Here is a 57,055-nt window from a genome sequence, read left to right on the forward strand (position 1 = left end):
GGCGGGACGATCTCTCGAGATGGCCTGCTGCGTGGTCACCGAGCTCTTGAGGGCGACGGAACAGCGCCGCCATTTCTGGTTCCTATTGCGCCCTCTCAAACGCGGGAAATGAGAGCTTTTAAGAGCAGCTTCGTCAGCTTGATGGCGCGTTTGGAGACTGGCGCAGCGCTGGATGATCATTGGTTGGCGCTGCTTGAGGAAATCATCGTCTATCAGCTGCTGACCGCTTGGCCAAGGCAAGCGACGATGCCATCCCCGCGGCCGGGAGAGCCAATTGCCGTCGAAAGGATATCACGGGCTCTTGAATTCGTGGAGGACAATCTCGCAAAGCCCTTCCGCCTTGAAGACGTCGCACGAGCGGCAGGGATAAGCGTGCGCTCGCTGCAGCAGAACTTCCAAAAGTTCAGAAGTTGCTCACCAACGCAGTATGTGACCCGTCGCCGCCTCGAGCGAGTCAACGAGGATCTTCGGACGACGTACCGTGATGAATTGTCGATCGCTGCGGCAGCTCGACGCTGGGGCTTCACCCACATGAGCGATTTCGGGCGCCAGTACCGAGCGCATTTCGGTCATGTTCCCCGGGCGACGCCACGCAAACCCTACCGCTGAAGCTGCCTAGGAAGAGGTGATTCTTTCGAAGACCTCTCAAGCTCGGTTGACAGGCACCTCAACTCATCCGTAAGTGGTCTGACCACGGACGGATCACCTGATGAGCAGTGACGTTTCCATCACGCGCGGCGACACCGACACCCGAAGCGGCTACGAGCGCGTCGTCTCGTTCCTGCGCGAGCAGCTTCTGTCGGGCCAGTTGAAGACCGGCGACTGCCTCCTGCCCGAGCGTGAGCTGTCAGCCCGGTTGAACGTCAGCCGTCCCATGCTGCGGGAGGCGCTGCGGGCGCTGGCGATGATCGGAGCCGTCGAGATCCGCCACGGCGTCGGCACGATCGTGAAGCGGCCGGACGTCTCGACCCTCGGCGAGTTCTTCTCCTTCGTGCTGGCGCAGCAGGCCGATGTCATCGATGACATCATGGAAGCGCGCATCGCGATCGAGCACCATGCCGTGCGTCTCGCCTGCCGCCGGGCGACGCAACCCGATCTCGATCGGATCGCCGACGCCTTGAAGCTGATCGCCGAGACCATCCACGACGTCGAGGCGGGCGGCGCCGCCGACTTCCGCTTCCACGAGGCGATCGTGCGGGCCGCCCATTCGCCGACGCTCGTCAGCATCTACGGCTCGCTCTCAGCCCTGATGATGCGCTCGCATCTCGACCGCCGCGAGCAGATCATCCGGATCGAGGGGATCGACGAGTTCCTGATCGACCACCACCGGCTGATCTTCTCCGCCATCGTCGACCGCGACGCACCGAAGGCCGACGACCTCCTCACCCGCCATTTCGAGATCGGCGCCGAGTTCCGACGCCGGGCAACCATGCTCGAGACCGCGCACCGGATGGGGGAGCGTCGGGGGACGGCCTCTTCCGCCGAGCCGTCGAACGACCCGAACGCAAGGACCCATCCATGAAAATCGTCATCGGCAGCGACCACGCCGGCTTTCCGCTGAAGGCCCAGGTCATCGAGCATCTGAAAGCCGGTGGGCACGAGATCGAGGATGTCGGCAGCTACGACCCGAACCCGGTCGACTTCCCCGACATCGCCCGCCTCGTCTGCGACAAGGTGCGCGGCAAGGCCGCTGAGCGCGGCCTCCTCGTTTGCGGCACGGGTGTCGGCGCCGCGATCGCGGCCAACAAGATCCGCGGCATCCGCGCCGCGGTCTGCCACGACGTGCATTCGGCCCACCAGTCGGTCGAGCACGACGACGTCAACGTCATGTGCATCGGCGCCCAGATCGTCGGCCCCTGGCTCGCCAACGACCTCGTCGACGCCTTCTTCGCCGCCGAGTTCGACCGCAACGAGGACTTCGTGCGTCGCGTCGACAAGCTCGCCCAGCTCGAAACGTCGGACTGACCGGCCGGACGACGACTATGGGAGGAGGTCAGGGATGAACGACACAGATAGGGCGCGGGTCGGCTTCGTCGGCCTCGGCATGATGGGCCGCGAGATGGCCCGCAACCTCGTCGAGGCGGGCTATCGCGTCGCCGCCCATGACATCGACCCGGCGGCCGTCGAGGCCTTGGCGACGATCGGGGCCCGTCCCGCGCCGAGCGTGGCGGATGTCGGCGCAAGCGCGGACGTCGTCGTCACCATGCTGCCCGATACCCCGCATGTCGAGGATGTGGCCCTCGGCTCGGGCGGTCTCGTCGAGGCGATGCGTCCGGGCACGGTCCTCGTCGACATGAGCACAATCTCGCCGGTGGCGACGCGGGCCATGGCGGAGCGTCTGGCCGCCTCCGGCATCTCGATGCTCGACGCGCCCGTATCGGGCGGCCCGATCGGTGCGAAGAACGCCACGCTCTCGATCATGGTGGGCGGCGACGCGCAGGCGTTCGAGCGCGTCCAGCCGGTCCTGTCCGCGATGGGCACGACGATCTCGCACGTGGGCGAAAGCGGCGCCGGCCAGACGGTGAAGCTCTGCAACCAGCTCGTCTGCGGCGTGAACCTCCAGGCCATCTGCGAGGCGCTGGCACTCGGCCGCGCCTGCGGGGTCGATCTCGACCAAATGCGCGACGTGCTCCTGGGCGGCTCGGCCTCCTCATGGATGCTGGACAAGCTCGGCCCCGCGATGATCGCGGGAGATGCCGGAGCGGGCTTTCGCATCGACCTGATGCTGAAGGATCTACGGCTGACGCTCGAGATGGCGCAGGCGCGTTCCGTGCCCCTGCCCGCGACCTCGCTTGTCACCACGCAGTATCTCGAGGCCAAGGCGCATGGCGAGGGTGCCAACGGCAACCAGGCCCTGTTCCGCGTCTACGACCGAATGACCGGGCAGCGTGCCGCCGGCGCGCCGGACGGGCGGCCATGAGCATCGACTTCACCGCCATCTTCGCCCGCTGGCAGATGCTGCAGGACGGCCTCCTCCTCACCGTGCAGCTCGCCGCGGTGACGACGCTGACCGGCTTCCTGATCGGCACGGCCTGCGCGATCGCGAGGCGCTCGAGCCTGCGCTGGGCCTCTTGGGCAGCCGGCGTCTACATCGAGAGCATCCGAAACACGCCGTTCCTGGTGCAGATCTTCGTCGTCTATTTCGGGCTGTCGAGCCTCGGCTTCTCGTTCTCCGCCGTCACCGTCGCGATCATCGCGCTGACCATCAACGTCGGCGCCTACACGGCCGAGATCATGCGGGCCGGGTTCGATTCCGTGCACCGGGGACAGTGGGAGGCGGCCGAATGCCTGGGCCTCTCGAAACCGAAAGCCTATTGGCACGTCGCGCTGCGCCCGGCGATGGAGCGCGTCTACCCCTCGCTCACCAGCCAGTTCATCCTCCTGATGCTGGCTTCCTCCGTGACCTCCCAGATTTCCGTCGAGGAACTGACGGCCGCCGCCAACTTCATCCAGTCCGAGACCTACCGCCCCTTCGAGACCTTCCTGGTCGCCGCCTTCCTCTATCTCGCGCTGTCGCTCGTGATGCGCCTCGTCTTCTGGCTCTTCGGCCTCCTCATCTTCCCGCGGCTGCGACGCCTCGGCACGGCTCTCTAGGGGTCGCAACCATGAACACCGCCGTCAATCTCGGCCACCTTCAGTTCCTCCTCGTCGGGGCGATGTGGACGATCGTCCTGTCGCTGATGGCGTTCGTCGGCGGAGGGCTCGTCGGTTTCCTCGTCGCGCTCGGACGCACCGCGCCCTTGCGGGCGCTGCGCATCATCGCCGGCCTCTACGTCACGATCGTCCAGGGCACGCCGCTCCTCATCATCCTCTTCATCACCTATTTCGGCCTGCCGACGCTCGGCTATTCGATCTCGCCGCTCCTCGCCGCCGGCCTGTCGCTGACGATCTATGTCGGCGCCTATCTCGGCGAGATCTGGCGCGGTTGCCTCCAGTCGGTGCCCAAAGCCCAGTGGGAAGCGGCCGAGTGCCTCGCGCTCTCGAAGACCAGCCGCATGTTCCAGGTGATCCTGCCGCAGGCGATCCGCATCGCGACGCCGCCGACCGTCGGCTTCTGCGTCCAGATCATCAAGAACACCTCGCTCGCCTCCGTCGTCGGCTTCGTTGAGCTCGCCCGCGCCGGGCAGCTCATCAACAACTCGATCTTCGAGCCCTTCCTGATCTACGTGATCGTCGCCGCCCTCTACTTCTGCCTCTGCTACCCGGTGTCGCTTCTCAGTCGCCGGCTGGAGCAGCGCGGCGCGGCGCGCCTTCGCACCCTCAAGGCCCTGTCGGCATGACCGCGGCTTCCAACCAGGATACAGCCATGCCCATCGTCGCCCTCAAGGACGTCAGGAAAAGCTTCGGGTCCGTCCAGGTGCTGCACGGCGTCTCGTTCTCCGTCGAGAAGGGCGAGGTCGTCGCGCTGATCGGGGCGAGCGGCTCGGGCAAGTCCACGGCGCTGCGCTGCATCGACCGGCTGGAGGTCATCGACAGCGGCGAGATCGAGGTTTGCGGCCACCGGGTCGACGACCCGAAGCTCGACCTCAGGCGGCTACGGCAGGACGTCGGTATCGTCTTCCAGAGCTACAACCTCTTCCCGCACCTGACGATCGCCGAGAACATCATGCTGGCGCCCCGTTCGGTAAAGAAGATGGCGAAGGCAGAGGCGCGGGCGGTGGCCGAGGGCGTTCTCGCCAAGGTGGGCCTCGCCGAGAAGGCGGACCAATATCCCGAACAGCTGTCGGGCGGCCAGCAGCAGCGCGCCGCGATCGCCCGCTCGCTGGCGATGGAGCCCAAGGTCATGCTCTTCGACGAGGTGACTTCGGCGCTCGACCCCAAACTCACCGGCGAAGTGCTGCGCGTCATCGAGAGCCTGGCCGCCGGCGGTATGACGATGATCATGGTGACGCACGAGATGAACTTCGCCCGGCGCATCGCCGACCAGGTCGTCTTCATGCACCAAGGCCGCATCCACGAGCATGGGACGGCGGCGATCCTCGATCGGCCGGCGACGCCCGAACTGCGCGACTTCGTCGCCGAAGAACTGTGACGGCGGGGCGATCCAGCACCCGCCGCAACAAGGGAGGAACCACATGACGCTGAAGACGCTCACCGCTGTTGCTGCGGTTCTCGCAACGCTTGCCGCCGGCGTTGCGCCGGCCGCAGCCGATGCGCTGGCCGACATCATGGCCGCCAAGAAGATTCGGGTGGCCACCGACATGGCGATCCCGCCGTCGGGCATGCTCGACGCCAACCTCCAGCCGACGGGCTCCGACGTCGAGACGGCGAAGCTCCTGGCGGCCGACTGGGGCCTAGAACTCGAGTTCGTGCAGACAACGGGTGCCACGCGCATCCCGAACCTTCAAACGAACAAGGCTGACATTGTAATCTCGACGCTGTCGGTCACGCCTCAGCGGGCCGAGGTGATCGACTTCTCAAGGCCCTATGCCGCGCTGCAGTCGGTGGTCGGCGCGCCGAAGGCTTCGACCATCACTGGCTGGGACGATGTTCGCGGCCAAGCGATCACGGTGACCCGCGGCACCACGCAGGATACCGAGCTGACGAGCCTCGCCTCGGAAAAGGGCTTCACCGTCACCCGCTACGACGACGACGCCACGATGGTGACGGCGGCCGTCAGCGGACAGGCCAAGATGGTGGCGACCTCCGCGACGCTGGTGAACCAGATCGGGCAGCGCAATCCGGACCTCGCCTACGAGCCGAAGTTCGTGATCCGCACCTTCGATCTCGCGATCGGCCTGCGCAAGAACGAGCCCGAACTGAAGGCCAAGCTCGACGAGTGGGTCGGCGCCAACCTGAAGAACGGCAAGCTCAACGAGATCTACCAGCGCTTCCACGGCTCCGCCCTGCCGCCCGAGATGCTGCAGTAGAGTAATTGTGCGAGGCGATCGGCTGGCCGTTCGCCTCGCGCTTTCAGCTTCATCTTCGCAACCCGCCCCAATTAATCGAGGCAGCATCTGCATTGACGACGAAGCAGTCGTGCTCGAGGCAATTCTAGTCTCATCTTCTACCGAAGACGAGAGTTCGACCTTCCGCAGTCAGCGAAAGATCAAATTGGCAGGTAGGTATCCCCACGTCCGGCCAATCTCGTTTCCTCGGCAATCCGATTTCAAATGAAGATCGATCGAGAACCCTCAAGCGTCCGCCCTCGCGCCATTCTTCGCGGACCGCTTGGTCTTTTGCTTGGCCGTGGGTTCCGGCGCAGCCACTGGTTCGGATACCGCAGCATCCTCCGTCGCGGCGTCTGCCGGGACAGTGCGCTTTCGTCCAAGCCCCAACTGCTTGGCCACTTCCGCACGTCGCTTCGAATAGTTCGGAGCTACCATCGGATAGTCTGCCTTCAGACCATACCGCTCACGATAAGTCTCAGGCGTCAGACCGTGCGTTGCAAGGTGACGTCGAAGCGCTTTGTAGGGCTTCCCGTCGATCATGCTGATGATGACTTCGGGATCGGCCAAGCTCTTTCGCACGCTAACGGCGCCCTGGTATTCCTCTGACGCTTCCAACTGATCAGCCGACGCTTCGACCGGCGGATCAATCATGCCTACGAGAGCGGCGTGACTGTTCTTCAGGAAGGTGTGGACATCCTCTGGAGCGACTCGCGTGTTTGGGTTTGAGAGCCACGCAGTCGTGATCTCGACGGCTAGTTCGACCGCGTTTGACTTCTCTTCCAACGTGATTCTCCACAATCAGCAAGCGAATGGCTGCAGGAGGCAAGCGAATCGAGATGCTGCAGCGATGCAGCTAGTGATAGTCGATAAAGACGGATTCCCGCTAGCGGGGATATTGTCCCTTGCAACCGAATGTCCGAAGAGGTTGCGCACAACAGCTTAGACCTGCCAATCGGCAGATTGTATAGAGTCCGACCAACTGCCTTGCGCGTGGCCTGGTAGATGAGCTGGGAGTTGTCCTTATCGTTCGCTGTACACCCTCGCCATCGATTTGGATGCGGGGCATCTGCTCCTTGCTTGGGGATGCTCGCATTTGAGACGCGGGCTCGTGATGGCTGTGACAGCCGAACAGTTCCACTGTGAAAGCCGTGATTGGGGTCAGGACCTAGGTGTATGCAAGCAGTCGACCGGCGAAGATCACTCCCGTCCATGTGACTAGAGAGACACCTGCTCCTATGCGGGCCGAGATTGGCGTGGTTCCCCGTCCTGCCCAATCGCCGACACTGCGGTAAATCCCGAGGTGGAACATCGCGACGTTCACGCCGGCGACCAGGATCAGCCCGAGCTTCCAAGGCGCGGCTCCCGCCGCGGCCACCATGGTCGCCTGGGCACTGAGCAACGCGATACCGGTCACGATGGTCACCGCGAAGCCGACGTGGGAGACGGGGAGCAGATGACGCGCAGCCGTCGTCACGGAGACGACGCGACGTCCGTACCCGAAGATCCTGAGATCGAAGGCGAACGCCGGCCCGACAAGAAGCGCGATCCCGAGAATGTGGGTCGCCTCGATGACCGGGTAGAGATACTGGGAGTTACGTACCAGTTCGCCGAGGGCGGATCCCTGCAGCAGCTGAAGGGCCGTATTCAGGATATTGGGCATCTCTCGTTCCTGTTCGTGCCACGCCATGTGGGCAGTGAAGCCGTTTCGGCGCCACGCGCCGACCGCGTCCCGAGAGCCGTTCCTGCCCGCACCTTTCGGCTGCTGCCTCTTGATTTAACCGGGGTAAGGGAAGGATAGGGACGCCGCTCGCCCTGCCTACCGCCGCCGTCCGCGGGTCGGCGACACGCTCGTCGAGATGTCTGCTGCGGAACGAGCGCGCCCGATGGGAAGACCTGTCGATTTCGTCGTCGCCTATCTCGATAGCGGCGCACGTTCGGGAAGCGTGTTGCCGAGAACCTGGTTCACCGGGACGAGGTCGTCGCCGTACCAGAACACGACCGGACGAAAGAGGCCGTCGTCCGTCCTATTGATGTATCCAACGGCCTGGAAGCGCTCGCCCACCCTCAGGGCACGATCAAGGCCCCACCTGCCCGACCATGCCGGCGGCGCGATGATGATCTCGAGATCCTCGTGCGGACCGTCGTACGCGAGGGCGGCCTTGACGCGGGTGCTGTCCTCCGGGTCCTGCAACTGCTCCGGGATGGGCAGATCGGGCGTTCTGGCCGGCAGGTCGTCGTCCACGGTCACGTCGAACTGCGAATGCGGATTGCCCCACACCCCCTCCGAGGAGACCGATCCCGCGACGTAGATCAGGCGACCGGTCTCGAAGCCGGGCCATCCATGATGGGCGAGCGCCGGAGGCGATGGATAGAGCGAGGTCGCCAACACTACCGCCACTGCCATGCCGGCTACGGCCCATCCCGCGAACCCGCGAGCGCGCCAAGGCGTATTCGACGAATGATGCTTCATCTGGCCTTTCCTCTCGATGCTTCGATGGCTTGTCCTGGGAGCCGCAGCCGTTGCGGCGCCCCCTTTCTGGACGCTACCTGCGATCCGACGACGCCCCGTCGGCGGGTCCATCAGTCCTGGCGCTCGTAGGTGACGCGCCAGTTCTCGTCCTTGCTCGTCGGGGTGATGACCAGCCGGTCGTCCGTCACCTCGATTGCCCGTTCCAGCTTCCTCCCGATGAGGTCTCGCACGACGGAGGACTGGACGTCGAACGTGACGACGGTGCCGTCGGCCGCGACGTCGTAGGCGCCGTAGTAGGCTTCGTATCCGTTCACCGCATAAGGGTTGCCGGGGTCATCGCCCGAGGTCTTCATGGCCTGCACGGCGACGACGCCATTGTCGGTGAAGACGATTTGTCCGGTGAAGTCGACCGCCGACAGGTCGCTCCCCGGGGTCCCCTGTTCGAGAGACGTCATCCGCCAGACACCCTGGAGCCGCGTGGCGGAATCACCACCCGGCGACTGCGCCATCGCTGTCGAGGCAAGGGCAACCATCAGAAGGCCAGCGGTCGCGATGTGATACTTCATGTCGAGTTCCTTCCGATTGGATTGTGGCTCGCGACTGCCCGGCAAGCGTCCCCGGACGGGCCGTGGTGCCAGTGTCGAGAGGCGTCGAATTTTGTTGAGACACATCGATCTACGACGCGAATGTCGCGACGAGATCTGGTGGAAGTCCGAGGGCACGACCAGGAGCGTGCGGGCCGGAGGTCCGGCGGTGTGCGCCGGGACCAGGGCGGGAGACGTTTCAAACCGTCAGCGGTCCGTTCGCTCGATCCGCACCGAGACGTCGCCGGGCCGATCGAAGATTGAGACGTCGCCCTGGACCTGTGCAAGGACGACTATCCCTGGTCGAGGAACGCGGCCCTCGCGATAGTAGACGACGAAGTCGCCCGAACCCCAAAGCCCGACGGTACCGGGCGCGAAGTCCCGAACGCGGGGACTTTCCGGAAGTCGGCGCGGCAGGTTGCCGGTCTTCTCCTGACGCAGGTGATCCCGCATCCGGATCGTGACGGGCAGCATCTCGAGTAGAGCGTTGCCTGCAGCGTTGTCGGCGACGACGGCATCGACCGTTCCCCAGTCCGACGAGATCGAGATGCGTTCCTGTGCCATCGCCATTCCCATCATGGCCGTAAGAGCCGTGGTCACCAGTGCGATCCTGAACATGATCGGCAGTCCTCGAGTTCGGGAGGACGGGGTGGACCCATCCTCCTCCGATCCGTTCCTCAGTTCTTCGCGAGACCTGCCTCGCGACTGGCCAGGCTGCTTTCGAAGAAGGTCTCGAGGCGATCGAACGGAATGAGGTCGACGCGGTCGTAGAGATCGACGTGACCGGCGCCCGCCACCCAGACGAGTTCCTTCGGCTCGGAAGCGAGTTCGTAGGCCTTCTGCGAGAACTCTTTCGAATGCGCCTGGTCACCGGAGACGAACATCATCGGACGAGGCGAGATCGTCTCGATGTCGTTGAACGGGTAGAAGTTCATGAACTTCACGTTCGACGTCACGGTCGGCTTGGTCGTGCGTTCCGCGGAGGCGCCTTCCGGCGTCACCTGCCCACGCTCGGTCCGGTAGAAGTCGTAGAACTCGCGCTGGATCGGGTGCGTCTCGGACGTCAGTTCGAGGTCCGTGCCGCCTGCCACGGCGGTCTCGGCCCCGTCGACCTCCGCCCAGCGCTGCTCGGCAGCCGCCACGATGATGGCCTTCCGATCCTCGACCGACAGCGAGTTCTGCAGGGCGTTACGGTTCGCGGCGCCCATGTCGTACATGGAGACCGTCGCGATCGAGCGGATGCGGGGGTCGATCTTGGCTGCCGAGATTACGAAGGAACCGCTGCCGCAGATGCCGATCGCCCCGATCCGGTCCCGATCGACGAAGTCCTGCTTCCCCAGGTAGTCGACGGCGGCGCTGAAGGCCTCCGCGTAGAGGTCGGGGGCCACCGCATTGCGGGGCTCGCCTTCGCTACCACCCCAGTACGGGAGGTCCAGCGAGACCGTGACGAAGCCCCGCTCGGCCATCTTGGTGGCATAGAGGTTCGCACTCTGCTCCTTGACGGCTCCCATCGGGTGGCCGACGACGATCGCGGCGTGATCCACGCTCCGATCCAGATCCTTCGGGATGAAGATGTTGCCGGCGACCGTCGTCCGGTACTGGGTCTGGAAGGTGATCGGCTGAACGGTCACGGCGTCGCTGGCGTAAAAGTTGGCAGCCCCGTTCGACAGATTTTGAGCGAGGCTCTTCGTCGCCGTGGCGACGGAGGCAAGGCCAAGAGCCATCGCTCCCGCCGTCGCCAACCTCAAGAGGCCACCGATCGCCGGGCGGTCGTTCGACGCGGCGTACGGGGGGGTCATGTCGTGGTCGGTCATCGGTCCGTCTCCATCCTGCTTGGTGGCGTTCATCCAAGGCGGGCATCGACCCGCCAGCTTGCTTGGATGGAGACTTAAGGCATCGGGCCGCAGACGATTATCAGCGCCGTCTCGCAAGTCGTCATGAAGCTAGCTCATGAACAATCACGCACCCGTGAGCATCAGTTCTGGCTCGGCACGACTGATGAGTGGCGCTCATGTCCGCATCAAACTTTCGAGAGCTAGTTCGATGGCGATCCGACCCATAGGTTCACGCCGCGGCTCGATGACGAGATCGACGACGGCACCTGATCAGATCACGATCCGTCCATAGGCCCCGCCCCCTCCGACTGACCGGTCGGACGGATCCGTCGGGTGACGCTCTCCATCGTCCCCGACCGTTCCGCTTCGGCAGGAGCAAGGAACACCATGCAGTCAGAAGCCACGATCCATCCGACCGACGCCAGAACCCATGCCTCCTCCTGGAGTTCCGTCCTGGCACTTTCCCTCGGCGCCTTCACGTTGATCGCGTGCGAGTTCATGCCCGTCAGCCTGCTGACGCCCATCGCCTCCGATCTCGGAGTGACGGATGGCATGGCCGGCCGAGCCATCGCGGTCTCAGGTGGCTTCGCCGTGCTGACGAGCCTCCTCCTGCCCTCGTTTCTCGGTCGGATCGACCGGCGCCTCCTGATGCTCGGTCTGACGGGCCTCATGATCGTCTCAGCCACCATCGCCGCCATCGCCCCGAACTACGCGATCTTCATGATCGGGCGGGCCTTCGTCGGCGTCGCGATCGGCGGCTTCTGGTCCCTGTCGGCTGCAACCGTCATGCGCCTCGTCCCGGACGATCAGGTTCCGAAAGCCCTGGCGGTGCTCAACGGAGGAAACGCCCTCGCGACGATCGTCGCGGCTCCTCTCGGAAGCTTCCTGGGCGGACTGATCGGCTGGCGCGGAGCATTCTTTTTCGTCGTTCCGATCGCGGTCTCTGCCTTCCTTTGGCTGTGGCTGTCCTTGCCAGCCCTCGAAGCACCGGCTCGTACTGGTGGAACGGGCATCCTTTCGATCCTGCGCCGTAAGGTCGTCGTGATCGGCATGCTCGGGGTCGGCCTTCTCTTCATGGGCCAGTTCGCGCTCTACACCTACGTGCGCCCATTTCTCGAGACCGTACTGAACGTGGACGTCGCCCTGCTGTCGCTGATCCTTCTGGCGATAGGCATCGCGGGCTTCGTCGGCACAGCCTTGATCGGCTTCGTGCTCGATCGCCGCCTTCATGCCACCCTCGCCGCGATCCCGCTCCTCATGGCATCCGTCGCCGCGGCACTTGTCATCGCGGGTACCTCGATGCACGTGGTCGTGTCGCTACTGATCCTCTGGGGCTTCCTGGCGACGGCGGCGCCGGTCGGCTGGTGGACTTGGCTCGCCCGCACGCTTCCGGACGACGCGGAGGCCGGTGGGGGTCTGATGGTCGCCGTCGTTCAGCTTGCCATCACGCTGGGCGCGACGGTGGGCGGTATGATCTTCGACGGAAGCGGGTATCAGGCGACGTTCATATTCGCAGCCGCTATCCTCGTCGCATCGGCGATCGCCAGCATGGCCGCTTCCCGGTCGGCACGTTGACCCGAGCACGGCCTCTCTAAGACACGCGCTCGACCCGCAAGGGGAATGTCCCCGATACGTGGAGGGCCTCGCGGCCCTCCTCGAAACGATCGAGGCGTATGAGGCCCGGATTGCGGTAGTCGGCGTAGAACATCGCCAGATTGCCCCAGGGAACGTATTAGCAGAGGTCGTAGGGGCGCTCGTCACCGAAGGGAGCGCTTCCCTCCTCCGTCAGCTTGCGCGGCAGATGAGCGATCTTCTCGTTGCCACCGAAATCCTCGATGGTGAGGTCGAGTGGCAGCATCGAGACGAAGTCGTTCGCCGTGGCATTCTCGTAGAGTTCTGCGATCATCTCGCGGTCACCGAAGATCATGCGAACACGGATGCCACTGGACACGCGTTCCTGCGTGACCGCCCCCTTCTGACCTAGGGCAGGTCGCGAGCCGAACGCCGCCGCCGTGGCTGCAGCCGTCATGAGCGTCCGACGGGAGATCGATGCGTTCACTCGTATCATTTCGCGCTCCGTATCCGTCGCGGACGGAAAGCGAGACCATCGACGACGAGGGATTCTCACCCGGCTCCGGAACCGATGCCATCCCCTTTCCGAAATAATGACACCGAAACAACCGGTCGCTCCGGGCGTGTCATTCATGAGCACCGCTCATCGGCGCTATCGATCGTGGCCGACTAATCGCATCGTACTGCACCCTTACCTTCAGACCGACTACTAGAATCTGAAGGGGCTCTCGATGAACATCCTTGGAATCGTGTCGGCGGGTCTCGTCGCCGGAACTCTCTCGTCCGCCTCGGCTCAGGAGTCGCGCTCCTCCTCAATGCTACTGCCCTTACCGACGCCTGCGGTCGATGCTGTCGCACCGGCTCTCGGTGCCTTCACCCGCGATACGCTTCTGAACGAGGTCTGGAACAGACCCGATCTCTCGCGACGGGATCGAAGCGTCGTCACCGTCGCTGCCCTGATCGCCAGGGGACAGACAGGCGAGATGCCATTTTACGTCGAGCGCGCCTTGGACGAAGGCGTGACGCCTGTCGAACTGTCTGGGATCGTCACGCACCTCGCCTTCTACTCGGGCTTCCCCAACGCCGCGGGCGCGGCCGAAGCTACCAAGGCCGTCTTCGATCGCAGGGGTATCACGGCCGATCAGCTTCCGGGCTTCGATATCGATCTGCTGCCGCAGGATGGGGCGGCTGAAGCCGCCCGCGAGAAGACCGTGGAAGAGACGGTCGGCCCCGTCTCGCGCGGCGTCGTCGAGTACACGAACCTCCTTTTCGATCGGGTTTGGCAACGTCCTGATTTGGCGCCGCGAGATCGGAGTCTGATCACGGTCACGGCGTTGATCGTCTCAGGACAGACCGGACAGGTCGGCTTCCATCTCGGCAAGGCCATGGACAACGGCCTCACCAAGGCCGAGGCGTCCGAGGTGCTGACCCACCTCGCCTTCTACGGCGGCTGGCCGAACGTGTTCTCCGCGGTCCCCGTCGTGAGGGAAGTCTTCGAGACCAAGGGGAACTGACCCTATCCGGCATTCGAGCCACGCGAACCGGCGTGGTCATGGACCTTCAAGGCGTGCCGGCCCCCGAGGCCGCCTCCTGACCGGATCAACCCGAGGAGCAAGAGATGAAGATCGATTTCGACGGAAAGGTCGCGCTGGTCACCGGCGCCGCATCCGGCATGGGTCTCGCGACCGCACAAGCGTTCGCAGATGCTGGAGCCGCGGTCGTGCTCGCCGATGTGGGCGACGAAGCCGTCGGAAAGGCGGCCCGCGAGCTGGTCGCCTCCGGGCATCGTGCGATCGCCGTTCGTTGCGACGTATCGAACGACGGCGACGTCGCAGCGATGATCGACAGGACCGTGAGCGAGTTCGGACGCCTCGACGCCGCCTTCAACAACGCTGGTGTCATGGCCCGGATCGCGCCGACGGCGGAAGCGACGGACCAGGAGTGGGACCGGGTCATCGGGATCAATCTACGTGGCGTCTGGAACTGCATGCGTCATGAACTGCGTCAGATGCAACGACAGGGTGGCGGGGCCATCGTCAACAACGCGTCCGTCGGGGCTCTGACGGGCAACCCAGGCATCGGAGCGTACATCGCATCGAAGCACGGCGTGATCGGCCTGACGCGCACCGCGGCGCTCGAGTACGTCCGTGAAGGCATACGCGTGAACGCCGTCAATCCCGGACTGATAGACACTCAGATCGGGAAAGACGTGGTCGACGGCGATCCGGATGCATACGCGAGGATGGTCGAGGGCATTCCGATCGGTCGACCAGGCCGTCCCGAGGAGATCGCGGCAGCGGTCCTATGGCTCTGTTCGGAGCACGCGAGCTTCGTCGTCGGACAGGGACTCACGGTCGATGGCGGCGCGACGGTCCCCTGACGGAGCGTCCGTTGACGCCCGCGGATCTGAACGAGATTTGGAACAACCCGAACCCAGGTGCGGCTCGATGCCGGATGGCATAGCCGCTCGTGGAAGCGACAAGGAGATCAGGTGATGGACATCGTCAGAAACGGAACGAACCCATCCGGTAAGGGACCTTCGGACTGGTTCACGGGCACGGTGCGCGTGGATCCGCTCTTCGCCCCGAACGACGCAAGACGTGCGGCGGCGTCGACCGTCACGTTCGAACCAGGCGCTCGTACGGCGTGGCACACCCATCCCCTCGGACAGACCCTGATCGTCGTGAGTGGCGTCGGCCTCGTTCAACGCGTGGGTGGCCCCATCGAGCAGATCCGCCCTGGTGACGTCGTCTGGTTCGAACCGGGCGAGAAGCATTGGCACGGAGCCTGCGCGACGGTCGCGATGACCCATGTCGCCATCCAGGAACAGAAGGACGGCAAGGTCGTGGACTGGATGGAACACGTCACCGACGACCAATACCGCCAGGCCTGATCCCAACTCGCGCCCAGGTCGCTGAACGACCAGTCGGTGCCAACGGATGATAGGAGAAATATCGATGTCGACCAAGATGCTCACGACCACGCTCGTCACGCTCGTCACGCTCGGTCTGCTCGTCGGGGCGGCCTATGCCGAAAGCACCGTGATCTCGGAGAACGGATCGAGGCCATCGGCCAAGGGACCCGAAGCGAACTTCACCGGGTCCGTCACCGTCGATCCACTCTACGACCCGAACGAGGAGACTTCGAACAGCGGCGCCGTGGTGACGTTCGAACCGGGCGCACGATCCGCCTGGCACAGCCACCCCGCAGGTCAGACCTTGATCGTCGTCGAAGGGACGGGATGGGTTCAGGAGGAGAACGGGGCGAAGCGCTCGATCCGGCCGGGTGACGTCGTCTGGACGCCGCCTGGCGTGAAGCATTGGCATGGAGCGACCGACACGACCAGCATGTCGCACATAGCGATCACCAACGTCCGCGACGGGAAGAACGCCGACTGGATGGAGAAGGTCTCAGACGAGGTCTACGAGGCCGATTGAGCACACCGCAGCCAACCCGCCGTACCGATAGCGAGAGAAGGCGATCATGACATCGACCACGACCTTTGAACTCCACAACGGGGTCACCATACCGAAGCTCGGGCTCGGCACCTGGCGCATCGGCGACGACGAGGTGGCGCATGCCGTTCGAGAGGCGATTGCGCTAGGTTATCGTCATATCGATACGGCGCAGGCCTACGGGAACGAACGCGGAGTCGGAGAAGGCGTCCGAGCTGCCGGGCGGCCGAGAGAGGAGATCTTCGTGACGACGAAGGTCGGTGCCGACATCAAGGACTATCGCGGGGCAGTGGCGAGCATCGACGGCTCGCTCGCGGCGCTGGGTCTCGACCACATCGATCTGATGCTCATTCACAGCCCTCAGCCCTGGTCCGGTTTCCGCAGCGGTGACCATCACTTCGAGGGCAATCTCGAGGTTTGGCGAGCGCTCGAGGAGGCTTACCGGTCGGGGAAGATCCGGGCCATCGGCGTATCGAATTTCGAGGCGGTCGATCTCGACAACATCATCGAGAACGGCGCGCTCAAGCCGATGGTCAATCAGGTCCTGGCCCACGTCGGCAACACGCCCTTCGATCTCATACGATATGCGCGGAGCAAGGATATCCTCGTCGAGGCGTACTCGCCGGTGGCCCATGGCAATCTCCTGCGGAACGGGGACCTTGCCGCTATGGCGGAAGCCTATGGTGTCGGCATCCCGCAGCTCTGCATCCGCTATTGTCTCCAACTCGGCCTTCTGCCGCTTCCCAAGACGGCAAACCCGGAACACATGCGCTCCAACGCCTCGGTCGATTTCGAGATCTCGTCGGAGGACATGGCGATCCTGGAGAATGCCGAACGCATCAAGGACTATGGGGATGCGAGCCATTTCCCGGTCTTTCGCCTGGGCGACTAGAGAACGGGGCTCCTAGATTTCAGGCTCGCCGTGGTGACGGAGCGGAGGCAGACGGTCCGGCCTCCGCTTCCCGGATGTCGGGCTTCGCCGATCGTCGAGGCGTCGTGGTCGACATGCGTCGTCGACGGCGGCGTCCGTACCGGCCCAATGATGCCGGCTCGCACTTTGCCAGTGCCACGTTGTCGAGAGGATGAAGACCCGACGATGGCCATGGCACGGTCGGTCTACTGACCAAGCCAGCATTTACGCTGCCCGCTTCGATCGTCTCTGCGTCTCGAATTCAGTTCAACGGTACTCAACCGGCACGAACCCGGATCCTGAACCGAGACGCTCCACCCGAACCGGATGTGTCGCCGGCAGATGATAGAAGTATGCGGGAGTGGAGGCCGTCGCGAGGTGATCGAGAAGCCGCTGACGCATCCTTGTCCCCTCCTCCATCTCGACGTCGAAGCGCATTCCGATGTCCGGAAAGTCGAACTGGCAGCGATGATGGATGATATCGCCGGCAACGAAGAGGGATTGGCCGCCGGACGAGACCATGAAGCTCGAGTGTCCGGGCGTGTGACCGCGTGTGTGGATGACGACGACTCCGGGAAACGGCTCCTGTCCATCCTCGAACGTGCGGATGCGGTCGCGATGAGGGCCGAGCGTGCGCTGTGCCTCTCGGGCGGATCGCTCTCGCGGTGTGCCCATACGCTCGTCCGATAGCCAGAAGTCGAGATCCGCGGAATGGAGATGAATCTTGGCCGACGGAAAGCGGAGCGAGCCATCGGAGCACAGGATACCACCCACGTGGTCTCGATGTGCATGGCTGAGCAGGATCGTATCCACCGCGTCACGTCTCAGCCCCGCCTCGTTCAGCGCGAGTTCCAGCGGCGAGCCGGGAACATCGTCGTCGGAACTTCCCGTGTCGAGAAGCGCAATTTGATTCCCCCGCCTCAACGCGAGTACATTCTGGGGGACGACGACTTGCTCTCCTGGTTCAAGCCCATCGAGATGTTCCCATGGGCCGGGAAGCGGCGCGAACACGGCATCCGGCGTTCCGATCGGCAGTGGCCCCGCCGAGAGGACGAAGACCTCGACGTCGCCGACTGTGAAACGGGTGAACCTCGCCAACTTCGTCGTCCTCGTCCTGCGACCGCGGAAACGATCGGTGCTGCCGGTCCACTCGCGTAACCCGCTGCCTCGGGCGCGCCGGAGGCATCCTCCGAATGTCCGGAGATGCTCGGGACCCCGCGCACCTGCTCGCTTGCCAAGAGCGAACCGATGCGCGGGGTCCAGCCACCGGTTTCGTCAGATCGTGATGCGCTTGTAGTCGAAGATTGCCTTCTTCCAGCGATTCACGCTGTAGTTCGAGAAGATGCCGTTCTTGAAGAACGGGTCGTTCTCGATGAAGTCGACCGCCTCCTGCCTGTCGTCCGTGTCGAGGATGATCAGGCCGCCGTTGTAGCCCTCACCATCGTCGGTGAAGAGACCACCGCTGGCGATCACGCGGTGAGCGTTCGCGATCATGTACTCGAGGTGGATGGGGCGCAGCCCCTTGCGCTTCTCGACCGTTCCTTCGTTGTCGGTGTAGCGGATCACGTACGGCATGCTGGATTCCTTTTGTGTGACAGGGTTCGAGGTCTTTCCTGCTCCCGACGTCGCCGGGACGCATGGTGGGGGTCGAGTCCTCTCGGTTGCGTGCGAAACGAGAAGGACGGGATCGGTTGCGGCTCGTTGGACCGAGGGATCACTCGGCGAGCGCCTGGTCCTTCTTGCGGCGAACCTTGGGTAGAACCATCGCGACGAGGGCCAGGGCCGCGATCGCCAGGAAGGCCGCGCTGATCGGACGCTCGAGGAACACGATGGCGTCGCCTCGGGACAGGACCAGCGTCCGCTTCAGGTACTCCTCCAGCATCGGTCCGAGGACGAAGCCGATCAGAAGCGGCGCGGCCTCGAAGTCCAGCTTGATCAGGAGGTAGCCGACGACACCGAACAGGACCATCTGGTAGACGTCGAAGACCGAGTTGTTCACCGAGTAGGCGCCGATCGCGCAGAACACCAAGATCGCCGGATAGAGGTACTTGTAGGGCACCTTCAGAAGGGACACCCAGACGCCGATCAGGGGCAGATTGATGACGAGGAGCATCAAATTGCCGATCCACATGCTGGCGATCAGACCCCAGAACAGCGTCGGCTGCTCCTCCATCATGCGCGGGCCCGGCTGGATGCCCTGGATCATCATGGCGCCGATCATCAGCGCCATGACAGCGTTGGCCGGGATGCCAAGGGTCAGCATGGGAATGAAGGACGTCTGCGACGCGGCGTTGTTGGCGCTTTCCGGCCCGGCGACACCCTCGATGGCCCCCTTCCCGAACTCGTCGCGGTGCTTCGAGACCTTTCGTTCGAGCATGTAGGCGGCGAAGGTCGACAACGCGAGACCGCCACCCGGCAGGACACCGAGGATGGAACCGAGCGCCGTGCCGCGCAACACGGAAGGGACGGAGCGCGAGAACTCCTCCTTCGTCAGCCACAGCTTGCCCACCCGCGCCACGGAGCCGGAACGGTTCTCCGGGTTCTCCAGGTTCCGGATGATCTCGGCGATGCCGAAGAGTCCCATCGCCAGCGGCACGAACCCGACGCCCTCGAAGAGCTGACTGAACCCGAGGGTGAAGCGGATCTGTCCGCTCTGGAGGTCGGTTCCGACCAGACCCAGGGCAACGCCCAGGACGATCATGGCGAGCGACTTGAAGAGGTTGCCCTGGGCAAGGACCGTGGCGACGACCAGGCCGAGGAGGATCAGCGAGAAGTATTCGGCGGGGCCGAACCTCATAGCGACGGAGGTCAGCAGAGGTCCGGCCATCGCGACGACGAGCGTCGCGACCGTTCCGGCGAAGAAGGAACCCAGCGCTGCCACGGCCAAGGCTGCACCGGCCCGTCCGGCGCGAGCCATCTTGTGCCCCTCCAGGGTCGTGACGATGGCGGTGACCTCCCCCGGCAGATTAAGAAGGATGGCGGAGGTCGAACCACCATACTGGGCACCGTAGTAGATGCCCGCGAGCATGATCATCGACGTGATCGGATCCAGTCCGAACGTCAGGGGCAGCAGCAGGGAGATCGTCGCAACCGGGCCGATTCCCGGAAGTACGCCGATGGCGGTGCCGATGAGGCAGCCGAAGAACGCGAACGTGAGGTTGTTGAAGGTGAAGGCGACCGAGAGGCCGAGCGCGAGATTGTCGATCATGTCGGCCTCCTCAACCGTTGGTCAGGAATGGAGGAAGGAACGGTACGTTGATGCGCAGTCCCCAGGCGAAGACGACCCAGCAGATCGCGACCAGGGCTACGGTCAGTGCGGCGATGCCCTTCGGTGTCTGATCCGAATCCGCAAGACCACTGAGGACGACCAGGACGATCGTCGCGACCGCCATCCCGAGATCCTCGAGGAGAAGTCCGAAGGCGACGAGCGAGGCGACGATCAGCGCGACCTTCCGCCAGGCGATGTCCTCGATGGCGGCCGGCTCGCCGAAGAATCCGGTGATGAGGACCGCAGCACCGAGCCCCCCAAGAGCCAGGAATACGACGAGAGGCATGTAGCCGGGCCCCATGCGGCTCGCCGTTCCGACCGTATGGTCGAGGTTCAGGTAGAGACCGCAGGCGGTAAGGACGAGAAGTAGTAGACCCGCCGTCACGTCCCGTACGTTGATGTTCTTCGCCATGCTGTCGCCTGCGGGGTGAGGGGTTCAGTGGAAGGAGCGTCCGCCATCGGCCGCCAGCGCGGCTCCGGTCACGTAGGACGACTCACGGCTCGTCAGGAAGAGAATGGCCTGGGCGATCTCGGCGGGCGTGGCGATGCGCTTCAGCGCGTAGTTCGTCACGTTCGCACGGTGGCCGTCGGCCATGGGCGTGTCGACCATACCGGGGCATACGGTATTGACACGGACCCGCGGTGCCAGTTCGGCCGCGAGAGCCCGGCTCAGGTTGACCACACCGCCTTTAGATGCCGCGTATGCGGTGTGCCCCGGCGCGTTTGGAAGAAGTCCCTGAGCGGAGGCGATGTTCACGACGGTCGCGTCGGATGCGGCCTGCAACGCCGGCACGCAGCTGCGGGTGACGAGGTACGTTCCGATCAGGTTGACTTCGACGACCCGGCGCCATGTCTCGACCGGCATCTCGTTCACGTTGCCGGTCGCCATGATGCCAGCGGCGTTGACGAGCCCGTCGATCCCGCCGAGCAACCCTTCGGCCTTCCTGACGGCGGCCTCGACCTGCGTCTCGTCGACGATGTCGGCCTGCACCACATGTCCCCCGATGGTACGCGCCAGTTCGCTGGCGGCGCCTGCGTCGCGATCCAGAAGCGCGACGAGCGCCCCTTCCGACGCGAAGAGTTCGACGGTCGCCCGACCGATGCCGGAGCCTGCGCCGGTCACCAGGATGCGCCGGCCCTTCAGGCGCGGGACTGACGTATGGGGAGTGGTGTCGTTCATCGCGCTTTCCTCCGACGGGATATCGGGACCTTCGAGAAGATCGTCACCGCATCACGAAGGGATTGCTCGGCGCCGTCTCGGCGGTCGAGATCATGACGTTCTTCGTTTCAAGAAATTCGTCCACGGCTTCGATGCCGCCCTCGCGGCCCAGCCCGGAATGCTTCATGCCGCCGAACGGCACCATGTAGCTGTAGGCCCGGTACGTGTTGATCCAGACGGTCCCGACATGGAGTGCCTTCGACATCCGGACGGCTCTGGCCATGTTGCCGGTCCATACGCCTGCGACGAGCCCGTACTGCGTGTCGTTGGCGATGCGGATCGCTTCCTCCTCGGTGTCGAAGCCGATGATCGAAAGGATCGGTCCGAAGACCTCCTCCTGGGCGATGCGCATCGAGTTCGACACGTCGGCCAGGATCGTCGGCTCGACGAACTGCCCGCCGGTGAGGTTCGGAGCCTCGGCGGCTCGGCCACCGAGGATGCAACGAGCGCCGTCCGCCTCGGCCACGGCGAGGTATTCCATGACCTTTCGGAACTGAGGTGGAGTGGAGATCGGGCCGACGTCGGTCTCTGGATCCATCGGGTCGCCGAGCCGGATCCGCCGTGCCAATTCGAGGAGCCGTCCGCTGAACTCCTCCATGACGGATCGCTGGACCAGGAGTCTCGATCCCGCCGTGCACATCTGCCCAGAGGCCCCGAAGATGCCGGAGACCGCACCTGCGGCGGCCAGATCCAGATCGGCGTCCGCGAACACGATGTTGGGCGACTTCCCACCCAGTTCGAGCGACACCCGCTTCATAGATCGGGCCGCCGTCTCGTAGACTCGTGCGCCCGTGCTGTCGGAGCCCGTGAACGTGATCTTGGCGACGTCGGGATGCTCGACCAGCGCCGCACCCGCTTCCTGCCCAAGTCCCGTGACGACGTTGAACACACCGTCCGGCAGGCCCGCCTGTCGCACGAGTTCGGCGAACTCGAGCGTGCTGGCCGAGGCGAACTCGGAGGGCTTCACGACCACGGTGCACCCTGCCGCAAGAGCCGGGGCACACTTGACCGCCGTGAACCAGAGCGGAGAGTTCCAGGCCGTAAGGGCTGCCACCACTCCGATCGGCTCCCTGGTGGTGAAGGAGATCGTGTCAGCCTTACCGAGCGGGATCGAACGCCCCTCGATCTTGTCGGCAAGACCACCGTAGTATCGCCAGCACTCGGCGACGCCCCCGAGCTGCCCCCGCGTCTCGCGAAGGAGCTTGCCATTGTCGCGGGTCTCGATCTCCGCAAGGCGATCCCGATTCCGTTCGATCAGGTCCGCGAGCGCGGACAGGTACTTTCCGCGCTCCGTGCCCGTGATCGTTGCCCATGGACCCGTCTCGAGCGCTTCTCGAGCCGCTCGGACGGCATCGTCGACGTCCTTGGAACGGGCGCGAGGAATTCGGGCCCAGACGTCTCCCCGGAACGGGTCGACGGTCTCGAGCGTCTCGCCGTCCGAGGCGTCGGCGAACACGCCGCCGATGAACATCTGGTAGTTCTGCATGGACGATGCCTTCCGGTCCTGTCGGCGGCAGGGCGCCGCGCACCCCGCGCAGCAGCGCAGGGCTTCGGGCCGTGCCTCTTGATGGGGTGTCACGATGGTCGGATCAGTCGGTGAACCGAACGCCGTTGTCCTGAATGACCTTCTGCCAACGGCTGGCCTGAGTGGTCATGAAGTCCTTGAGTTCCGGTCCGGTCAGGATGTTCTCCTGGAAAGAGAGAGGCCCGAACTTGTCGCGGAAGGAGGCGCTCTGGACGCCCTTCTGGATCGCACCGAAGAGACGCTGCACGACCGCGTCCGGGGTGCCGGCCGGTGCCATGTATCCGTACCAGAGGGTACTGTCGATGTCTGGGTAGCCGAGTTCCGTCATCGTGGGGACGTCGGGAAGGTTGGCCGTACGCTGGGCCGACGTGACACCCAAGACGCGGATGCCGCCGTTGCCGGCAAGGACGGCGGCCTCGCGGGCGGATGGGAACATGATCTCGGTGAACCCACCCGTCAACGCCTGCAGTCCCTCCGGATTGTTCCGGTAGGAGACGTGAACTCCATTGCCGCCGATCTCGTTGATGAAGCGGACCGCCGTGAGATGGGCAAGGGTTCCGGCGCCGGCACTCGCATAGGTGACGCCATCGGCGGATTTCGCCTTGGCGACGAGGTCGTCCATCGTCTTGATGTCCGACTGCGCCGAGACGACGAGCGCCATCGGGTAGCCGCCGATCCCGATGACGGGAGAGAACGCATCGAGGTCGTACGGGAGGTTGTCGCGCAGTACGGTCTGCACGATGCCCGACGTCGTCAGGCACAGCAGACGGTATCCATCAGGATCGGACGAAGCGACCACCTGGCCAGCGACCGTCGTAGCGCCGCCACCGCGGTTCTCGACGATGATCGTCTGCCCGAGATCCTCACGGATTTCCTCCGCGAGGAAGCGGCTCAAGGTGTCGTCGTCTCCGCCGGGCGCATTGCCGATGATGAACGTGACCAGACGGTTCGGATAGTTGTCCTGAGCATCGGCAAGTCGAATCGAGCCGGGGGCCAGCATCGCGACGGCGGCTGCACTCAGAAGGAAGCTTCTGCGCGTGATCATGTTTTCCTCCCAGAAATGGAACCGCCTCCAAACGGCACCAGTCAGTTGAGTCTTATTGGCATCGACTCCGCGATGCTACCGACGATGCCGCCTGACAGGACGAGGGTATAAAACGGCATTATATCGTGCTAGCGTTACCCCATGCGAGCCGGGGATCGGGCGACCATTCATGCCGGCGGATAGGCTCGCTTCGGGAGAGTGCCATGTCGTCCGATCGCATGACGATCGACCCCAAGAAGTTGCTGTTCCTCGCGACCATCATCGAGCACGGGAGCCTCAACAGCGCCGCGAAGGCGCTCGAGGTCACCCAGCCGGCTTTGTCGACATCGATGAAGCGCCTCGAAGAGGAGATCGGCGTCCAGGTCCTGGAGCGTGGGCCTGCAGGCATCGTCCCGACGGCTGCAGGCGAAGTGCTGTACTGCCACGCCCGGCTCATCCGCGACGAGATCGGGCTGGTCAAGCGTGCGCTCATGAACGCCAGGGACGGCACACCGGTCGTGATCCGGATCGGAAGCCTGCCCAGCCTGGCGAGTTCGCTGATGGCCGTTGCTCTCGAGAAATGGAGGCACATTCACCCAGATCGCGAACTGCAGATCGTGGAGGTTCCGCAGATCGACCTTCTGACGGGGCTTCTCCGGCGTGAGTTCGACTTCGTGATCGGCTTCACGGAATGCTACGATCTCGAGAGCGGGCTGCGGCAGAGAGTGCTGTTCCGCGACAAGCTCTATGTCGTTGCACGCGCAGACCACCCCCTGGCTTCCGTCAGGCAGCCCGACTGGGCCACGCTGATCCAGTACCCCTGGGTCTGTCCGACCGCCCGCCGCTCGCACGTCATCCTCGATGCCGTTCTGAGGAAGGAAGGCCTATCGACGCCGGAACAGATGACCGTCTGCGGATCGGTCGGACTCCTGAAGGCGCTTCTCATGAACGGCGACCACCTCGCGGTGCTCCCCGTCCACGCCGTCCGGGCCGAACTCGAGGACGGGCGTCTGTGTCGACTGGACGTGACGGACACAGCGCTGGACCGCAACATCGCGGTCTTCTTCCGCGAAGGCTTCCAGCTCGACGAGCCGAGCCGCGAACTCGTGACGATCATAGGCGCCGTCGGCCAGGAGATGGCCAGCAGCGACGCTCTCGCACCGCCGCGGCCCGTCGAGACCGCGGCCTGACGCGGTCGGGCGTTCAGCGCACCAGAGAAGGCAGGGCCCGAGACCTCTCCGAGAAGCCGAAGACGGCCTTGGTCTCGAGGTATTCCTCAAGCCCGAAGATCCCCATCTCACGGCCGTTCCCCGACTGCTTGTAGCCTCCCATCGGCGAAGCGGCGTTCGCGGGGGCACCGTTGTAGAAGACGCGTCCAGCCCGAAGTCTCCTGCCGACCGCATATCCACGCTCGGGATCGGCGCTGAAGACGTATCCCGCGAGCCCGAACGGACTCTCGTTCGCGATCTCGACGGCCTCGTCCTCGTCGTCGTAGGGCATGACCGCAAGCACGGGACCGAAGATTTCCTCTCTCGCGATCGCCATGTCGGGCGTGACGTCGCCGAACACCGTCGGCCGCACATACGCACCGTCCGAAAGTCCTTCCGGCGGCTCCAGCCCCCCACAGATGAGCGTCGCGCCCTCCTCCAATCCGGTCCTGATGTAGCGACGGACGCTGTCGTAGTGCGCCTTCGTCACCATCGGCCCCATCGTCGTGGAAGGATCGCGTGGATCGCCCATACGGATCCGGCCGACCTCGTCCAGTATCCCATCGATCGCCTCCTCCATCCTGGTCCGCGGTACGAGCAGTCGGCTCGGCGCATGACAGGACTGCCCGGCATTGAAGAAGCATCGCTGTATGTTCCAGCGAGCCGCCTGCGCGACGTCCGCGTCGGGAAGCACGATGTTCGCGGACTTGCCGCCCAGTTCGAGGGAAACCCGCTTGATGGTCTGGGCGGCGACCTGCCCGACCCTTGCTCCTGCCTCCGTCGACCCCGTGAACGACACGAGATCGACGTCCGGATGGGCTGTCATCGCCTCTCCTACCGTCCGTCCGCTGCCGACGACGAGATTGACGACGCCCGCCGGAACGCCGGCGTCGTGAAGGATACGGGTCAGGACGATCGCCCCCAAAGGTGTCGCCTCGCTCGGCTTGCACACGACCGTGCAGCCAGCGGCCAACGCATAGGCCATCTTCACGGCGAGCGTCTGGATCGGCCAGTTCCAGGGGGAAATCAGGGCGCACACGCCGATCGCCTCGCGCCGGACGATCGTCTCGCCGATCCGCGTCTCGAAGTCGTACGCCTCCAGCACCTTCCCGGCCTGGCGGAAATGCGCGAGAGGTCCCTCGACCTGTACCCTCGCCGACACGGGTGAACCCATCTCCTCGGCGATCATGTCCGCCAACTCGTCCATCCGAGGCTCGTAGGCCGCGGCGATCCGGTTCAGCAGGTCGAGCCTCTCGGCGACGGTCGTCTCGGAGAACTCCTGGAACGCCCGCCGTGCCGCGGCGACGGCCGCATTCGTCTCCTCGGCTCCGCCGAGCCCGACCGTCGCGAACGGTCGGCCGTTCGAAGGATCAACGAGTTCGCGGCGACGTTCGGAAGGCCGCCAGACACCGTCGACGAACACACCTTCGTAATGACGCATGGTGTCCGCTCCTCAGCTGCTGTGGGTGTAGCCGCCGTCGCAGGCGATCGTTTGTCCAGTGATGAATCCCGACGCGGGCGTCGACAGGAAGAGCATCAGCCCGACGAGGTCGGTGTGGATCATCCCGCGTTGTATGCACTGATGGGACAACTGCAGACGCCGGAGTTCCGGCGTCGGATTGACCGTGCGGTCGACCTCCGTAGCGACCGGTCCGGGGCGTACGCAATTCACGTTGATCCCGTCGGCGCCCAATTCGCGTGCCATCGCGTTCGACATTCCGATCATGGCCGACTTCGACGCGACGTAGTGGAGGTAGTTCTTCACGCCCTTCGGAACGGCGTCCGAGGAGATGTTGATGATCCGCCCCCAGCCGGCCGCTCGCATGACGGGAGCGACGGCCCTGGCGCAGAGGAACGGTCCAGTGACGTTTACGCGGATGACCCGATCCCATTCCTCGAGCGGGATCGCCTCGAACTGACGCTTATCGAGGGTGGCGAACATCGCGGCGTTGTTGATCAGGACGTCGATGCGACCGTGCTCGGCAACGGTTGCGGAGACGAGGGCCTCGACCGACTTCGGGTCGGCGATGTCGACCTCGACGGCGCTGGCACGCCCACCCTGCGCAACGATCTCGTCACGCACCTGGCGGGCCTTCTCGACGTTGAGGTCGGCCACGATCGGAACGGCGCCGGCTGCTGCGAACTGCCGGGCAAGTTCACGCCCGATGCCCTGTCCCGCCCCGGTGACGATCACGACCCGATCGACGACGCTGAAGTCCCGCCCCCACTCCGGCACGCCGGAATCCTGCGGCAGCTGAACGAAGATCTCGTTGGCCACGGGGACCCCGTTCGAGGGGCTTCTTGTCGGCTCGGCTCCGAGCCCGTTGCTCACGGTGGTCATTTGAACTTCCTTGCGTGCGCGATGGCGGCGTTCGTGAAGAATGTGACGTCGGCGCCGGCGGTCGCGTAGCGAGCGCCGAGCGCGATCATCTCGCGTGCGACTTCAGGCTGCCCGCCCAGTCCCCCGACACCGAGATGGATGCCGTTGGCCGCACAGGCGGCGGCGACCTGCCCGAAGGCGTCGCGGACCGTCGGGTGCCCGATCTGCCCCGGCACGCCGAGGGCATTGGCGAGATCGTTGGCGCCGACGAGGAGCATGTCGACGCCGGGGACGGCAGCAATGTCGCCGACGCGGGCGAGTGCATCGGTCGACTCGATCATCACGATCACCATCGTGCGTTCGTTGATCGCGGCCATCGCCTCTTCGGCCGGGGTGGGTCTGAAGTCGAGCGCAGGCAGGCAGGGAGCGATCGAACGTGTTCCATGAGGGGGAAACTTCGCCGCCCTGACGACCTCAGCCGCGGCCTCCGGGGTCTCGATCTGAGGAACGATGATGCCGGTAGCACCGCATTCGAGCGCACGGGCGATCGAAGCGTGGCCCGCATCGGCGACGCGCACCAACGCGGTCATCCCGGTCAGGTTGCTGGCGATGCAGATCTGCGAGATCGTCTCGAGCGAGAAGCTGTTGTGCTCCTGATCGATGAACAGGCAGTCGAAACCTGCCGTCTTGGCGATCGCCACGATCTCCACGCCCCGGACGAGGCGCACGATCATTCCGACGGCAAGTTCCCCGGCAGCCATCTTCGACAGCAACGGGTTCGGCGAACCGGATCCGATCTTGGACAAGGTCAAGGTCTCCCGCGAGTTGCCGGAGGAACATCCTCACCACGAACGACGCGGCCCAAGTCGGCACCGCACATCGGCGGAGCACGGGGCGTCGATCACTTCCGGCACTGCAAGTTGAAGGGAGCAGGGTGCGGAATCAACCGAAGACGAATGCTGCCCGTCCGGCCCTATAAATTTATCTATACCTCGATCCGAGCGAGGATTTTCGGTCGGACGTCGGTCCTCTAAGAGTTCGTTGCATCCGATTTCGACACACCCGAGGAGGAGACCATGCGTATTTCCGAGGCAGCGAAGGCAGACGGTGCGGCCGTCGGCAGCATGCGCGACGGCAAGCTCGATCAGAAGTTCCTGCTGACCGGCGACGACAATAGCCCGAACAACTACCTCCTGAACGTCGGCAAGACCGGCTCGGGCGGCTGGGGCACGCCGCGTCACCGGCACAACTTCGACCAGATCCGCTACGTGCTGAAGGGCAGCTATCCCGTCTCGCCGCATAAGGTCATGAAGGAAGGCTCGGTCGCATACTTCCCGGAGAGCGTCCACTACGGCCCGCAGGATCGGCCCGAGGGCCTCGAGATGATGGTGATCCAGTTCGGAGGCGCCAGCGGAGAAGGCTTCCTGAGCGTCGCCAAGCGAGAGGCCGCGAACGAGGCACTCAAGAAGAAGGGAACCTTCGCGAACGGCGTCTTCACGTGGTTCGACGAGAAGGGCGGCAAGCACAACATGGATGGTTCCGCAGCCTGCGTCGAGGAGGCGACAGGGCGGAAGCTGACCTTCGCGACCCCGCGCTACGACGACGTCATCATGATGGAGCCCGAGGCCAGCGAGTGGGTTGCCTCTAAGGCGCCCGGCGTCGCGACCAAGACCCTCGGCGTCTTCACCGAACGCGAGACGCGGATCGGTTTCATCAAGGTGGACGCCGGCGCGACCCTCGACACCGGAACGCGTGACGCGATCGAGGTGCTCTTCCTCAGCGAGGGCAGGATCTCGGTCGACGGTCAGGACTACGGCCCCCAGACCGCCATCGAGCTGCTGCCCGAGGACGCGCCGAGCCGGATCCAGGCGTCCGAGGACGCCCTGTTCCTCTCCGTCCGTCTCCCGAAGTTCTAACCGAGGTCGCCTCGTCCCGGCGTGCGGCCCCATCGGCCGAACGCCGGGCGCTCGCGACGAGAGAACCCCATGAAAGTTGCTAGATTCTCCAAGGACGGTAGCGTCCGGATCGGTATCGTCGACGAGGCGAACGCGACCGTCAGCCCCGTGGAATCCTCCATCGGCACGGTCGCGGACCTCATCCGCAGGTCTGTCGAAGGTACATCGCCCGCTTCCGGGACTTCCGAAGCGATCGCGCTCTCCGACGTCAGGATCCTCGCCCCCATCGTTCCGGAACGAAACATCTTTTGCGTCGGCAAGAACTACTACGCGCACGCCAAGGAGTTCGCCGGTAGCGGCTTCGAGGCCGGAGCGGTCAAGGGCCAGGAGATCGACGAGTACCCCGCCATCTTCTCGAAGCCTCCCAGCACCGTCTGCGGACCGGGCGACACGGTCGAGATGCACCCAGAGGCGACGCAGGCCGTCGACTACGAGGCCGAACTCGCAGTGATCATCGGGCGTCCAGGACGCAACATCTCCGAGGCGAACGCCATGGAGCACGTCTGGGGTTACACGATCGTCAACGACGTCACGGCTCGGGACCGCCAGAAGCGGCACAAGCAGTGGTTCGCCGGCAAGGGCCTCGACACGTTCTGTCCGATGGGTCCTTGGATCGTGACCGCGGACGAGATCGACGGCCAGAACCTCGACATCGAATGCCGGGTCAACGGCGAGGTCCGGCAGCAGGCCAACACCACCGACCTGATCTTCAAGATCCCGCAGCTGATCGCCGCGATCTCGGCAGGTCTCACACTGCAGCCCGGCGACGTCCTGGCCACCGGCACACCTGCCGGAGTCGGCATTGGCTTCGATCCGCCGCGTTTCCTCAGGGGCGGCGATCGAGTCGAGATCTCCGTTTCGGGGATCGGCACGCTCAGCAACGACTTCGCCTAAGGGGCGATCCGAGCGCCTGCTCCAATTCGGGCGACGGAGTCGATCCCTCGCCCGACTTCCGGGAATCCAGCTTCGGAGCCTCTGCCTGCCCCGGATATAAGAAAACTTATATACCCGCCTCGAGAACTCTGTCGGAGATGGGATCGGGCAGATAGCATCCGCTCGAGCACGCAAGAAGATCCGAGACATCGGACGAGCAAGCGCAAGCAGTTCATACAACGAACAAATGGAGCCGGACGCCTCTAGAGGGCCCGGAGGGAGGAAGACCGCGATGACGAGTATGTTTATGAACAGGCGGGAGATGCTACTTGGTAGCCTCGCCCTCGGCGCGGCCTCGCTGGCGGGAGGCTCTGCCCTTGCCGCCGGTGGATCGGGTCAGCTCCGCTGGATCGTCGGATACCCGCCTGGCGGATCGACCGACGCGATCGCACGACTGCTGGCCGGCCCGCTCGCGGGCAAGATCGACAAGACCATCATCGTCGACAATCGCCCCGGTGCAGGTAGCGCCGTCGGTGCCACCGCCCTCGCCCAGTCGGCTCCCGACGGGCAGACCGTCATGGCGGTGGACAACGGAACGCTGGTCATCAACCCGGTGGCCTATAACAACCTGCAGTACGATCCGGATCGCGACTTCCGCCCGGTCGGACTCTACGCCGAGATCAACATCCTTCTTGCCGTGGGCAAGGACCAGCCGATCAACAGCGTCGCGGAGTTCATCGAGCAGGCGCGCAACTCGCCCGACCCGTTGCCGTACGCCAGCCCCGGCATCGGATCGCCGCTGCACCTCGCCATGGAGCGGTTGGCACGGGCCGCCGACCTGAAGCTGGAACACATCCCCTACCGTGGCATGGCTCCGGCCTTGAACGACGTTCTGGCCGGCGTGGTCCCGAGCATCGTCATCGACTACACCACGGCTCGCGAGATGATCCGTTCCGGCGGCATCAAGGCTCTCGCCACGCTCTCCGAGAAGCGGCTTCCCGCGGCTCCCGACCTCCCGACGATCGCCGAGCAGGGCGTCCCCAGCTTCTCGGCCGGGGCATGGCAGGGCATGGTGGTTCCGGCAAAGACCCCCGACGACGTCGTCGCCCGGTTGAGCGATGCACTCGCGTTCGCGCTGAAGGACGATGCGGTCAAGGCGCGATACGCCGAACTCGGCCTCGGAATGCCGGCGAGCGATCCCAAGACGTTCGCCGACCGTTGGCAGGCAGACAAGGCCGTGCTGCAGCCCTTGATCAAGGATCTGGGCATCAGCCTGCAGAACTGACGACGGTCGGCTCGCCGGCCGATCGGCCGGCTGTTTCCGATCTGTCGTCGGGGTCCGCCTGCCCTCCCCGGCGGGCCCCATACTTCGACGAAGTCGCACGCCGCACCTTGGATGCATTTCCCGCGGTGGTCCGTGCACCCCATCCGAATGGAGACTGAGAATGAATAGGTTCGAGGGTCGAGCCGTGATCGTTACCGGTGCCGGCAGCGGCATCGGGGCCGCCTGCGTGAGGCGCCTACATTCGGAAGGTGCGCATGTCCTTGCCCTCGACGCCAACGACAAGGGCGTCGATGCGATCGTGTCCGAGTTCGGTGGCGACTCCCGCGTGAAGGGCGCGGTCCTGAACGTCTGCGACCAGAAGGCGGCCATCGACCTCGTCGCCGCGGAACGCGCTTCGTTCGGTCGCCTCGACGGCCTCGTCAACTGCGCCGGCATCACTGGCGTGGCGAACGTCATGGACGTGCAGCCGGATCACCTGGAGCGTGTCCTCGCCGTCAACCTGGGCGGAACGGTCAACATGTGCCAGGCTTTCGTCCGGGCGGTGCACGAGGACGCGAACCCGAGGGCCATCGTCAACATCTCGTCGGGCGCGGGACTGATGGGTGTCGCCAACCGACTGCCCTACGTCGCCTCCAAGTTCGCGATCTCCGGCATCACCAAATCGATGTCGCCCGAACTCGGACCGTTGGGCATCCGGGTCAACGCGGTCGCTCCGGGCATGACGAAGACGCCTCTCGTCGAATACATGCTCAAGGATCCCGAAGCCGTCGCACGCATGAATGCGGCCCATCCCATCGGTCGCATCGGCAACCCCGAGGAGATCGCCGCCGTGATCGTGTTCCTGCTGACGGACGATGCCAGCTACATGACCGGCGCGGTTGTCTCCGTCGACGGCGGCGAGACCGCCTGTCTCTGATTTCGAGCCGAAGACGGTCCCCGGCATCTCGCCGGGAGACTCCTGTATCTCGCGCACTGCTGGGAGGCGTGATGCCCGCGTGGGTCATCGGGGACGTGCGTCCCTGAATGACTTCCGTGGTCCGCGAGATCCGAACGCATAGCGCTTTACAGCGCAACCATGGTGAGGAGGTTCCCTTGGAAAGCATCGCGACGGAAGTCGAGAACGCGCCGCCCCAGGCGCGAAACATCCTGTCGGTGCGGAACCTCTCGAAGTCGTTCGGGCCGACGAAGGTCCTGCACGATGTCAGTCTCGACATCCGAGCTGGTGAGGTTCTCGTCCTCCTGGGACCGAACGGTGCCGGCAAGTCGACCTTCCTGAACATCGTCGGAGGATCGCTGGCCCCGACGTCCGGAGAACTTCTCTTCGAGGGACGACCGGTCGAGTTCGAAGCCTACGACGCCTCCCTGGCTAGAGCGAGCGGCATCCAACGCGTCTTCCAGGAACTCTCGACCTTTCCGAACCTCACGGTGGCGGAGAACCTGTCGCTCACCTCGCTGTCGAAATCGGCGCCTGCAATCGGAGGACACTCCAGGCAGGCGCGGGAACGGATGGCGGCGTTTCCCGGTAACCGCATTCCGATCGACGCTCCGGTCTCGGACCTGTCGATCGCGGAGCGGCAGATGGTCGAGATCGTGCGGGCGACGACGGAGCCAGGAACACGGCTGGTGATCCTGGACGAGCCGACCTCCGCCTTGTCGTCGGAGGAGGCCGACCAGCTCTCCGACCTTGTGCTGCGGAAAGCACGCGAGGGCGTCGCCATCATCTACGTGACGCACAAGCTGGAGGAGGCCGTCCGCCTCGCGGATCGCGTCGTCGTCCTGCGTGACGGGCGCCTCCATTTCGACGGACCAGGCCGTGGCCTGACGCACGATCAGCTCCTCGCCCTGCTCGGCGCCTCGACCGAGAAGACGGCTCGCTCGACCACCGCAAGATCGGTGCGCGGCGGACGAATGGTGATCGAGGTCTCCGGTTTCTCCGACCGTCGCCTGCGAGACATCGAGATGCATGTCGGCGACGGCGAGATCGTCGGCATCGCAGGTCTGGAGGGAGCGGGACAACGCGAGCTGCTGCAGGCCATCTTCTCGGCCCGCGGCCGCGATACGGGGACGATCCGAGCCGCGACCGACATCGCCTACGTGAGCGGAGACCGGAAGCGCGAAGGTCTCCTGCCGTTGGGCACCGTCGCGGACAACGTCTCCATCACCGCCGCAACGAAGTTTTCGAAAGCAGGCCTCGTGGATTTTGCCGGCCTGCGGGCGGCGGCCATGGCCTGGCTCGACGACCTCGGACTCGCCCATCGTGCGGACTCGCCCATCGTCAGTCTCAGCGGCGGCAACCAGCAGCGTGCCCTCCTCGGACGTGCGCTGGCCAGCGAGGCTCCCCTCCTCCTTCTCGACGATCCGACACGCGGTGTCGACGCATCGGCCAAGGCCTCGATCTACGCGATCCTGGACAAGGTCCGGGGCGCGGGAAGAAGCGCCATCCTGTACTCGACCGAAGTCACCGAGTTCCGCCGGTGCGATCGCGTCTACGTCATGGCACGTGGGCGGATCGTCGACGAGTTCGCGGGCGCCGAGGCCAGCGAGGAGCGCATCGTCCGTGCCTCGTTCGCCCATCCGACACAGGACGATGTCATCGACGGACGCCCTGTTCCTGCAGGTGCGACGGAAGGTTCCTCGACTGTCTCCCATGCGGCACGGTTCCTCGGCTGGCGTGCGCTGCCGGCGGCGTTCCTGATGGTCGGCATGTTCGCCCTGGCCTTCTGGCAGCAGCCGAATGCCCTCAGCACCTTCGGCCTCGACCTGCTGCTGCAGGCGTCGCTCCCCCTCGCCTTCGCAGTCATCGCCCAGATGCTGTTCCTACTCGGAGGCGACATCGATCTCGGCCTCGGCTTCGCGATCGGACTGGTGAACGTACTGGCGGCGACCTACCTCATCGACATGCCGTTCGTCGGCGCGCTCGCCCTAGCTGGGGTTGTCGCAGGCTACGTCCTCCTCGCCGTTCTGGTCGAACGACTGGGGGTCTCGTCCGTTGTCGCCACGCTCGGCGCGTCGTTCGTCTGGCTCGGCATCGGACTGATGATCCGCGAGACGCCGGGTGGAAGCTCTCCCGAATGGCTTTCGGCCATCTCGCGGATCAAGCTCTGGCCACTTCCGCTCGCCTGCTACGTGCTCGTCGCGGTCGCGCTGATCGGCCTGTGGCTCTGCCGTGGCTGGGGCTTCAGCGTCCGCCTGAGAGCACTCGGCCAGAACCGTCGGACCTACCTCTCCCTCGGCTACTCGGCTCTAGCCGGACGGATCACGCTCTACTCTCTGGCCGGGCTTTTCGCGGTCCTGTCCGGGCTGTTCGTCACGGCTGCGACGGGAGCCGGTAACGCCAACGTCGCCGCGAACTTCACTCTCGCGACGATCGCCGCGGTCGTCGTGGGAGGTGCGAGCTTCGCAGGCGGCATCGTCTCCCCGATCGGAGCCGTGATGGCGGTCGTCGGCATCTCTTTGATCACCACCAATCTCGTTCTCTTCGGCGTCAGTTCCGAGTACTCGACCGCGATCGGCGGGCTGGTCCTGATCCTCGCCCTGAGCTTCCGATCCATGACGTCGCGGAGCGCCTCATGAAGCCGGCCGACACCTCCCTCGTATCCAAGCCGGATGTCGATGAGCGTCGCGGCGGCGCTCGCCTGTCGCTCATCCTCGGTCATTCCTGGCTCGGAGCCCTGGTCGCAGCGCTCCTGCTTTGGGCACTGGCGGGTGCGATCACCGGAACCCTTTCTGTGTCGTTCCTTCTGGCGAACGCGACGATCGCAGGGTTTCTGGCCCTCGCCGGTGCCGCCCAGATGACGGTCATCGCCAGTGGTTCGGGCAACTTCGACCTGTCGCTGCCCTACGTCGTCACCTTCAGCGCCTACGTCATGTCGGCAGGATTTCTCGGCGACGGTAACGTCCTTGGATCGCTTTTTCTCACGCTGGCCGCCGGCGCGGTCGTCGGCGCCGTCAACGCGCTTCTCATCGTCCGGCTTCGCATCCCCGCGATCGTCGCGACACTGGCGACGGGCTACATCATCTACAGCCTGATCGTCGCGATCCAGAGTGCCGGCTTCAACCGCGTCGGCGGCTCTCTCGAGGCCCTCCTACGTCTGCGCTTCTGGGGCATCTCCGGTGCGCTCGTCGTGACCGGGGTGACACTTCTGCTTCTCGCGATCGTCCTTGGTCGAAGCGTCTACGGGCTTCGACTGCACGCGATGGGCCAGAGCGCGGAAGCCGCCAGGCTCGCAGGCGTGCGTCTGGGCTGGGCCACGCTCTGGACCTTCATGATTTCCGGCGTGCTCGCTGCCTGGCTCGGCATCCTGCTGGCGACATACCAGGGCGGCGTATCGGCCGACCTCGGACGCAGCTACCTCCTCGGATCGGTGGCTGCGGTCGTGGTGGGTGGGACGCGGATCGCGGGTGGCGTGACGTCGATCGTCGGCACGGCTCTTGGCGCGCTCGTCCTGACGCTCGCGCAGTCGGACCTGATGCTGCTCCGCTTCGGCATCGGCGCCCAGTACGTGATCCAGGGGCTGATCGTCCTCGTCACCGTCAGCCTCGTCGCCGTTCGCACACGACACCTGAGATGACCCGCGGGAGGCGGGTCGATCGAGACATCACCGGGAGGAATACAATGAACATTCGCATCGTCGACAAGCGGGCTCTGATGGCCGGCGGCCTGGTCCTCGCCGCGCTGGTAGGCTCCGTTCCTGCCCAGGCACAGGACAAGGTGACGATCGGTGTCGCCATGCCCTTTCAAGGGAACGGCTGGCAGAAGGGTTTCCTGGCTGCGGCTCAGTGGGCCGCGTCCGAACTGAAGGCGAAGGGCCGCGACGTCGAGCTGACGGTGGTCGACGCCGCGGGCGACCCGCAGACACAGATCCAGCAGTTGAACAACCTGACCCTTCAGGGTGTCGATTTCATCATCCTCGAGCCGCTCTCCGATACGGCCATGAACGGCGCGATCGACAATGCGGTGGGGGCCGGGATCCCCGTCCTAACGACGGCTCTCGGCTCAGTCACCAACCCGAAGGCGATCGATCTCCAGTTCGACTACGACGAGCTGGCCGAGAAGTACGTGACGTACATCGCCGGCAGGACGGACGGTAAGGGCCGCGCCCTGAATATCCGCGGACTGGCCGGGAATGCAGCCGAGCAGGCGATCCAGGACGGCTACACCAAGGCGCTCGCTAAGTATCCAGGGATCGAGGTCGTCCAGGAGGTCTACGGCGACTGGAACCAGTCCACCGCCCAGCAGCGCGTATCGACGATCCTACCGACCCTGTCCGAGGTAGACATCATCTTCTCGCAGGGCGTCGCCGCCTTCGGCGCGGCCCAGGCCTTCCTGGCGGCGGGACAGGACGTCCCGCTTCAGGTCTACGGCTTCGATGGTTCGGACATCAACCTGCTGCTCGATCTGAATGCTCGAACCGGATACGAATCGGTGGCGATCAACGTCGATCCGGGCATCGGCAGCCTGGCCGTCAACGTGGCCGTCGCGAAACTCTCGGGCGTCGACGTGCCGATGAAGATGACGGCCCCCATCCCGACCCTCACGCTCGACGAGCTGAAAGCCAGCTACAAGGGCATGGCGGACAGCGACATCGCCTGGGTGAAGTACGACTACGACACGACCCTGGCGGATGTGATCGGCAAGAAGTAGGTCGCCCTCCGATCAGGCTCGCCTCGATATCCGTCGAGGCGGGCCTGACCGGACATCTTCGGTCGTATAACCGATTGGTCACCGGGACGCACGCAATGAGCGAACACTACGAGATCGTGGACCGACGGTTCGCGGACATGGTCGTACCGATCTTCCCACCGGAAGAACTCTATTCCGGCGGCCTCTTCCTCGAAGGGCCGGCATACTACGCGGCTGGTCGCTACCTCCTCTTCACGGACATACCGAACGACCGGATCCTGCGTTGGGACGAGGCGACCCGAAGCGTCGGCGTCTTTCGTCAGGACTGCGGCCACCCCAACGGGCAGACCTTCGATCCGCTGGGCCGGCTGCTATCCTGCGAGCACCGACACCGGCGTGTCAGCCGGACCGAACATGACGGAAGCATCGTCACGATCGCCGATCGCTGGAACGGGAGACGCCTGAACTCGCCGAACGACGTCGTCGTCACCTCGGACGGCGCGGTCTGGTTCACCGATCCGACCTACGGCATCCTGCACGACCTCGACGGCGGCAAGGCCGATCCCGAGATCGGAGGATGTCACGTGTATCGTGTTGATCCGCGGACCGGCGAGGTCCAAGCGAAGATCACCGATATGGTGATGCCCAACGGACTGGCGTTCTCGGCCGACGAGCGGAGGCTCTACGTCGTCGACAGCGGCAAGAGCCATTTCGACGACGGGCCGGCCCACGTGCGCGCCTTCCGGATCGACGAAAGTGCGAACGTCGGCGGTGGCGATGTGATCGCGGACTGCCCGGTCGGCATCTTCGACGGCCTGCGGCTCGATCTGGACGACAACCTTTGGATCAGCACCGGTGACGGTGTCTACTGCTACTCGCCCGAGGGTGCCCTCGTGGGCAAGATCCGGCTCGGTAAGATCGCGGCCAACCTGACGTTCGGTGGCGCCAGGCGCAACCTGATGTACGTGTGCGCCATGAATTCGCTGTATCTCGTCAGGCTGAAGGTCAACGGCCGTCTCCGCTGACATCGATCCCGATCGAATCCCGAAAGGCGGATCGGCGAACGCCTCCGGCATATTCGCCCCTCCCCCGCAGCGTAGTGAACTCAAACCTTACGTTCGCCCGCCCGACCGGATCGAACCCCTCGTGGGCGGCCGTCGTCATCGCGCCGATCCGCCACAACACCTGACATCACGATAGCGAGCGGATCGATGCAGCCGAGGCGCCCCGCCCCCACGCCATGGAACGGTTCCGGACCATTCCTGATCGCATCCGCGTCCCTCGTTCTCGTCTTCGCTGTCTCGGGTGCACCGATCCCGCTTTTCTCGCTCTATCGCGCCGAGGACGGCGTCACCGATACGCAACTCGGCTGGGTCTCGGTCGCCTACTTCCTGTCCGCGGCTACCGCGCTCCTGGTTCTCGGGCGGCTGTCCAATTATCTCGGCCGCCGACCAGTCGCCGTGTGCGCCCTGGTCTGCGCGATGCTTTCCTGTCTAATCCTCGCCGTGGCGAAGGGTGCCTTCTCCCTTTCGGTGGCGCGGGTTCTGCAGGGAATGGCCTGCGGCATCGCATCGACCGCGTTGGGGTCCTACGTCGTCGACACCGCTCCCTCGCGAGCACGGTGGCTGCCTGCAGCCATCACGGGGAGTTCCCCGATGGTCGGTATCTCGCTTGGTGCATTGGCCAGCGGCATTCTTGCGGAGTATGGCCCGGCCCCTCGTTCCTTCGTGCACCTTGCCCTTGCAGGATTGGCCTGTCTGTCCATGGCCCTGCTTCTGGCGAGCCCCGAGACGGTCGCGAGCAAGCGGGGCGTGCTCGCGTCGTTGCGACCGCGTCTCGAGATCCCGAACGACGCCGGGCGTCGCCTGACGGTAGCTGGCGCTGCCTTCGTCGCGACGTGGTCGTTCGGCGGCTTCTATCAGGCATTCGGAGCGTCGGTCACGACGGACTACCTTGGAACGCGAAGCCCCCTCCTGGTCGCTATCGTCTTCTCCTCGATTCTTGTCCTCAACCCCTTCGGAAGTCCGCTGGCGGGTCGCCTTTCGACCGTCTCCGGCATCCGTGGCGGACTGACCGTGTTCTCGCTGGCCGTCCTCGCGATCATGTTCGGCTTCTATCTCGGCGCAGTGGAGATCGTCGTTTCAGCAAGCCTCGTGGTCGGCCTTGCCCAGGGGGTGGCGTCGACCTGTGCCATCCGCTCGCTGCTGCTGGGCGTGCGCCAGGACGAACGGGCCGGCTTGCTTTCGACGATCTATCTCATCTCGTATGCCGGGGCGGCGATCCCGGCCCTCGTCGCGGGTCCACTGGCCCGTCATGTCGAGCTGATGGATATCGCGACGGGATATGCCGCCTTGGCACTTGCAGCGAGCGCCCTGTCCATCGTGATGGTTAGGTCTTCGGCGGAAGGTCGCTGAGTGGAACATGCCTCGGAAGGTTGTCTCCGAAGATCATGGCGTACTCCACGCGACCAGTGGACGCGGTGGTGAGCTGTCACACCGGCAAGCTGACCGCGGCACTCAGTCCACGAGGACGGCGGCGCAGGTGGACGTCGCCCCCGTGCTGACGAGCGATCGCACGGGCGATCGAAAGTCCGAGTCCCGTGCCTCCGGTCTCGCGGGAACGCGACTCTTCGAGCCGGAAGAAAGGAGCGAAGACATCGTCGAGCTTGTCGGCCGGAATACCGGGGCCGTCGTCGTCGATGACGATCTCGACGGTCGAGCGTGTGATCACGACACGAACCGCCGCATGACCGGCGTACCGAACGGCGTTCTCGACGAGATTGCGCACGGAACGCCGGAGGCCATCGGGGCGGCACCGGTAGGGAAACCGCTCGCAGGCCTCAAACGTGACGTCGTAGCCGAGGTCGGCCAGATCCTCGCAGGTGCTCTCGACGAGCGCACAGAGGTCGACGGTGCGCGTCGCCTCCGCCGTCGTCTCCTGCCGGATCAGCGCGAGCGTCGCGTCGGTCATCGCCTGCATCTCGTCGATCGACGACAGCATCCGTCCCTGGAGGTTCTGGTCCTCCACCAGCTCGGCACGCAGGCGCAGGGTGGTGAGGGGCGTCCGCAGATCATGGCTGATCGCGGCCAGCATACGGGTCCGATCCTCCACGAAGCGGTGAAGGCGCTCCTGCATCCGGTTAAAGGCTTCGGCGGTGCGACGGATGTCGTCCGGCCCACATTCGCACAGCGGTTCGACGGCCTCGCCTCGTCCGAGGGATTCCGCAGCCGTGGTGAGCTGCCGAAGCGGACGAGCGATCCGTCTGGCGGTGAAGACACCTACGAGCGCCACCAGAGCCGCCGTCAGGGCCAAGGTCAGAGGTAGCGGCGTCGCCCAGATCGATGGCACGATATGCTTGTAGAAGGCGACGTTGAGCGTCTGCCCGTCGCTGAGAGGTACGATCACGCCGGCCCCATCCCGGTCGGCGAAGTCCAGGTAACGTGCTCGAAGAGGCGCATCGTTCGCACTGCCAGCCGATGGGCCATCCCATCGCGCACCGTGACGGAACAGGTCGCTCGTCGCGTCCGGTTCGAAGGCGAGACCGGTGGCCGGACTACCGACAGGCGTGTCTTCCGCCTCATCGCCGAGGAGGTCGCGCAGGGGCGTCCGGAACCGAGCGAAGGCCTCGTCGACCCAGACATCGACGTCGGGCGTTCCGACCGACCCGACCCAGAACCGCGTGTACTGCGTGCTGTTGACGCGGGAGAGTTCGTCCCGAAGGTTCGGGTCGGCGACCTCCATCAGTCTGGCGACCGCGGCCGACCGGCTATGAAGTTCGGTCCTCGCCGCCGACTGAATGGCACCCTTGTACTCGTCCCAGCAGATGTAGAGGCCGAAGGCGAGGCTGCCGAAGAGGGCCAGCAGCATCGACGCCAGCAGCTGGATCGCCAAACTCTTGTGCCACCAGTAGGACGGGCTCCACCGTTTGGCGTGCGTAGGACGTCGGCCAAGGACGCGCTTCAATCCCGCGACAGGGCTCCAGGCGATGGTCATGGTGCGATCACCTCAGGGACGAAGCTGTAGCCTCCACCCCAATGGGTCAGGATGATGGTCGGGTTCTTTGGGTCGCTCTCGACCTTCTTGCGCAGGCGGCTGACCTGATTGTCGATCGCCCGGTCGAAGGGCTCTGCCTCGCGCCCGACGGTGAGGTCGAGGAGCTGGTCGCGGGTCAGGACGGCGCCGGGATGGTCGACGAACACCTTCAAGAGGCGGAACTCCGCTGTCGAGAGCGGCACGCCGACGCCGTCCTCGTCCTGCAATTCGCGGCGGCTGACGTCGAGCGTCCAGCGGTCGAAGCGCAGGGTGGACGGACGCCGGACTGTGCGCTGGGGACCGGATGGCCTGGCCCGGCGCAGCACGGCCTTGATACGCGCCAGAAGCTCGCGGGAGGAGAAGGGCTTCGTCAGGTAGTCGTCGGCGCCGAGTTCCAGGCCGATGACCCGGTCGGTTTCTTCGGCCCGCGCCGTTAGGAAGATGATCGGCGTCTCGCCCATGGCGCGGATCTCGCGGCACATGGTCAGCCCGTCGTCGCCCGGCATCATGATGTCGAGGACGATCAGGTCCGGCATGCCGCGCTCCAGGAGGCGGCGCAGCGCCGCGCCGTTCTCGGCCGCGCTCACCCTGTATCCCTGCTGCTCCAGGTAGCTGCCGACGAGGTCGCGGATGTCCTGATGGTCGTCGACGACGATGATGTGGGCTACGCTGTCCATCGAATGGTCTCGAACTTAGGGTCGGCGGTCATCATAAAGCCACGGTGCCGGAAAATCGCGCGAAAAACTGTATCAACTTGTCGCAAGACGGGCCGTTGCTTCGGATCGACTGTCCGAACCGATACACTTTTGGGACAATTTCAGACGGTTGCGGCACAGCGCTGCGACAGGTCGCGGATATCTTGATCCTCGTCAAACACGGGGAAGCGGCGGATCGCCAACATCCCTGCCCCAACGGCCCGACGAGGCCCCATTAAGGAACGCTCCCATGACCAAGACCCACATCCTCGCTGCCACGCTTCTCACCGCCGCCTCCTTCGCCTCGCTGTCGACCGCCAACGCCGTGGTGCCGGGCTCGGACACCTACGAGCGGGCCCGCGACGGCGCTGCCGTCCAGTCCGTGATCGAAGGGACGGCCGCCCAGCGCAGCGGCACCGTGACCCAGAGCACGTCCTACGGCTTCCCGAACGCTACGTCGCCCGGCGGCTCCCTGGTTCCCGGTTCCCGTTCCGTCGACGACGCCGCCGAGCGCGATGCCGTGATGAGCGTGATCAACGGCACGCCCGGTGCGAGCTACACCGCTGGCCCCGGCGGCATCGGCTCGATCGTGCCGGGCTCGGACAGCTTCTGATCCGTGACAATCGCGTGGTGGCAGCGGGCTCCGGACGCCCGCTGCCACCATGGCCGTTTCGAAACCGTCCTGGCCCGTCGATCAAGGGAACGCGATGGAGCGTTGGATTCATCGATCCCGCTCATGACTGTATGTCCCTGGACGACGGTAGTCCGTGATGAGATTTAGATTAGTTTCAAGGTACGGAACGGGCAGCACGCGGCACCGGCCAACCAGGCCGTTCGCACGAGATTGCGAGGTCGCCGCCCGCCAGGACCCGGTACCCGGCTTACGCCCAGCCGAAGGGTCCGGCCAAGCCTAGTCGCGGACCATCGAGCAGTGAGCGATCCATGTCGAGATTTCCAGACCTTGCGTTGAACCGGCGCGAACTCATGACGAGCGCGACGGCCTGCGCCGCCGCGACCGCGCTTCCCGTCGCAGCCCTGGCTCAGACTCCCACGGAAGGGGGAAGGGTCGACGAACCTGTCGTATCGAATGTGGCCTTCACCGTGAACGGGGTGCGGCGCGAACTCGACCTCGATCTGCGCACCACGCTTCTCGATGCGTTGCGTGAGCACATCAAGCTCACCGGTACGAAGAAGGGCTGCGACCACGGCCAATGCGGCGCCTGCACGGTGATGGTCAACGGCCGGCGCATCAACGCCTGCCTGACGCTCGCCGTGCTGCACGAGGGCGACGAGATCACCACCATCGAGGGCCTCGGGACCTCCGACAATCTGCACCCGATGCAGGAGGCATTCCTGAAGCACGACGGGTATCAGTGCGGCTACTGCACGCCGGGGCAGATCTGCTCGGCGGTCGGCGTCCTCGAAGAGGTCAAGGCCGGCATCCCGAGCCATGTCACCACCGATCTCACGGGTTCGATGGAAGCCACGAACGAGGAGATGCGCGAGCGCATGAGCGGCAACATCTGCCGATGCGGCGCCTATTCCAACATCGCCGACGCCATGGCCGAAGTCGCCGGGAGGCCCGCATGAAGTCCTTCACCTTCGAGCGCGCCAACTCGCCCGCAGAGGCCGCCAAGGCCGCGGCCGCACGCCCCGACGCCAAGTTCATCGCCGGCGGCACCAACCTCCTCGACCTGATGAAGCTCGAGATCGAGGCGCCACGCCATCTCATCGACGTCAACCGGCTGGGTCTCGACACGATCGAGGCGACGGAGAACGGCGGTCTTCGCATCGGCGCGCTGGTGCGCAACACCGACATGGCGGCCGATGCGCGCGTTCGGCGCGACTACGGCGTCCTGACCCGGGCGGTCGTGGCAGGCGCCTCCGGCCAGCTTCGCAACAAGGCGACGACGGCCGGCAACCTTCTCCAGCGCACGCGCTGCCCGTACTTCTACGACACCAACATGGCCTGCAACAAACGCCAGCCGGGCTCGGGCTGCTCGGCGCTGGAAGGCTACTCGCGCCAGCTCGGCGTCGTCGGGGTCAGCGACGCTTGCATCGCCACCAACCCGTCCGACATGAACGTCGCGCTGCGGGTGCTCGACGCGGGCGTCGAGACCGTGAAGCCGGACGGCGAGACCCGTACCATTCCGATCGCCGACTTCCACCGCCTGCCGGGCGACACGCCGCACGTCGAGACCGCGTTGGAGCAGGGCGAGCTGATCACCGCCGTCACCCTGCCCGCCCCCCTCGGAGGTCGGCACCTCTATCGCAAGGTCCGCGACCGAGCCTCCTATGCCTTTGCCGTCGTCTCGGTCGCGGCCGTGATCCAGCCGGACGGCACGGGCCGCGTCGCCGTCGGCGGCGTGGCGCCGAAGCCCTGGCGGGTCGACGAGGCGGATGCGCGGCTGCGCGACGGCCCCAAGCCCGTCGCTGCCCGCCTCTTCCAGGACGCCCGCACCACCGAACACAACGCCTTCAAGATCCCGCTGGCGGAGCGAACCCTCGGCGCGGTGATGGTGGAAGCGAGGAGCTGATCCGATGAAGTTCGACACCCCCGCCGGAACCAATCCGATCGACCGGCTGCGCGTCGTCGGCCAGCCGCACGAGCGCATCGACGGCCGCATGAAGGTGACGGGCACCGCGCCCTACGCCTACGAGCATCACGACGTCGCCGAGAACGTCGCCTACGGCTATGTCGTGGGCTCGGCCATCGCCAAGGGCCGCATCACCTCCATCGACACCGCCGCGGCCCGCCGCTCGATGGGCGTCGTCGCCATCGTCACCCACGAGAACGCTGGCGAACTCGGTAAGGGGGCGATGAACACCGTCAAGCTCCTCGCGGGTCCGGACGTCGACCACTACCATCAGGCCGTGGCCGTCGTGGTAGCGGAGACCTTCGAGCAGGCCCGTGAAGCGGCCGGAAAGGTCCGCGTCTCCTACGAGAGATCCGAGGGTGCCTACGATCTGGCCGCGGCCCGTGACGAAGCGCCGATGGCGGGCGACGGTCATTGGGGCGCACCCGCGACGCAGGCCGGCGACTTCGAGTCCGCCTTCCGCGCTGCTCCGGTCTCGTTCGACGAGACGTACACGACACCCGACCAGAGCCATGCGATGATGGAGCCTCACGCTTCCCTCGCCGAATGGGAGGGCGACCGGCTGACCGTCTGGACATCGAACCAGATGATCGCATGGGGAGCCGGCGACATCGCCAGGACCTTGAAGCTCCCGCCCGAGAACGTGCGCATCCTGTCGCCCTTCGTGGGCGGCGGGTTCGGCGGTAAGCTTTTCGTGCGCGCCGACGCGATCATGGCGGCTCTCGGTGCCCGCGCCGCCGGCCGACCGGTCAAGGTGGCCCTCACCCGTCCCCTGATGGCCAACAACACGACGCACCGCCCCGCCACCATCCAGCGCATTCGTCTTGGAGCTGGAACCGACGGACGCATCACGGCCATCGCGCACGAGAGCTGGTCGGGCGACCAGCCCGGCGGTGCTCCTGAGACGGCGGTCGCGCAGACCCGCCTTCTCTACGCCGGCGAGAACCGGCTGACAGCCATGCGTCTGGCGGTGCTCGATCTTCCGGAGGGCAACGCCATGCGCGCACCGGGCGAGGCGCCGGGCCTGATGGCCCTCGAGATCGCCATGGACGAGATGGCGGAGAAGCTCGGTCTCGATCCGGTGGAGTTCAGGGTCCTGAACGACACGCAGGTCGATCCCGAGGATCCCTCACGCCCGTTCTCGCAGCGTCGACTGGTGGACTGCTTCATTCAGGGGGCAGAAGAGTTCGGCTGGAGCGCCCGAAACGCTCGCCCCGCGCAGGTGCGGGATGGACGCTGGATGGTCGGCATGGGCGTCGCTGCGGCCTTCAGAAACAACGCGGTCATGAAGTCCGGCGCACGCGTGCGCCTCGGTCGGGACGGCGTGGTGACGGTCGAGACGGACATGACCGACATCGGTACCGGCTCCTACACTATCATCGCGCAGACGGCGGCCGAGATGATGGGCCTGCCGCTCGACCGCGTGCAGGTGACGTTGGGTGACTCGTCGTTCCCCGTCTCGTCGGGCTCCGGCGGCCAGTGGGGCGCCAATTCCTCGACCGCCGGCGTCTACGCCGCCTGCGTCAAGCTTCGCGAGGCCATCGCCGGCAAGCTCGGCTTCAACTCGGAAGAGGCGGAGTTCGTGGACGGTGTCGTCCGGTCGGGCAACCGCGAGGTGCCCCTCGTCGATGCCGCGTCGAATGGCGAGATCGAAGCCGAGGATGCCATCGAATTCGGAGAGAACCTCTCGACCTCCCACCAGCAGTCGACCTTCGGAGCCCACTTCGTGGAGGTCGGCGTCGACATGGCGACCGCGGAGGTCCGGGTGCGCCGCATGCTGGCCGTCTGCGCCGCAGGCCGCATCCTCAATCCGATGACGGCACGGAGCCAGGTGATCGGTGCGATGACGATGGGGGTCGGCGGCGCGCTGATGGAGGACCTGGCCGTGGACAAGCGGTACGGGTTCTTCGTCAACCACGATCTCGCCGGTTACGAGGTCCCGGTTCACGCCGACATCCCGCATCAGGAGGTAATCTTCCTGGACGAGACCGATCCGATGTCCTCGCCGATGAAGGCCAAGGGCGTCGGCGAACTCGGCCTCTGCGGCGTGTCGGCGGCCATCGCCAACGCGATCCACAACGCTACGGGCATCCGTGTGCGGAACTATCCCGTCACTCTGGACAAACTCCTCGAAAGCATGCCCGAAGTGGCGTGACCGGATGGGAGAAGGGTGAAGGGTTGCTCCGCGAGAACGTCAACGATCTGATCGCGTTTCTGGCGGTCGCCCGCGAGAGCAGCTTCACGAAGGCGGCGGCGAGACTGGGCGTCTCGCAGTCGGCCCTCAGCCATACGATCCGGCAGCTGGAAGCCCGTCTGGGCGTCCGGCTGCTTACGCGCACCACCCGCGCCGTGTCGGCGACCGACGCCGGCGAGCGGCTTCTCAACAGCATCGGACCTCATCTCGACGAGATCGAGGCGCAGCTCGAGGCACTCGGGGAACTTCGCGACAAGCCGGCTGGCACGATCCGGATCGCGGCATCCGACCACGCCCTCAAGCACGTCATCTGGCCGAAGCTGAAGGACGTCCTGCCGCGCTATCCCGACATCTCGGTCGAACTCGTTCTCGACAACGGACTGACCGACATCGTGACCGAGCGCTACGACGCAGGCGTGCGCATGGGCGAGCATCTGGCGAAGGACATGATCTCGGCTCGGATCGGGCCGGACTTCTGCCTCGCGGTGGTCGGTTCGCCTTCGTACTTCGCCGAGCACCCCGTTCCGACGCATCCCAAGGATCTCACCGCGCACACCTGCATCAACTTCCGCCTGCAGGGATCGGGAACGTTCTACGCCTGGGAGTTCGAGGAGGACGGTCACGAGATCAGAGTCCGAGTGACCGGGCAGCTCGCCTTCAACAACACCTTCCACTGCCTCGACGCCGCACTCGAAGGTCACGGCCTGACCTACATCCCCGAAGATGTCATCTTGCCTCACGTCGAGGCAGGCAGGTTGGTCCGCGTGCTACAAGAGTTCTCACCCTACTGGGACGGATATCATCTCTACTATCCCAGTCGGCGGCAGTCCTCGCCAGCTTTCGTCGCTGTGGTGGAGGCTTTGCGACATAGGGCTTTAGAAGCCGGGACGATCCGCGCTCCCGACCGAAGCCGATAATCTTGGCGATTGTCGGCACCATGCAGAGCCATCGTCTCCGCAAGGCGACGCGTTAATTCCTTGGGTATCCGTTTCGAACCATCTCTCGCCCGGCTTCGAGGACAGGAAGCATTCCTGACGCCGCAACAATACGATTGAACGCGTGTGGTTCGGCAGGGAGACCCTCTGACTGCCACATCACCAAATCGGCTACTTACCGCGCTGAATGGTGCCGCATCCCCGCCAAGCGCACATCGGTTCCTAGCTGTAAGCTGAGACAGTCAGTCCAGTTTGCATGCACCCGAAGTCCACGAATCGCGCACGGACGACCCGCGCGGTATGCTTTTGTCAACAGTCGATTAAGGCTGACAAGTGTTGCAACTCAGCCGACTTACTCAAATCTTACATCAATCTCACGCAGCTTAACAGTTACGGCTGACCGCTAAGCCTATGGAATGAAACTGCAAAACCGCGATACAACCAATCTTAATAAAAATACGCCGTTTTGTTAACTATACTTTTCTTCTCAAAGGGACTTGCGCAGCTTATCCACTGCATTATTATCCCATGTGAGATATAAATCTCGCGTCACTCATGAATGAACCGGCGGCCACCGCGATGCTCGTAACATCACGATGGCCTGGCCAAACCCCGATGCTGTTTTGGAGCAACGAAAATTGGTTACCGCAAATTATAATTCGCCAAGGGCGAACCGCAACGGCACGCGTTCGCAGCACGCGAACGTGGTTAATATTCGAATTCTGCCGGCCCTATCGGCTGGACTGAACGCCCTGCTCGAGTGCATTCCCGAACCCGGCGACGTGATGGACCTCGACAACGCCATCGCCATTCTCTCGCGTCACGAGCCGCACGCGTACGGAGCCCTTGTCGCAATGATGGAGCGCGGTCTCGTTTCCGCTGACTTCATCGACGCCCCTTCGATCGACCCCGAGATCGTGATCCGTCGGATCTAACCCGAGCGGACCCACTGGCGAGCCGGACGATCCGGCTCGCCCTCTCGTGTTCCTGATGAGCCTCGAGCAGGCCGAAGGGTTCTCATGTCCTCCCCTCACCTCACACCGGATGCGTCGCATCTCGGTGTTCACCACCGCACGCCTGATGCCCGGGCCCGGGTTGTTCAGCTCGACCCTGCCGTCGCCGTAGGTGCCGCGATCAGAGCCGCCCGTCGCAACGCTGATGCAGCGACCCGAGCGGCAATCGCTACGACACTTGCGGAGTTCGCAGCCGCGGGTTGTTCTGCATCGGCGCTCGTCCTCGCTTGGTTCGACCGCGACACAACGATCTGCCGGGACGCAACCTCGCTGCTGTCCCGTGCTGTTGGGGGCGTTGATGGTTGCTGATCTTTACAACCAGACTGGCCGCTTCTCCCCGTTCAGCTTGCCGCACCGATCTTGTGCTCACTGCCGGAACGCACGAGGGCCGGCACCGTGGCATTCTGGAGTTCATATGAACTTGAATCCATACCCATCGGAAGCGACGCCGATGCTTGCGACCTTGTCCAGCGCCCTTTCACACGAAACCGCTTCGCGGCTCCGGCGCATGCTTCTACGCAGTAATCCTGCTGACAAGAGACCGCTGCTTACTCCAACGGGTCTCTCAGGCTACGGTGACGCGGGCGACTTCGCCAGGCAGTTGGTCGCCGATATCGCCCTGTTCAAGAACGGCAACCTGCCATGGCGGGATGTCGACAGCCGAGCCGTCTTCGACGACCACTACGGGGTCGGAGCGCACGATCTGCTTCGTTGTCTTGCTGCGGCCGCCGGCCTCATCCTGGTTGAGCTGGACTGGCCGCACCTGACGCTGGATCGTCGCGACCGCACGTTCATGGGAACGTCCCGCTGCACCTTGGATGGCGCCGCCGACGGCGCCTCCGCCCTGCTGGCGCTACATATCCCAGTTGCGCACGACGGAAGCGGATCGCCTTCGAAGTCAGGGGAATATTGGCTAGCCCAGCTCAGCGAATTTCGGGAAACCGTTGGCTGTCCAATCGTCATCGTTTGCCAAGATGCCCCATGTTCGGGCAATTACGGTTCGGCAGGAGGGGTCGTGCGCATTGGCTTCCCCGATGCGGCTGATCTCTCCAAGTCCTTGAGTGATGCGCTGTATGGCGTTCTGTCCCCAAGCAATCTCGTCCGTTCGATCCGCCATCTGGAAGGCGTAGCCACCGCTCGGGATATGGCAGCCCTCGCCCGCCGGATCCGTCGCAGGGCGCGCCTTGCCGACAGACCGGTGCGACCAGAAGACGTCGATGCAGCCGCTTTCGAAGATGTTCGCCCGGCTGCAGCGCGGCTTATGCATGCTGTCCATGCGGCCGGCGCCGCGACCTCGCTGCTCCTACATGGTCGTATTCCAGCGTTCATAAGTATCGCGGAAGGAGCAGGGCGCAGGATCGAACGTTATCCGCATATGCGCGTCGACCACGCGCTCATCTCCATGCTCGCTGGATGCGCGGCAGAAGAAGTCCTGCTTGGGGTGTCTTCCATCAACCTCGCTGAGCGGAAGCGACTTGTGTTGATTGAGGCGCGACGTCTGGCATCCTTGTCTGACAGTTGTGGTGAAGATAACCAATCCGCCAAGATCGGCGAGGACGACGCATCTGATGTCGTCGCGACGCGGCTTCGGTATGCCTATGGCGACGCGACGGCCCTCGTCCGCGAGCACTCCCTCGCGATCGGAAGCTTGGCCGCCGATCTCATCGACCGCATCACGCTGCGCTCGACCGACCTCGCTGACTTTGCGCGCTCACACGGACTTGTTTCGGACGAGTCCGCATCAGACCCGTAGCGCTCACTGATGTTCGTCGGAGCTTTAGCCGCTCGTAGCGCATGCAGCTCCGTCATCCGCAAACCCTCTCTGAACGCTATTGGCGGCCGCCCTCCCGCCAGGAGATCCCGATGTCGACCTTCGATTTCGAATTCGACGTTCCCTATTCCGACGATCAGCGTACGCCTAATACTCTCGCTGGCCTACTACCGTGCGCACAGTACGTATATGAGCGTCTAACGTATTCGGTAATTGATCAGTCCTCCACGATTGCCAGCAACAAGTCGTTTCTGATGATTGTTTCGGTAAGTAATTCGGCTTGGACGCAGCTGGCATCGACGGCGGCGGAAATGTTTATCCAAACTTCGCGAGGAGCAGCCGAATGGACGCGTCGGGTGCTTGTGCATACGCTCGCGACGGACCGCTTGGATCGAGACCTCGACAGGCTTTTGTCGGTCATGTCCGACCAGACAGTTATACTCTGCACGGATGTTCCGCCGCACCAGCTACCCGCCGTGCTGCGTACCCTTACCGACATCCAGGTCATTATCGACCCGTTGGATGCCGGAGCCATGACAGGAATGCTCCGTCGTCGCTTCAAAGATTGGGACGGTGCATGGCCTGCTGACTGCGATCCCTCGAGGCTCGCTCCGACCGTGATCGACGTTGCAATGACGCGGTCGGCAGATGCAGAGCGAGCGATCTCCGTTCTGACGCGGCTGCATCAAACGCCAACGTTAGGCATGCGACGCCCATCAACGCCCCGTGTCGCGCCGTTCGCAACGCTTGACGGATACGGTGAAGCCAAGGCTTGGGGGCTTCAACTCGCTGCCGACATAGCATCATACAAGGCTGGCACCTTGCAGTGGTCGGACGTGGACGACGGAGCACTGCTTGCCGGTCCCCCGGGTACAGGTAAAACAACATTTGTGCAGAGTCTTGCTGAACATATCGGTTGCACATTCACGGCGACGTCATATGCTGACTGGCAGTCTAGCGGATCGGGACATCTCGGAGATGTCACCAAGAAGATCGCCAAAATCTTCAACGATGCTGCGGAGGTAACGCCTTCCATAGTTTTCATCGATGAAATCGATACGCTGCCAGCACGGACCGGCAGCGCATCGAGCCAGGATTGGTGGAACGCCGTCGTCAATGCACTTCTTGAGCATGTCGACGGCGCCTGCAGGCCGGACGGTGTCGTGGTCATCGCGGCCTGCAATGCACCGGAACGCCTGGACCCTGCCCTCGTCCGGTCAGGGCGCCTCGATCGCACGTTCCACATCGCGCTTCCCGATGAAAGCGCCCTGAAGAAGATCTTCTCTTCGTATCTTCAAGAGGTTGTATCAGACGCCGATATTTCTGCGGTCGCGACAGCACTTGCGGGTACCATCTCCGGTGCGGACGTCGCCCGTATCGCCCGGGACACGCGAAAGCGCGCACGCCACGAACGGCGTCCGGTGATCGCGGCCGATCTTACGGCAGCTGCGTTCCCGCCGGACTATCGACCGCAAGCCGTCCAATGGCGGGTCGCGATACACGAGGCGGGTCACGCGGTTGCATCGATGGCAATGGGCAACCTGCCATCGTCGATATCCATCATGGCGACTGCCTCGACTGAGGGACACGTACGGCTCCCCAACACGATCGGCGACGGCACATTCGATGACGTCTTGAGTTCGCTCATCCCCGTTCTGGCCGGACGGGCAGCCGAGACGATCATCCTTGGTGCCGCGTCGGTCGGTGCCGGAGGTGGGCCTCAGTCGGATCTCGGGAGGGCAACGGGCATGCTCGCTGCTCTCGATGGAATGGCCGGATTAGGCACTCGGCTGAGCATTTCGGAGACCGCGGACGGCGCCTTCGTGGAGTCACATATGCGCCGCCTCCAAGCCGAAGCGACATTCCTGGTTTGGCGCCACCGAGACGCAATCATCAACTTGGCGACGGTCGTGATGACGGCGCGGGTTCTCGGCGAGCATGCGCTTCATCGCTTCGCCGTTGGGCATGGCTTCTTACCCGGACCGCTTGACCACAACAGCAAACGCAAGAGTGGAGAACCGGCATGAGAACGCTCGCGACGAATTTCCGTGTGCACTCGGACGTTGTTGAAAAAGCGGACCTTGTTGACGCAGGACCCTCCGGCACACTGGAGGAAACAGCGCGCCGGTTGGAGACGACGGGCTTGTTTCGAATTCTTCGCCGTCTTGAACCTCGCCCCGTTCGGCCGTTCTCCCATCAAACGACACCCACGGCACGCCGCGTGGCGATCGTGCTTGATACAGAGACGACCGGGCTCGACCCGGAGGTCGATGAAATCCTCGAGCTCGCGATGATCGCCGTCACATATGACGAACGCGGTCTCCATGATGTCGTTGAGCGATTCACTGGCCTGAGTGAGCCGTCGACAGAGATCACCCCGCAAATCACCTCATTGACGGGTCTCACGCTGGACGATCTGCGTGGCCATACAATCGATCCAGACGCCGTCGCAGCATTTATTCAGCGTGCGGACTTCGTGGTCGCACACAACGCAGATTTCGACCGCAAGTTTTGCCGACGTCGTTTCGCGAGCCTCTCAGCAAAGCCGTGGCTGTGCTCCTATCGTGACATCGACTGGCGTGTATTTGGTGCCGAGAACAGCCGCCTCTCCGGCATATTGGGGCATGTTGGGCTGTTTCACACGGCGCATCGCGCAATGGCTGATTGCGATGCTTTGGTGGAGATCCTGGCCGCGGACCGATGGTCGACAGCAGAGCGTTCACCGTTCGCAAGTCTACTGGCGTCGTTGGGGACCGCCAAAGTCGAAATCATTGCAGGCGGCCCGACCTACGCTTGGAGGGATCAACTGAAACGCCGCGGATATCGGTGGTCCCCAGGAACAACAACGACGCCCAAAGGCTGGTTTGTTCAACTCGCTAAAGCCGATGCAGATCGCGAGATTGCCTGGCTGAAATCCACAGTCTACGCAAAAGAAGGTAGTCCGACGGTCCGAAGCAGCTCATGAACATCAACTTTCGGGAACCCGCGAAGCCCTGCAAGCGGTGATTAACCGTACCGTCGAAATTAGAAAGAAAAATTTTTCGACGCGATGTTCACGCTTCGGACGCAATACGTTCACGGGAAGTCCCGATGAACGCAGCGCATGCAGCGACTATTCTACACCGGGAGGCGTTAACAAGCTATATCCAACACCGGGAGGAGTTAACAGATAGTAAATACTCGATTCCGTGTGTGGAATCAACACGATCGAGAGTCTAAATGAACCTAGCACCCGCGATTCAGAGTCAATTCTAACGATTCTTGCTTGCCAAAAACCGGAGTCAACTGGTTTTGCTTACATAGATCCTAGACGGAGCAAGCAACCAAGCCGCTCGGACTCGACCTTCGAAGATTGATTCGCTAAGTCGATTGTCGATGCGGGATTATCCGCACTTGGCGTGTAATGACCGGGGGTGTGTCACCACACACACCCCCGTCATAAGCGTCGGCGTCAAACGATGAGGCTTAACATGAACTAGGCGTTCACGAAGTATACTCGGCCCTGCAGACTTCCAGGAACGCTGGCCGAGCAGTCATCCACCCATCACGTCCGATCATCCGATCGTGTGCCGACATTTGCCGATTGCTCGCCAATCGTCAAGCGCGGTACCGGCGATCGTGGACGGTTGCCCTGAAAGAAGGCGTCCATGGTTAACCTCCCACTGGCCCCGGCCGGAAATTCGTCATCGCGTTCGGCACGACGTACGCCGCACCATCACCCGCTCCAGAACCCGTCGCTGCTGCCGGGAAGCCGCATGGAGGCTTTGCTCATCGACTTGCTCGATCAGCACACGCATCCAGCGTTTGATCTCGAAGACCACCCTGTCCGACTCGCTCTCAGCCAGGTTCCCGCGCTCTCCAACAAGCACGGAGGCATGTCTTGAAGACGCGGTCTCTCATGAACGAAGCCAGCTTCCGTCCGCACGTCGAATCGTCGGCGGCGATCCGTCCCCCGAGCCGGTCGCGGGGATCCGTGCGCGGCGCTTTTGCCGATGCGACGGGCCGCGAGGTTGTCTACGCAAGCACGCTGGAGCGGGATTTCAGCGCGATCGCGCTGACGCATCCCGACGTTGACGCTGTTCAGGAACAGCCGCCGACAGTCGCTTATCGCGACACTGACCGCATTCGATATCACACCTTCGACTTCTTGCTGCGCCTCCGCTGCGGAACGTCGCTTGCAGTTGCCGTTAAGCCGTCGTGGCGCGTCGTATCGTCCGGTCTCGTCCGGACGCTCACGTTGGTTGCTGCACAGCGACCGACATTCGCAGACCGCTTCGAGATCCGCACCGAACGCGACATCTCTCGGGTGGCCGCGAGAAATGCCCGCCTCATCATGCACTCGCGCCGTTTGGCGATTGATGAGGCCATCGCAGAGGTGACGTCGATCGTCGAGTCGCTGCGAGGCGCGTGCGCGATCGGAATAATCTGCGCGAAAATACCGCATCAGGCGCTCGCCTTTTTCGCCGCCATTCGGCTGATCGACGACGGTCGCCTGCGTTGTGCGACCCCCGGACTGATCACCGCGGCGACGCTCGTCGAACGTGTGGAGAACGCCTGATGTCAAAGGCACTCTTCCAACCCACTGCCCTGAAGATCACCAATGAAACTCGACAGTCCAGCCAACGCTACGCGTTCGCGCCCATGTCGCTCGTTGAGATCGACGGGATTCTCTTCGTCCCCGTCGCATCCGACGAGCATGCACATGTCATGACGCGGGCTGATGCTCCCGACTTGGTCGAGAGTTTCACACATGCCCGTCTGGCGGATTACCAGAAGCGCGGACTGCTCATCGAACGCGCCGGAGCACTCTCCACGACGTCCGCCCTTCTGGCGGCAAGCCGTCCATGTGAACGATTGGTTGATCTGCCGAAAGCCCGGGTGGACGCGGTGCTTTTCCGCAAGCAGATCTGCGATGCAATCCTCCGGGCACTCGAACACGGCGAAACATCGCTCTCGGACAGAGCCCTGTCGAAGACCATTTCCGACGCGTGGCTGCAGTACGCAGAAGACGCAAGGCGCCGGACGTCGCCCGATGGTCGCTGCGGAAAGTCTACGACGATTCCGAACCCGCCGTCGCCCACAACGGTGCGTCGCTGGATGAAGATCCTGAAGGCAGCGGCTTACGATCCCATGGCTTTGTGCCCAAGCTACGGGCGTAGCGGGAATCGACTGTCGCGCTTCGAACCAGAGGAACAGGTCCTTCTGCACCGCTTCGCCTCCCGCTACGCGAGTTTGCGCAAGCCGACCAAGGTCAGCATCTGGCGTGAGATGAAGGCAATCGTCGATCGGCTAAACCGCATGCGCGGTCACGCCGGTTTGCGCCCGTTGGTCTGTCCCGGCCGCATGGCGCTCTCACATGCGATCGACCAACTGGACCAGTTCGCCGTTTACGCCGGACGCGAAGGCGCAGATGCAGCCAAACGTCGGTTCGCGATCACCGCTCGCGGCTTGGAGGTGGAGCGGCCGCTCGAACGCGTCGAGGCAGACGAGTGGAAGCTCCCTCTTCAGGTCATCCTGACGAACGCGGGATTGTGGAAGCAGTTGAATCGACTGCAGCGTAAGGCGGTTGAGACGACGCGGCTCTGGCTGTCGACTGTCATCGACGTGCGCACGAAGGTCGTGCTGGCGATGCGACTCAGCCGCACGTGCACGGCAGCGAACGCGGTTTCGACGCTTCGAATGGCGGTATCCGACAAGACCGCGTACGCGCAAGCGGCGGGGTGCAAGTCGCACTGGGATCAGTGCGGCATTTTCGAGACGCTCGGCGTCGACGCCGGGTCGGCATTCAGATCCGGCGAGTATCGTGCCGCCGTATTGGATCTGGGCGCGGAGTATCTCAACCCGCAGGCCGGCATGCCTCGAATGAGGGGCACACAGGAGCGTCTGTACCGGACGCTCCACGGTCAGTTCATCGCCATGTTCGACGGGCGCTCGTTCATGAATGTCGTCGAGAAAGGCGATTACGACAGCGAGGCCAATGCGACCCTCGACCTCGAGCTCATAGCAAAGTTGATAGTGCGTTTCGTGGTCGATATCTACCACAACACGCCTCACCGGGGGCTGAATGGTCAGACGCCGCGCAATGCGTGGATTGATCTCCGTGGACGTTACGGCGTCCGTCCGCCGCCCTCGAAGGCGCAGGCTGCTGCGATCTTCGGCACAGTCGTCGAACGTCGGATCACGAACTCGGGCGTCGCGTTCTGCGGTCTGCACTACCAGTCCCTCCCTCTTCAACGCATTCGCGGTGGGCGGATCCGATATGATGTAAAGATTCGGGTCGATCCTTCCGACCTCGGATGGGTTTGGGCATTCGACGGCTCCGTCTGGCAGCGCATTCCATGCATGCGGCAAGGAATGGTGGGGGTCAGCCTGGAGCAGTGGCTCTTGGCGGCGGCGACTGCGAGACGCCGCTACGCGGATGAAGCTGCAACATCCGAACCGGTGGTCCTAGAAGCGCTGCGTGACGTCCGGGCGGCCGCGGAGGGCGCAAGACGGCGAGCGGGTATCGCCTCGCCTGTCCTGTCGGATGCAGACTACCGCCGTATCGAGAAGCACTTTTTCAGTGGTTTCGACAGAGCTGACGCAGACGCGATCGACATTCTGGCCGAACGCTCACTCCCCGTAGACACGAAAATGATCGATCACGACCCGGCTCCGCCGGAGCGGCTCGCAGTGTTGCCCCCCAACTCGGTCGACGTCCGTGCTGCCGACTCTTCGGAACATGCAAAAGACGATGACTTAATAGCCGCGAGCTTTGTCCTGGAGCGTGATGTCGAACCGGACGAAGAGCCCGACGAGGAT

Annotated in this window: 53 protein-coding genes and 1 pseudogene (2 of these 54 cut by a window edge); 35 read left to right on the plus strand and 19 right to left on the minus strand. The window is 64.3% G+C overall.

Annotated elements, in window-relative coordinates; translation table 11 throughout:
- From ACLNGM_RS17160 to ACLNGM_RS17195, 8 genes are all read left to right on the plus strand, one after another.
- Positions 1 to 609, plus strand: the 3' portion of a protein-coding gene (locus ACLNGM_RS17160; protein WP_416355841.1) for a helix-turn-helix domain-containing protein. Its footprint begins 390 nt before the window's first position; 609 of the gene's 999 nt are visible here — the last part of the coding sequence; the start codon falls outside the window, past its left edge; it ends in the stop codon at positions 607 to 609.
- A 100-nt stretch (positions 610 to 709) separates the two neighbouring features.
- Positions 710 to 1,522, plus strand: coding sequence for a FadR/GntR family transcriptional regulator (locus tag ACLNGM_RS17165; protein WP_416355842.1), 813 nt, complete (start codon positions 710 to 712; stop codon positions 1,520 to 1,522).
- The gene (gene rpiB / locus ACLNGM_RS17170; RefSeq protein ID WP_416355843.1) at positions 1,519 to 1,965 is read left to right on the plus strand and encodes a ribose 5-phosphate isomerase B; all 447 of its coding nucleotides are present in this window, start codon (positions 1,519 to 1,521) and stop codon (positions 1,963 to 1,965) included. The genes ACLNGM_RS17165 and rpiB overlap by 4 nt, the downstream gene beginning before the upstream one ends.
- Before the next feature lie 34 nt (positions 1,966 to 1,999).
- Complete coding sequence (locus tag ACLNGM_RS17175; RefSeq protein WP_416355844.1) at positions 2,000 to 2,920, plus strand: NAD(P)-dependent oxidoreductase; 921 nt, start codon at positions 2,000 to 2,002, stop codon at positions 2,918 to 2,920.
- A complete protein-coding gene (locus tag ACLNGM_RS17180) occupies positions 2,917 to 3,594 on the plus strand; it encodes an amino acid ABC transporter permease (protein WP_416355845.1) in 678 nt (225 codons plus the stop codon). The genes ACLNGM_RS17175 and ACLNGM_RS17180 overlap by 4 nt, the downstream gene beginning before the upstream one ends.
- Before the next feature lie 11 nt (positions 3,595 to 3,605).
- Complete coding sequence (locus ACLNGM_RS17185; RefSeq protein WP_416355846.1) at positions 3,606 to 4,280, plus strand: amino acid ABC transporter permease; 675 nt, start codon at positions 3,606 to 3,608, stop codon at positions 4,278 to 4,280.
- Between the two features lie 26 nt (positions 4,281 to 4,306).
- Positions 4,307 to 5,032: an amino acid ABC transporter ATP-binding protein gene (locus ACLNGM_RS17190; RefSeq protein ID WP_416355847.1), complete on the plus strand. Its 726-nt coding sequence runs from the start codon at positions 4,307 to 4,309 to the stop codon at positions 5,030 to 5,032.
- A gap of 43 nt (positions 5,033 to 5,075) precedes the next feature.
- On the plus strand, positions 5,076 to 5,870 hold the full coding sequence (locus tag ACLNGM_RS17195; RefSeq protein WP_416355848.1) for a transporter substrate-binding domain-containing protein: 795 nt from the start codon (positions 5,076 to 5,078) through the stop codon (positions 5,868 to 5,870).
- 264 nt (positions 5,871 to 6,134) lie between these two features.
- Here the strand turns inward: ACLNGM_RS17195 and ACLNGM_RS17200 are convergent, their stop codons facing one another.
- The 6 genes from ACLNGM_RS17200 to ACLNGM_RS17225 form a co-directional block, all read right to left on the minus strand.
- Positions 6,135 to 6,674, minus strand: a complete 540-nt coding sequence (locus ACLNGM_RS17200) for a MucR family transcriptional regulator (RefSeq protein WP_416355849.1) — start codon at positions 6,672 to 6,674, stop codon at positions 6,135 to 6,137.
- A 382-nt stretch (positions 6,675 to 7,056) separates the two neighbouring features.
- On the minus strand, positions 7,057 to 7,551 hold the full coding sequence (locus ACLNGM_RS17205; RefSeq protein ID WP_416355850.1) for a hypothetical protein: 495 nt from the start codon (positions 7,549 to 7,551) through the stop codon (positions 7,057 to 7,059).
- 252 nt (positions 7,552 to 7,803) lie between these two features.
- Positions 7,804 to 8,361: a hypothetical protein gene (locus ACLNGM_RS17210; RefSeq protein ID WP_416355851.1), complete on the minus strand. Its 558-nt coding sequence runs from the start codon at positions 8,359 to 8,361 to the stop codon at positions 7,804 to 7,806.
- A 110-nt stretch (positions 8,362 to 8,471) separates the two neighbouring features.
- On the minus strand, positions 8,472 to 8,927 hold the full coding sequence (locus ACLNGM_RS17215; RefSeq protein WP_416355852.1) for a lipocalin-like domain-containing protein: 456 nt from the start codon (positions 8,925 to 8,927) through the stop codon (positions 8,472 to 8,474).
- A gap of 225 nt (positions 8,928 to 9,152) precedes the next feature.
- Complete coding sequence (locus ACLNGM_RS17220; RefSeq protein WP_416355853.1) at positions 9,153 to 9,563, minus strand: cyclophilin-like fold protein; 411 nt, start codon at positions 9,561 to 9,563, stop codon at positions 9,153 to 9,155.
- A 59-nt stretch (positions 9,564 to 9,622) separates the two neighbouring features.
- The gene (locus ACLNGM_RS17225; RefSeq protein ID WP_416355854.1) at positions 9,623 to 10,759 is read right to left on the minus strand and encodes an alpha/beta hydrolase; all 1,137 of its coding nucleotides are present in this window, start codon (positions 10,757 to 10,759) and stop codon (positions 9,623 to 9,625) included.
- 408 nt (positions 10,760 to 11,167) lie between these two features.
- On the opposite strand from ACLNGM_RS17225, the gene ACLNGM_RS17230 reads away from it, so the two are divergent.
- Positions 11,168 to 12,355, plus strand: a complete 1,188-nt coding sequence (locus ACLNGM_RS17230; protein ID WP_416355855.1) for an MFS transporter — start codon at positions 11,168 to 11,170, stop codon at positions 12,353 to 12,355.
- A gap of 16 nt (positions 12,356 to 12,371) precedes the next feature.
- Here the strand turns inward: ACLNGM_RS17230 and ACLNGM_RS17235 are convergent.
- Positions 12,372 to 12,848: pseudogene (locus ACLNGM_RS17235) on the minus strand (cyclophilin-like fold protein).
- 235 nt (positions 12,849 to 13,083) lie between these two features.
- On the opposite strand from ACLNGM_RS17235, the gene ACLNGM_RS17240 reads away from it, so the two are divergent.
- From ACLNGM_RS17240 to ACLNGM_RS17260, 5 genes are all read left to right on the plus strand, one after another.
- Complete coding sequence (locus ACLNGM_RS17240; RefSeq protein WP_416355856.1) at positions 13,084 to 13,866, plus strand: carboxymuconolactone decarboxylase family protein; 783 nt, start codon at positions 13,084 to 13,086, stop codon at positions 13,864 to 13,866.
- A 104-nt stretch (positions 13,867 to 13,970) separates the two neighbouring features.
- Positions 13,971 to 14,732 (plus strand): glucose 1-dehydrogenase, encoded by a 762-nt coding sequence (locus ACLNGM_RS17245; protein WP_416355857.1) that lies wholly within the window; start codon positions 13,971 to 13,973, stop codon positions 14,730 to 14,732.
- A gap of 114 nt (positions 14,733 to 14,846) precedes the next feature.
- The gene (locus ACLNGM_RS17250) at positions 14,847 to 15,245 is read left to right on the plus strand and encodes a cupin domain-containing protein (RefSeq protein WP_416358478.1); all 399 of its coding nucleotides are present in this window, start codon (positions 14,847 to 14,849) and stop codon (positions 15,243 to 15,245) included.
- Positions 15,246 to 15,309: 64 nt separating this feature from the next.
- The gene (locus ACLNGM_RS17255) at positions 15,310 to 15,789 is read left to right on the plus strand and encodes a cupin domain-containing protein (RefSeq protein ID WP_416355858.1); all 480 of its coding nucleotides are present in this window, start codon (positions 15,310 to 15,312) and stop codon (positions 15,787 to 15,789) included.
- Positions 15,790 to 15,835: 46 nt separating this feature from the next.
- Positions 15,836 to 16,699, plus strand: coding sequence for an aldo/keto reductase (locus tag ACLNGM_RS17260; protein ID WP_416355859.1), 864 nt, complete (start codon positions 15,836 to 15,838; stop codon positions 16,697 to 16,699).
- 285 nt (positions 16,700 to 16,984) lie between these two features.
- On the opposite strand, the gene ACLNGM_RS17265 is transcribed toward ACLNGM_RS17260, so the two are convergent.
- From ACLNGM_RS17265 to ACLNGM_RS17295, 7 genes are all read right to left on the minus strand, one after another.
- Complete coding sequence (locus tag ACLNGM_RS17265) at positions 16,985 to 17,815, minus strand: MBL fold metallo-hydrolase (protein ID WP_416355860.1); 831 nt, start codon at positions 17,813 to 17,815, stop codon at positions 16,985 to 16,987.
- A gap of 177 nt (positions 17,816 to 17,992) precedes the next feature.
- Entirely contained in the window at positions 17,993 to 18,292 is a 300-nt protein-coding gene (locus tag ACLNGM_RS17270; protein WP_416355861.1) for a YciI family protein, read from the minus strand.
- A gap of 139 nt (positions 18,293 to 18,431) precedes the next feature.
- Entirely contained in the window at positions 18,432 to 19,925 is a 1,494-nt protein-coding gene (locus tag ACLNGM_RS17275; RefSeq protein ID WP_416355862.1) for a tripartite tricarboxylate transporter permease, read from the minus strand.
- 10 nt (positions 19,926 to 19,935) lie between these two features.
- Positions 19,936 to 20,397, minus strand: coding sequence for a tripartite tricarboxylate transporter TctB family protein (locus ACLNGM_RS17280; RefSeq protein WP_416355863.1), 462 nt, complete (start codon positions 20,395 to 20,397; stop codon positions 19,936 to 19,938).
- A 24-nt stretch (positions 20,398 to 20,421) separates the two neighbouring features.
- Positions 20,422 to 21,165, minus strand: a complete 744-nt coding sequence (locus tag ACLNGM_RS17285; RefSeq protein ID WP_416355864.1) for an SDR family NAD(P)-dependent oxidoreductase — start codon at positions 21,163 to 21,165, stop codon at positions 20,422 to 20,424.
- A gap of 43 nt (positions 21,166 to 21,208) precedes the next feature.
- A complete protein-coding gene (locus tag ACLNGM_RS17290; RefSeq protein WP_416355865.1) occupies positions 21,209 to 22,690 on the minus strand; it encodes an aldehyde dehydrogenase in 1,482 nt (493 codons plus the stop codon).
- A gap of 103 nt (positions 22,691 to 22,793) precedes the next feature.
- The gene (locus tag ACLNGM_RS17295) at positions 22,794 to 23,774 is read right to left on the minus strand and encodes a Bug family tripartite tricarboxylate transporter substrate binding protein (protein ID WP_416355866.1); all 981 of its coding nucleotides are present in this window, start codon (positions 23,772 to 23,774) and stop codon (positions 22,794 to 22,796) included.
- A 203-nt stretch (positions 23,775 to 23,977) separates the two neighbouring features.
- On the opposite strand from ACLNGM_RS17295, the gene ACLNGM_RS17300 reads away from it, so the two are divergent.
- Entirely contained in the window at positions 23,978 to 24,943 is a 966-nt protein-coding gene (locus tag ACLNGM_RS17300; RefSeq protein WP_416355867.1) for a LysR family transcriptional regulator, read from the plus strand.
- 13 nt (positions 24,944 to 24,956) lie between these two features.
- Here ACLNGM_RS17300 and ACLNGM_RS17305 read toward each other — a convergent pair whose 3' ends face one another.
- The 3 genes from ACLNGM_RS17305 to ACLNGM_RS17315 are packed head-to-tail and all read right to left on the minus strand — an operon-like array spanning position 24,957 to position 28,087.
- Positions 24,957 to 26,402, minus strand: a complete 1,446-nt coding sequence (locus ACLNGM_RS17305) for an aldehyde dehydrogenase family protein (protein ID WP_416355868.1) — start codon at positions 26,400 to 26,402, stop codon at positions 24,957 to 24,959.
- 12 nt (positions 26,403 to 26,414) lie between these two features.
- Complete coding sequence (locus ACLNGM_RS17310) at positions 26,415 to 27,302, minus strand: SDR family NAD(P)-dependent oxidoreductase (protein WP_416355869.1); 888 nt, start codon at positions 27,300 to 27,302, stop codon at positions 26,415 to 26,417.
- On the minus strand, positions 27,299 to 28,087 hold the full coding sequence (locus tag ACLNGM_RS17315) for an HpcH/HpaI aldolase family protein (RefSeq protein ID WP_416355870.1): 789 nt from the start codon (positions 28,085 to 28,087) through the stop codon (positions 27,299 to 27,301). Before ACLNGM_RS17315 ends, ACLNGM_RS17310 begins: the two co-directional genes overlap by 4 nt.
- 270 nt (positions 28,088 to 28,357) lie before the next feature.
- Between ACLNGM_RS17315 and ACLNGM_RS17320 the strand changes: the two genes are divergently transcribed.
- From ACLNGM_RS17320 to ACLNGM_RS17360, 9 genes are all read left to right on the plus strand, one after another.
- The gene (locus ACLNGM_RS17320) at positions 28,358 to 29,197 is read left to right on the plus strand and encodes a hypothetical protein (RefSeq protein WP_416355871.1); all 840 of its coding nucleotides are present in this window, start codon (positions 28,358 to 28,360) and stop codon (positions 29,195 to 29,197) included.
- 69 nt (positions 29,198 to 29,266) lie between these two features.
- A complete protein-coding gene (locus ACLNGM_RS17325) occupies positions 29,267 to 30,130 on the plus strand; it encodes a fumarylacetoacetate hydrolase family protein (protein ID WP_416355872.1) in 864 nt (287 codons plus the stop codon).
- 226 nt (positions 30,131 to 30,356) lie between these two features.
- A complete protein-coding gene (locus ACLNGM_RS17330; RefSeq protein ID WP_416355873.1) occupies positions 30,357 to 31,394 on the plus strand; it encodes a Bug family tripartite tricarboxylate transporter substrate binding protein in 1,038 nt (345 codons plus the stop codon).
- 160 nt (positions 31,395 to 31,554) lie between these two features.
- On the plus strand, positions 31,555 to 32,310 hold the full coding sequence (locus ACLNGM_RS17335; protein ID WP_416355874.1) for an SDR family NAD(P)-dependent oxidoreductase: 756 nt from the start codon (positions 31,555 to 31,557) through the stop codon (positions 32,308 to 32,310).
- Between the two features lie 116 nt (positions 32,311 to 32,426).
- The gene (locus ACLNGM_RS17340) at positions 32,427 to 34,967 is read left to right on the plus strand and encodes an ATP-binding cassette domain-containing protein (protein WP_416355875.1); all 2,541 of its coding nucleotides are present in this window, start codon (positions 32,427 to 32,429) and stop codon (positions 34,965 to 34,967) included.
- Positions 34,964 to 35,965 carry an ABC transporter permease gene (locus tag ACLNGM_RS17345; protein ID WP_416355876.1) on the plus strand — a complete coding sequence of 334 codons (1,002 nt, stop codon included), beginning with the start codon at positions 34,964 to 34,966 and terminating at the stop codon, positions 35,963 to 35,965. The genes ACLNGM_RS17340 and ACLNGM_RS17345 overlap by 4 nt, the downstream gene beginning before the upstream one ends.
- A gap of 44 nt (positions 35,966 to 36,009) precedes the next feature.
- On the plus strand, positions 36,010 to 37,038 hold the full coding sequence (locus ACLNGM_RS17350; RefSeq protein WP_416355877.1) for a substrate-binding domain-containing protein: 1,029 nt from the start codon (positions 36,010 to 36,012) through the stop codon (positions 37,036 to 37,038).
- 95 nt (positions 37,039 to 37,133) lie between these two features.
- Positions 37,134 to 38,042 (plus strand): SMP-30/gluconolactonase/LRE family protein, encoded by a 909-nt coding sequence (locus tag ACLNGM_RS17355; protein WP_416355878.1) that lies wholly within the window; start codon positions 37,134 to 37,136, stop codon positions 38,040 to 38,042.
- Positions 38,043 to 38,228: 186 nt separating this feature from the next.
- Complete coding sequence (locus ACLNGM_RS17360) at positions 38,229 to 39,431, plus strand: MFS transporter (protein WP_416355879.1); 1,203 nt, start codon at positions 38,229 to 38,231, stop codon at positions 39,429 to 39,431.
- Positions 39,432 to 39,507: 76 nt separating this feature from the next.
- Here the strand turns inward: ACLNGM_RS17360 and ACLNGM_RS17365 are convergent, their stop codons facing one another.
- Both ACLNGM_RS17365 and ACLNGM_RS17370 read right to left on the minus strand, forming a co-directional pair.
- Complete coding sequence (locus ACLNGM_RS17365) at positions 39,508 to 41,010, minus strand: ATP-binding protein (protein WP_416355880.1); 1,503 nt, start codon at positions 41,008 to 41,010, stop codon at positions 39,508 to 39,510.
- Positions 41,007 to 41,726, minus strand: a complete 720-nt coding sequence (locus tag ACLNGM_RS17370; protein WP_416355881.1) for a response regulator — start codon at positions 41,724 to 41,726, stop codon at positions 41,007 to 41,009. Before ACLNGM_RS17370 ends, ACLNGM_RS17365 begins: the two co-directional genes overlap by 4 nt.
- A 268-nt stretch (positions 41,727 to 41,994) precedes the next feature.
- On the opposite strand from ACLNGM_RS17370, the gene ACLNGM_RS17375 reads away from it, so the two are divergent.
- The 11 genes from ACLNGM_RS17375 to ACLNGM_RS17425 all read left to right on the plus strand — a co-directional run.
- Positions 41,995 to 42,357, plus strand: coding sequence for a hypothetical protein (locus tag ACLNGM_RS17375; protein WP_416355882.1), 363 nt, complete (start codon positions 41,995 to 41,997; stop codon positions 42,355 to 42,357).
- Between the two features lie 329 nt (positions 42,358 to 42,686).
- Positions 42,687 to 43,334: an aldehyde dehydrogenase iron-sulfur subunit PaoA gene (gene paoA, locus ACLNGM_RS17380; protein WP_416355883.1), complete on the plus strand. Its 648-nt coding sequence runs from the start codon at positions 42,687 to 42,689 to the stop codon at positions 43,332 to 43,334.
- The gene (locus ACLNGM_RS17385; RefSeq protein WP_416355884.1) at positions 43,331 to 44,281 is read left to right on the plus strand and encodes an FAD binding domain-containing protein; all 951 of its coding nucleotides are present in this window, start codon (positions 43,331 to 43,333) and stop codon (positions 44,279 to 44,281) included. Before paoA ends, ACLNGM_RS17385 begins: the two co-directional genes overlap by 4 nt.
- Positions 44,282 to 44,285: 4 nt before the next feature.
- The gene (paoC, locus tag ACLNGM_RS17390) at positions 44,286 to 46,496 is read left to right on the plus strand and encodes an aldehyde oxidoreductase molybdenum-binding subunit PaoC (RefSeq protein WP_416355885.1); all 2,211 of its coding nucleotides are present in this window, start codon (positions 44,286 to 44,288) and stop codon (positions 46,494 to 46,496) included.
- 23 nt (positions 46,497 to 46,519) lie between these two features.
- Positions 46,520 to 47,452 carry a LysR family transcriptional regulator gene (locus ACLNGM_RS17395; RefSeq protein ID WP_416358479.1) on the plus strand — a complete coding sequence of 311 codons (933 nt, stop codon included), beginning with the start codon at positions 46,520 to 46,522 and terminating at the stop codon, positions 47,450 to 47,452.
- 614 nt (positions 47,453 to 48,066) lie between these two features.
- Positions 48,067 to 48,405: a hypothetical protein gene (locus ACLNGM_RS17400; protein WP_416355886.1), complete on the plus strand. Its 339-nt coding sequence runs from the start codon at positions 48,067 to 48,069 to the stop codon at positions 48,403 to 48,405.
- Positions 48,406 to 48,934: 529 nt separating this feature from the next.
- Positions 48,935 to 50,236 carry a hypothetical protein gene (locus tag ACLNGM_RS17405; protein ID WP_416355887.1) on the plus strand — a complete coding sequence of 434 codons (1,302 nt, stop codon included), beginning with the start codon at positions 48,935 to 48,937 and terminating at the stop codon, positions 50,234 to 50,236.
- Between the two features lie 110 nt (positions 50,237 to 50,346).
- Complete coding sequence (locus tag ACLNGM_RS17410; RefSeq protein WP_416355888.1) at positions 50,347 to 52,281, plus strand: AAA family ATPase; 1,935 nt, start codon at positions 50,347 to 50,349, stop codon at positions 52,279 to 52,281.
- On the plus strand, positions 52,278 to 53,219 hold the full coding sequence (locus ACLNGM_RS17415; protein ID WP_416355889.1) for a 3'-5' exonuclease: 942 nt from the start codon (positions 52,278 to 52,280) through the stop codon (positions 53,217 to 53,219). Before ACLNGM_RS17410 ends, ACLNGM_RS17415 begins: the two co-directional genes overlap by 4 nt.
- Positions 53,220 to 54,152: 933 nt before the next feature.
- The gene (locus ACLNGM_RS17420) at positions 54,153 to 54,812 is read left to right on the plus strand and encodes a hypothetical protein (RefSeq protein ID WP_416355890.1); all 660 of its coding nucleotides are present in this window, start codon (positions 54,153 to 54,155) and stop codon (positions 54,810 to 54,812) included.
- Positions 54,812 to 57,055 carry the 5' portion of a Mu transposase C-terminal domain-containing protein gene (locus tag ACLNGM_RS17425; protein ID WP_416355891.1) on the plus strand. It continues 33 nt past the right edge of the window, so only the first 2,244 of its 2,277 coding nucleotides appear in the window; it begins with the start codon at positions 54,812 to 54,814; the stop codon falls past the right edge of the window. Before ACLNGM_RS17420 ends, ACLNGM_RS17425 begins: the two co-directional genes overlap by 1 nt.

It is taken from the genome of Aureimonas phyllosphaerae, from assembly GCF_047943035.1.
GTDB classification, from domain to species: Bacteria; Pseudomonadota; Alphaproteobacteria; order Rhizobiales; family Rhizobiaceae; genus Aureimonas; species Aureimonas phyllosphaerae.

Bases quoted from the DNA above. Each gene is read 5' to 3' on its own strand.
- ACLNGM_RS17350 (WP_416355877.1), top strand. From the start codon at position 36,010: ATGAACATTCGCATCGTCGACAAGCGGGCTCTGATGGCCGGCGGCCTG.
- ACLNGM_RS17185 (WP_416355846.1), top strand. From the start codon at position 3,606: ATGAACACCGCCGTCAATCTCGGCCACCTTCAGTTCCTCCTCGTCGGG.
- ACLNGM_RS17405 (WP_416355887.1), top strand. From the start codon at position 48,935: ATGCTTGCGACCTTGTCCAGCGCCCTTTCACACGAAACCGCTTCGCGG.
- ACLNGM_RS17385 (WP_416355884.1), top strand. From the start codon at position 43,331: ATGAAGTCCTTCACCTTCGAGCGCGCCAACTCGCCCGCAGAGGCCGCC.
- ACLNGM_RS17225 (WP_416355854.1), bottom strand. From the start codon at position 10,759: ATGACCGACCACGACATGACCCCCCCGTACGCCGCGTCGAACGACCGC.
- ACLNGM_RS17300 (WP_416355867.1), top strand. From the start codon at position 23,978: ATGTCGTCCGATCGCATGACGATCGACCCCAAGAAGTTGCTGTTCCTC.
- ACLNGM_RS17175 (WP_416355844.1), top strand. From the start codon at position 2,000: ATGAACGACACAGATAGGGCGCGGGTCGGCTTCGTCGGCCTCGGCATG.
- ACLNGM_RS17420 (WP_416355890.1), top strand. From the start codon at position 54,153: ATGAACGAAGCCAGCTTCCGTCCGCACGTCGAATCGTCGGCGGCGATC.
- ACLNGM_RS17210 (WP_416355851.1), bottom strand. From the start codon at position 8,361: ATGAAGCATCATTCGTCGAATACGCCTTGGCGCGCTCGCGGGTTCGCG.
- ACLNGM_RS17335 (WP_416355874.1), top strand. From the start codon at position 31,555: ATGAATAGGTTCGAGGGTCGAGCCGTGATCGTTACCGGTGCCGGCAGC.
- ACLNGM_RS17305 (WP_416355868.1), bottom strand. From the start codon at position 26,402: ATGCGTCATTACGAAGGTGTGTTCGTCGACGGTGTCTGGCGGCCTTCC.
- ACLNGM_RS17195 (WP_416355848.1), top strand. From the start codon at position 5,076: ATGACGCTGAAGACGCTCACCGCTGTTGCTGCGGTTCTCGCAACGCTT.
- ACLNGM_RS17415 (WP_416355889.1), top strand. From the start codon at position 52,278: ATGAGAACGCTCGCGACGAATTTCCGTGTGCACTCGGACGTTGTTGAA.
- ACLNGM_RS17270 (WP_416355861.1), bottom strand. From the start codon at position 18,292: ATGCCGTACGTGATCCGCTACACCGACAACGAAGGAACGGTCGAGAAG.
- ACLNGM_RS17245 (WP_416355857.1), top strand. From the start codon at position 13,971: ATGAAGATCGATTTCGACGGAAAGGTCGCGCTGGTCACCGGCGCCGCA.
- ACLNGM_RS17355 (WP_416355878.1), top strand. From the start codon at position 37,134: ATGAGCGAACACTACGAGATCGTGGACCGACGGTTCGCGGACATGGTC.
- ACLNGM_RS17370 (WP_416355881.1), bottom strand. From the start codon at position 41,726: ATGGACAGCGTAGCCCACATCATCGTCGTCGACGACCATCAGGACATC.
- ACLNGM_RS17345 (WP_416355876.1), top strand. From the start codon at position 34,964: ATGAAGCCGGCCGACACCTCCCTCGTATCCAAGCCGGATGTCGATGAG.
- ACLNGM_RS17285 (WP_416355864.1), bottom strand. From the start codon at position 21,165: ATGAACGACACCACTCCCCATACGTCAGTCCCGCGCCTGAAGGGCCGG.
- ACLNGM_RS17260 (WP_416355859.1), top strand. From the start codon at position 15,836: ATGACATCGACCACGACCTTTGAACTCCACAACGGGGTCACCATACCG.
- ACLNGM_RS17375 (WP_416355882.1), top strand. From the start codon at position 41,995: ATGACCAAGACCCACATCCTCGCTGCCACGCTTCTCACCGCCGCCTCC.
- ACLNGM_RS17330 (WP_416355873.1), top strand. From the start codon at position 30,357: ATGGAGCCGGACGCCTCTAGAGGGCCCGGAGGGAGGAAGACCGCGATG.
- ACLNGM_RS17180 (WP_416355845.1), top strand. From the start codon at position 2,917: ATGAGCATCGACTTCACCGCCATCTTCGCCCGCTGGCAGATGCTGCAG.
- paoC (WP_416355885.1), top strand. From the start codon at position 44,286: ATGAAGTTCGACACCCCCGCCGGAACCAATCCGATCGACCGGCTGCGC.
- ACLNGM_RS17230 (WP_416355855.1), top strand. From the start codon at position 11,168: ATGCAGTCAGAAGCCACGATCCATCCGACCGACGCCAGAACCCATGCC.
- ACLNGM_RS17290 (WP_416355865.1), bottom strand. From the start codon at position 22,690: ATGCAGAACTACCAGATGTTCATCGGCGGCGTGTTCGCCGACGCCTCG.
- ACLNGM_RS17275 (WP_416355862.1), bottom strand. From the start codon at position 19,925: ATGATCGACAATCTCGCGCTCGGCCTCTCGGTCGCCTTCACCTTCAAC.
- ACLNGM_RS17310 (WP_416355869.1), bottom strand. From the start codon at position 27,302: ATGACCACCGTGAGCAACGGGCTCGGAGCCGAGCCGACAAGAAGCCCC.
- ACLNGM_RS17410 (WP_416355888.1), top strand. From the start codon at position 50,347: ATGTCGACCTTCGATTTCGAATTCGACGTTCCCTATTCCGACGATCAG.
- ACLNGM_RS17280 (WP_416355863.1), bottom strand. From the start codon at position 20,397: ATGGCGAAGAACATCAACGTACGGGACGTGACGGCGGGTCTACTACTT.
- ACLNGM_RS17400 (WP_416355886.1), top strand. From the start codon at position 48,067: ATGGCCTGGCCAAACCCCGATGCTGTTTTGGAGCAACGAAAATTGGTT.
- ACLNGM_RS17325 (WP_416355872.1), top strand. From the start codon at position 29,267: ATGAAAGTTGCTAGATTCTCCAAGGACGGTAGCGTCCGGATCGGTATC.
- ACLNGM_RS17205 (WP_416355850.1), bottom strand. From the start codon at position 7,551: ATGCCCAATATCCTGAATACGGCCCTTCAGCTGCTGCAGGGATCCGCC.
- ACLNGM_RS17240 (WP_416355856.1), top strand. From the start codon at position 13,084: ATGAACATCCTTGGAATCGTGTCGGCGGGTCTCGTCGCCGGAACTCTC.
- ACLNGM_RS17295 (WP_416355866.1), bottom strand. From the start codon at position 23,774: ATGATCACGCGCAGAAGCTTCCTTCTGAGTGCAGCCGCCGTCGCGATG.
- rpiB (WP_416355843.1), top strand. From the start codon at position 1,519: ATGAAAATCGTCATCGGCAGCGACCACGCCGGCTTTCCGCTGAAGGCC.
- ACLNGM_RS17365 (WP_416355880.1), bottom strand. From the start codon at position 41,010: ATGACCATCGCCTGGAGCCCTGTCGCGGGATTGAAGCGCGTCCTTGGC.
- paoA (WP_416355883.1), top strand. From the start codon at position 42,687: ATGTCGAGATTTCCAGACCTTGCGTTGAACCGGCGCGAACTCATGACG.
- ACLNGM_RS17360 (WP_416355879.1), top strand. From the start codon at position 38,229: ATGCAGCCGAGGCGCCCCGCCCCCACGCCATGGAACGGTTCCGGACCA.
- ACLNGM_RS17215 (WP_416355852.1), bottom strand. From the start codon at position 8,927: ATGAAGTATCACATCGCGACCGCTGGCCTTCTGATGGTTGCCCTTGCC.
- ACLNGM_RS17250 (WP_416358478.1), top strand. From the start codon at position 14,847: ATGGACATCGTCAGAAACGGAACGAACCCATCCGGTAAGGGACCTTCG.
- ACLNGM_RS17190 (WP_416355847.1), top strand. From the start codon at position 4,307: ATGCCCATCGTCGCCCTCAAGGACGTCAGGAAAAGCTTCGGGTCCGTC.
- ACLNGM_RS17165 (WP_416355842.1), top strand. From the start codon at position 710: ATGAGCAGTGACGTTTCCATCACGCGCGGCGACACCGACACCCGAAGC.
- ACLNGM_RS17255 (WP_416355858.1), top strand. From the start codon at position 15,310: ATGTCGACCAAGATGCTCACGACCACGCTCGTCACGCTCGTCACGCTC.
- ACLNGM_RS17320 (WP_416355871.1), top strand. From the start codon at position 28,358: ATGCGTATTTCCGAGGCAGCGAAGGCAGACGGTGCGGCCGTCGGCAGC.
- ACLNGM_RS17220 (WP_416355853.1), bottom strand. From the start codon at position 9,563: ATGTTCAGGATCGCACTGGTGACCACGGCTCTTACGGCCATGATGGGA.